We start from the raw sequence: 55,960 nt of genomic DNA, 5'->3' as shown, positions 1-55,960 counted from the left end.
GCGCCAGTCCCTCGGTAAAGGTCTTCACGCCGGCCTTGGAGACGTTGTAGGCAAGGTTTCCAGGCGGCGTGGTGATGCCTTGCTTGGAGCCGGTGTTGACGATCAGACCCGGCTGGCGGGCTCCCAGCATGCGGGGCACGAAGGCTTCGACGCCATGCACGACACCCCAGAAATTGATGTCCAGCAGCTGCTTCCAAGCGTCGCGGTTCTCCCACGGCTTGCCCGGGTTGTTGCCGACACCAGCATTGTTCATCAGCAGCGACACATTGCCGAAGGCGCCAAAGGCTCTTTCGGCGAGACGATCCACGTCTTGTGCCTTCGAAACGTCGGCGGCGACGGCCAGCACGGCATCGTCGCCGGCGATCGCGGAAACAACACGGGCCGCATCCTCAAGACGCGGGCCGGCGATATCGGCGAGCACGATCTTCATGCCCATGAGAGCCAGCCGCTTCGCGGCCGCAAGACCAATGCCGCTGGCAGCACCGGTAATGACGGCGGCATTGCCCGAACCAAGCGCGGGCAAAGCGGTCTGGAGTTCTGCGTCGGTCAGCATGGGCGGCGGATTCCTTCTTGCGATGGCGCCGAACTTAGCGCCGGAGCGGGCTGGCGCAAGCCTCCACGCGCCTGGCTGCGCTTCAGCAGCCTGCTGGGCCGGGTTGACCGGTCCAGCCGAGACTGCGCATGGTGCCTCGCAAAAAGGAGATTTCCCGATTGACGGACTGGATCGAAATCCTGAAGCAGCAGACCACCATTGGCGATCAGATGAGCCGCGAAGTGCCGCAGATGCTGGCAAACCCCGAGATCAACGAAGCACAGGTGAAGACGCTGTTTTCCGCCTTGGAAAAACAGGCGGATTTCGTCGAGAAGCTGCGCATGGCGCTGGAAAAGTTCGGCCATGACTTTGCGGTCATCAAGGCGGCGGAACGGCTGGAAGAGCGCTACGCCGATCTTGCCGCGTCGGTGGCCGAGAAGCTGAAAGCGATGCGCGAATAGATCCCTATTTTTCGATCACGCGTGCGAAACGCCGGTCCGGCACAAGCCAGACCAGGGCAACCAGTACATAGATCGCGACGCCGATCCACTGGCTGATGAAGGTCAGCGGGATGGCGCAGAGATAGGCGACAAGCGAGATCTTGCCCTTGCGGTCGTTGCCGATCGCCCTGGCAAAGGCCGTATCGTTGCCGTGCAATCGGTGAAGCGTCACGACGAGAATGAAGTAGGCGATGGCGCACAGCGCAAGATCGGCGCCGTAGACGGCGACCGGCACCGGCGCGAAATGGTTTTCGCCCATGAAGGCCGTCGTCACCGGCATCAGCGACAGCCAGAACAGGAGATTGAGGTTCGCCCACAACACGCGGCCGTCGACCCGCTGCACGGTGTGGAACATATTGTGCAAATTGTTCCAGTAAAGGCCGACGTTGATGAAGGACAGCACGTAGCTGAAAAAGATCGGCCATAGCGGCAGCAAGGCCGAGAGATCCTCGCCGTGCGGCACCTTCAGTTCAAGCACCATGATGGTGATGATGATGGCCACGACGCCGTCGGTGAATGCCTCGACCCTGCCTTTGCCCATGATTTGCGCCCTATGTCCGGTGTCGATCGTTGAAGATGCTAAATCGTTAGCTGATGTTGTCAGGCCGATAAACGCCATCCGGGAAATTTCTCAACTATATCAGGGGAAACTCTCCCGCCAGGCCGGCTCGCGGCAATGGTTTGCTGTGGCAAATTGTTGACTTTTCTTGCCACAATCCTCCATCGAAGACAGGCTCGGCTGAACCACATACGGCCGAGCGATCGAATGGAGTGACGGATGAGATTTCGATTTCTGCTCTGCCTCGCGACCATTCTGGCCGCCATCCTCGGCACGTCGGCCGCCGCGTTCGCCTACAGCGCCCACACCACCACCAACCTCAACGTGCGCTCCGGGCCCGGGTCGGGATATGCCAAGGTGGGGACGCTGCCAGCCGGCTACAGGGTGAACGTCACCGGCTGCCAACCGGGTTGGTGCAGAATCCATGGCGGCGGCTTCAGCGGCTGGGCCAGTTCCGGCTATCTCTCGCGGGCCCATGTCGTTCGCCCGCCGGTGATCATCGTGCGCCCGCCGCATGGTCCGCCGCACTGGCAGCATCGGCCGCACCGTCCTCCGCACCATCGCCCACCGCACAAACCGCGTCCCGGGAAGTGCAAGATCGCACCAGGTTTCTCCTGCAAATAACGGATTGCAGCGGGGTCACACGACAGGATGTCGTGACGGATCGGAACCATCGGCTCCGACACGAGCCTGTTCAGCCAACGGGTTTCCCGGTCCAGACAACGTCCGTCATGCTGTCAGGAGCCCGCCGGCCGGCCGGAACGTCGGGAGTAAGGGCGCGTTAAGGTCGCGATCCTGAACCGATGAAGAGGTTTGGCCATGGCCATTCGTGACTTGGCGCATACGCGCAACGAAGCAGGCGGCGAGGCTCTCGCAATTCCGGTGGTTGCCACAATGATCGCCGTTCTGTTTGCCGGCAGCACGGTGCTGACGCCGCTGTACATCATCTACAAGCAGCAATTCGGCTTTTCACAGATCACGCTGACGCTGGTCTACGCGGTCTATGTCGTCGGCAATCTCGGCGCCCTGCTGATGTTGGGCGGCGCGTCGGATGTCGTTGGGCGCCGGCCTGCCGCTCTCGCGGCCATGATCGTCGCCGTCGCCAGCGCGCTTGTCTTTCTGTTCGCCAACAATGTCGTTCTGCTCGATGTGGCGCGCGTCCTGAGCGGGCTTGGCATCGGTGTCGGCGCGGGGACCGGAACGGCATGGATCGCCGAGCTTCTCCCCGGCGCTGACAAGGCGCGCGCCAGCGTCATTGCCACCAGCACCAATTTCCTGGGCCTCGGTTTCGGCGCACTCGTTTCGGGACTGTTGGCGCAGTATGAACCGTGGCCCTTGCGCCTGGTCTTCATCGTTTATCTGGCGGCGCTTGTGATCGTCTCCATCCTGGTCTGGCGTACACGCGAAACGGTGGCGGAGCCTGGCGGCCTCGGGCAGATTTCCATGCGGCCGCACTTTGCCGTGCCGGATGAAATCCGCGCGCGCTTCGTCGCGCCGGCGGTGACCGGTTTCGGCGCCATGGCGCTGGTCGGCTTCTATGCCGCGGTGGCGCCAAGCATCCTGGCGCAGCAACTGCATGAGACGAACCATGCTGTCGCCGGTGCGCTGTTCTTCGAATTGGCGATCGTCACCGCGCTCAGCATCGTAGCGCTGAAGCAAATGCAGAGCGGCAAGGCCATGCTGACCGCGCTGGCGTTGATGATTCCCAGCATCCTCATGGTGGTGGCGGCGCAGATGCTGGCGTCGATGGCGCTGATGATCGTCGCCACCGCCTGCTGCGGCGTGACGGCCGCACTCGGCTATCGTGGTAGCCTGCAAGTGGTGAACGAGATCGCACCGGAGGATCGCCGCGCGGAAGTGGTATCCAGCTTCTTCATCTGCTGCTTTATCGGCAATGCCTTGCCCGTCATCGGTATTGGCATCATCTCGACCTATGCCAGCCCCATCGCGGCCAGCCTGGCGTTCGCCGGCATGATCATCGTGTTTGCGCTGGTCGCGCTGGGCTTTGGGTTGAAAAACAGGCCTTGAGAGCGGCCAGCTTCAGCCGTTCGGCGTCTCTGGGGAAAAATGCGCGCGCTGGCGCGGCACGCCGAGCCCGGTGTCGGGCGGCTCGCCGGCGGCCGGCCGATTCTCGATCATGTGCAGGGTGCGCCAGCCGCCAAGACGGTAGTAGGCCGCGGCCAGCAGCAGAGAGGTGATCGAGCCGGCCGGGAAACTCCACCACAGCGCTTCCTCGCCGATCACATCCCGCATGAAATAGGCAAAGCCGGTGCGCATGACCAGCACCGAGATCACCAGTATGACCAGCGGCGGCATCACGGCGCCCGTGGCGCGCACGGTGGCGAACAGCACGATGGTGACGCCGAACAGGATGAACGACCAGGACGCGACGTTGTTGATGTGAGCGGCGATGTCTATCGCCGCGCTGTCGCGGCTCAGGAATAGGCTGAGGATCGAGCGATCGAAGACCCATAGAAGTGCCACGAGAGTACCGGTCAGCACCAGGTTGAAGCCGACGCCTGACGCTGCGATGCGGCTGATGCGGTCCCAGCGGCCGGCGCCGACATTCTGCGCCGCCATCGAGGACACGGCCGCGCCGATGGCGAGCGCGGGCATCTGGATGTAGGTCCATAACTGCGCGGCGATGCCGTAGGCGGCGGCCACCTGCGAACCGTAGGAATTGACGATGCCCATCACCGTCAGGGCCGCGGCCGAAATCACGATCATCTGCAAACCCATCGGCACCCCCTTGAAAACGACGACGCGCAGCAAGGCGGGATCCGGCCGCAGCAGCGCCAGATTGGCGCCGGCCAGACGCAGCGGGTGCTTACGGACATAGAGCACGATCAGGATAGCGATAACGCTCACCGTCTGGCCCACAAGCGTCGAGGTTGCCGAGCCGGCGATGCCGAGCTCTGGAAACGGCCCGATGCCGCGGATGAGCAGTGGGTTCAAGATGACATCGAGCACGACGGCGAGCGCCATGAAAAAGAACGGCGTGCGCAAATCGCCGGCGCCGCGCAGCACCGTCATGACAAAGGACAGAAGGTTCATCATCGGCACGGCGACGAAGATGATGCGCAAATAGGAGCGCGCCAGCGGCAAGGCGTCGGGCGGTGTGCCGAGCGCGCCCAGAATGGCGTCGACCCAAATCCAGCCGCAGACGGCGAACAGCACCGAGACGAAGAAGAAGAAGGTGGCGCTGGTACCAACGATGCGGCGTGCCTCGGGGAGATCGCGGGCGCCGACCGATTGCGCCACCAGTATGGTGGCCGCCATGCCGATGCCGAATACCGTGCCGAGGATGAGGAACAGCACCAGATTGGCATTCGAGGTGGCGGTAAGCGCGGATTCGCCGAGGAAGCGGCCGACCCAGACAGCGTTGACCGAGCCGTTGAGCGATTGCAGCACGTTGGAGCCGAGCACCGGCAGGGCGAACAGCAGGAGCGTGCGCGGAATGGGGCCGCTGGTCAGGTCACCGGTGCGCCGGCGCGCGGGCATCTTTTCATCCATGGCGGGCAATCCGGCAAAGCTGGTTCTTTTGAGTCCGGCACGCAGGATACCGCAGGCCCGACCGGGATGCACCCTTGCGAAAGGAGCGACGGCGGGCAAGGCACGCCGTCGTGCATCCGATCAAGCTTGTCGGGCAGGAGGCGCCAGGCGGCGCCTCCTGCAAGATGCTTACTTCCTGGCGAGGCCGGGAAGCGTGACCTGAAAGACAAGGAACATGGTGTCGACATCGGCGCCGTCCTCGGCCTTGTAGGGCGCGCCGACCTGGAAACCGTCCTGGGCGAGGAAATCGTTGTCGTTGGCGACGAACAGGAAATAGTCGTCGGGCAGCTTCGGATCGAGCATGCTCGCCAGCGACATCGCTTCCCACTTTTCCGAGAGGTTGTCCTTGTCGTTGGGCGCGCCATTGTGCAGCCCGAAGCGGGCAAGCTCGGCCTTGTCGTTGATGTCGATGAACGGCATCAGCCTTGCCGGCGTGACCGACGGATCGAGCACGCCCTTGGGCGCCACCGGCTTGTCGGCGGCATCGAAGGGACCGCCGGCGATGTCGGTCGCGCCGGAAAGGTCGACAATGTCGATCTTGCGATACAGCGACTCTTCGCCCTTCAGGCCCTGGCCATTGCCGCTGTCGCGCGCCAGCATCAGGAAAGCCGTGTCCGACAGCGCCACGATCTCGCTTTGCGCAGCCACCTTGGTCTTGCCCTTGGCGTCCTTGAACACCGGCAGCGGCACGACATATTCATGTGCCAGCTTGAGATGGGCAAGATCGGAGGCGTCATAGACCAGCGCCCTGGTGTTCTGGCGCGTCGAGGCCGAATCGCCGCCGTCCTGCCGGGTCGCCGACTGCAAGACCGCGATCACGAACTTGCCGTCCGGCGTCATTGCCATGCCTTCGAGGCCCTGATTGTTCTGGCGGCCGGTTTCGGGATCCTTTGGGTCGGGTTCGGCAGCACCTGGGGCCGGATTGTCGGAAGCAAAATTGGCCGTGCCGTGGCGCATCGGCACGAGCGCGGCCGGAGGCTGGGTCGCCGACATCAGACGGCCGTCGGCGGAGAAGCGGTAGATGTCGGGACCGTATTCGTCGGAGACGAGCATGGTGCCGTCGGGCAGCCGCACGATCGCCTCGTTGTCGAGCGCGAGCTTGCCATTGTCGGCCTGCGGCAGGACAGGCATGTCGCCGGCGGCGGGACGCACGCCGTTCAGCGGGTCGAGACCGGTGGCGTCGGCACCCTTGTCGTCGGTCAGGAGCATGGTGTCGGCGAGCGTCGCCTTGACGCCGGTCTGCTCCTGGCCGGCCGCGGGCGCGGCACCTGGTGCCACCGGGGCGAACTCGATGTTGATCGTGTTGAGGCGCGGCCGGTAGTCGGTGGTACCGACGACGTTATAACCGCGGTCGGGCAGCAGCCACAGCGAGCCTCTGTAGGTGCCGGCATCATGCGTCCAGCCCGCGGTGTCGATCGACATGCCGGAGCCGGAGCCGAAGTTCTCGCCGAACCTGTCGCGCTGGCCGGCCGGGATGCGGCCAACCCCCACCAGCCCCTTGTTGACGAAACTGGCGCCGCCGACGCTGGCCGAGCTGTCGGCGAAGGCAGGCAGCGAAACGGCCGAGGCCGCCAGCGCGGCGGCCAGCAGCCGCAACGACAATGAGCGTAAATGCGTCATGGATATCCCCTTGATGACAAAGCGCCGGGACGGCGGAATTCTGAGGTTGCCTGGCGGCGGCGAGGCTGCCGCCCTGGAGGGCCGCTTGTGCCCTCGGCAAGCGGTCTAAGGCGCGAACATGATGCTTGCATGACAGTTGGTGACGCATTCGCGTCGGCCCGCCGCGACGCTGCTGGGGAAGTGCGGCCGCGCCGGAAAATCGATCGTTCCAACACAGGTTCGACAGCGTCCAGGAGCTGTTCGCAGTACTAGACACTTATGTACAGTACGTGTATGGTGCCGGTTTCGGAAAGTCCGGGGAGGGAAGCCTTGAAGTCTCACTACCGCGCAGTCGTCATCGGGGGAGGAGTGGTGGGCGCTTCGGTGCACTTTCACCTGGCGCGGTTCGGCTGGTCGGATGTGGCGCTGATCGAGCGCGCCGAATTGACGGCGGGCTCCACCTGGCATGCGGCGGCAGGGTTCCACGCGCTCAACGCCGATCCCAATGTCGCCGCGCTGCAGGATTACACCATCAACCTTTACCGCGAGATCGAGGCCGAATCCGGCCAGGACGTCGGCCTGCACATGACCGGCGGCGTCAACATCGCCAGCGATCCGGCGCGCTGGGAGTGGCTGAAATCGGCCTGGGCGGTATTCCAGTCGGTCGGCATCGAGACCGCCCGGCTGGTGACGCCTGACGAGATCAAGGCAATCTGCCCGATCGTCGACGTCACCGGCGTGCTTGGCGGCCTCTACGATTCCAACGAGGGCCATCTCGACCCTTACGGCACGACGCATGCGTATGTCGGTGCCGCCAAGAAGCGCGGCGCCGACGTGATCCTGCGCAACCGCGTGGTCGAGCTGAAGGCGCGCGCCGACGGCCATTGGGATGTCGTCACAGAGCAACGCACCATCACCGCCGAGCATGTCGTGAATGCCGGCGGGTTGTGGGCCAAGCAACTCGGCCGCATGGCCGGGGTTGAGCTGCCGGTGACGCCGATGGAGCACCATTATTTCGTCACCGATGACATTCCGGAAGTCGCTGCCCTCGACAAGGAGCTCGGCCTGGCCGTCGATCTCGACGGCTTTTCCTATCTGCGGCAGGAGCGCAAGGGCGTGCTGCTTGGCGTCTACGAGCAGAACCCGAAGCACTGGAACATGGACGGCGCGCCGTGGGATTACGGCATCGAGCTTATCCCCGAAGACATCGACCGCATCGGCCCGGAACTTGCCAAGGCGCATGAGCGCTTCCCTTGCCTGGCGACGGCAGGCATCCGCAAATGGGTCAACGGCGCCTTCACCTTCACCCCGGACGGCAATCCGATCGTCGGGCCGGTGCGCGGCCTGAAGAATTACTGGGTCGCCTGCGGCGTCATGGCCGGCTTCAGCCAGGGCGGCGGCGTCGGCAAGTCGCTGGCCGAGTGGATGATTTACGGCGAGCCGCAGGCCGACATTTTCGGCATGGACATCGCCCGCTACGGCGCCTTCGCCGCAAACCGGGAATATCTCAGGCAGACGACGCGACAGTTTTATTCTCGTCGTTTCGTCATGACCTTTCCCAACGAACGGCTGCCTGCGGGCCGGCCGCTGAAACGCCCCGGCGCCTTTGACGGCATGAGTGCGGCGGGCTGCGAATGGACGGCTTCCTGGGGGCTGGAAATCCCCGCCTATTTCGCGCCGATGGGATTCCGCGAGGAGACGACGCTCAGGCGCTCCAACGCCTTCGACATCGTCGGTGACGAGGCGCTGCAAGTCCGGCGCGCCGCCGGCCTCATCGATATCTCGGCCTATGCGCGCTACGCGATCACGGGACCGGGCGCGGAGGCCTGGCTCGACAGGCTGCTGGCCTGCAGGCTGCCGAAGGCGGGACAGGCGAGGCTGGCGCCGATGCTCGGGCCGGACGGGCGGCTGAAGGGCGATCTCACCGTCTTCAACTGGGGCAATGGCGACTACTGGCTGATGGGCTCTTACTATCTGCGCGAATTCCACATGCGCTGGTTCGAAGCGCATATGGCTGAAGGCGTTTGCGTCACCGATATTTCAGATGCGATGTCGGGCTTTCTGGTCACCGGCCCCAATGCCAGAAAGATCGTCGAGCGCACGACGCACCAGGACATCTCCGCCAAAGCATTGCCATTCATGGCATGCGGCGAATTCGACATCGGCATGGTGCGGGCAAGGGTGGCTCGCCTCTCCATCGCCGGCGAACTCGGCTTCGAGATCAACTGCCCGGCCACCATGCATGCCACATTGCGCGAAACGCTGCTTGCCGCCGGCGAGGATCTCGGCCTCGCCGAGATTGGCTATTACGCACTCAACGCGCTTCGGCTGGAAAAGAGCTTCGGCATCTGGTCGCGTGAATTCACGCAAGGCTACACGCCCGGCCAGACAGGGCTCGACCGCTTCATTGCTTTCGACAAGGGCGATTTCATTGGCCGCGAGGCGGCGCTGAAGGAACGCAAGGCCGGTGTTGCACGACGGATCGTGACGCTGGAAGTCGATGCCATCGACGCGGACGCCAGCGGCTTCGAGCCGGTCTGGCACGGCGCTCGGCGCGTCGGCTTCGTCACCTCCGGCGGCTTTGGCTACACGATCGGCAAGAGCGTCGCGCTAGCGTTGGTGGATGGCGATTTTGCCGAGGAAGGAACGGCGCTTTGCGTGCACATTGTCGGCACCGAGCGGCCGGCGCGTGTCATTCCGGCTTCGCCCTACGATCCCTTGGGCAAGGCGATGCGGCAATGAGGAGGTTTCGGGATGATCGATGACGCGGCACGCGAAGGCAGGCGCGAGCGCCGGCGAGGACGCATCGGCGAGGCCGGCAGCGAGAGCAGCCGCCGGCCCAATTACCGCTCTCTGAAGAACCCATTCCTGCCGCAGCCAATCTTTTCGGACGACCACGTCGCCTCGATCCACGACACGGCGCTGCGCGTGCTGGAAGAGCTGGGCATCAAGGTTCTGCTGCCGCAGGCGCGCGACCTGCTCGCTCGCGCCGGCGCCCTGATCGACCCCGAAACCGACATGGTGCGGATCGGCCGCGACATGGTGGCGGCCGCACTGGCCTCGGCGCCAAAATCGATCCAGACCCATGCCGGTGACCGCTCCCGCGATCTGACGCTGGAACTCGGGTCGATGACCTTCCTGGCCGGGTGCGGCGCGCCGAACGTCACTGACCTCGAACGCGGCCGCCGACCAGGCACACTGGCGGCCTTCGAGGAGTTCATCAAGCTGGTGCAGCATTTCGACGTGCTGCACATGCTGGGACCTTGCGTCGAGCCGCAGGACATCGACAACCGTTTTCGCCACTACGCCGTCAACCGGGCGCAACTGACCCTGTCGGACAAGCTTCCCTTCATCTTCGCGCGCGGCACCCCGCAGGTCGACGATAGTTTCGACATGATCAGGTTGGCGCGCGGGCTGTCCGAAGACGCGTTTCGCTCGGGCGCCCATTGCTACACCGTCATCAACACCAATTCGCCGCGCCAGCTCGACATCCCGATGGCGCAAGGCATCATCGACTTCGCCAGGGCGGGCCAGGTCCTGATCATCACGCCCTTCTGCCTGGCGGGTGCGATGGCCCCGATCACGGTGGCCGGCGCGCTGACGCTGCAGCATGCCGAGGCGCTGGCCGGGTTGACGCTGGCGCAGATCGTGCGGCCGGGCGCTCCTGTCGTCTACGGCTCCTTCTCCTCCAATGTCGACATGAAATCGGGCGCGCCGGCCTTCGGCACGCCGGAGCATATCAAGGCGACGCTCGGAGCCGGCCAACTGGCGCGCTTCACCGGCCTGCCGTGGCGTTCGGGCGGCGGCAGCGCGGCCAACATCTCCGATGCGCAGGCGGCGCATGAGACGCAGTTTGCGCTGTGGGGCTCGGTGCTGGCAGGCGCCACCGTGTGCATCCATGCCGCCGGCTGGCTGGAGGGGGGCTGAGCGTTTCCTTCGAAAAGCTGGTCACCGACATCGAGGCGTTGCAGACGGTGGCTGAACTGTGCGCCGCCACGCCCGGCGACGACGATGCCATCGGCTTCGAGGCGATCGCCGAAGTGCAGCCCGGCGGCCATTTCTTCTCGGCAGGTCACACCATGGCGCGCTACCGCACCGCTTTCTACGAGCCGCTGGTGGCCGACTGGTCGAATTTCGGCAACTGGACGCAGGCCGGTTCCAAGACCGCAACCGAACGCGCCACCGGTATCTGGAAGCGCATCCTCGCCGATTTCGAGCCGCCGGCGACGGCCATTGCCACGTCGGCTGTGCTCGATGAGTTCATCGCGCGCCGCACCGAACAGGGCGGGGCGGCGCCGGTCTCGTGAGATAGCTTATTCCTCTCATCGTCCTGAATTGTGGGTGCGATCCGGAACCTGCTGCACCTCTCATGCATTCATGGCACGGCCGGTGCCTGCTCGCATTGCGAGCCATTGAGGGAGGACGACCACATGGGTTTCGACCAGTACCACGAACCGCCCGAAGAATTGTCGCAGGAGGTGCGAACCTTCGCCCGCATGATCACCTCGCTGATCGAGGAAGCGGAAGCGATCTCCTGGTATGAACAGCGCATGTCGGTGGAGAAGGACCCGCAGGCCCGCGCCATCATGAAGAACGCGCAAGGCGAGGAGTTCAAGCATTTCGGCATGGACCTCGAATTCCTGCTGCGTCGGAAGCAGGACTGGCGCGCGGAACTGAAGGAAATCCTGTTCACCACCGGCGATATCGTCAAGGCCGGCGAGGCGGGCGAGAAGAAGGTGGATTGAGCGGTCCGGCCCGGGTGGTTACCGAAAGTTCCTTTCACTCCGGACGTCCACGCTATTGGAATTGATTCCAATCAATTTTAGCTGCGAAATCGCAAATATAATTAGCATCAAAATCTACTTCGATTTTCACAAGAAAACCTCAGGATTTTTCGGCCAGCTCCTTACCCGAGCCAGTGTCCATTTTTCTCACACCGCCGCGACAAATCCGTCCAGCACGCGTTTCTGGCCGGCTTTGTCGAAGTCGATGGTCAGCTTGTTGCCCTCGATGGCCGCGATGTTGCCGTTGCCGAATTTCTGGTGGAAGACGCGGTCGCCGACGTTGAACGGAGACGGTGTGTCGGCGACGGATTTGGCGACCAGCTCGCCATCGATGGTACGGCCCTTGATGCTCGTGCGGCCGGCGCCGTAGCCGCTGTCGGTCTCGCCATAGCCGATACGCTCGACCTGGTGGCCGGAGCGCGAGCCCCAGTTGCGATCGGTCGCTTCGGTGCGGTTCTGCTGCGCCCGCTGCCAGCCCGGCGTGGCGTAGCTGTTGGAGAAGGCGCCGGATTTTTCGGCGCCGACATTGTCGAACCGCGAGGCGCCATAGGGGTTCTGTCTTCCTGCCCCCTGGCCGCCCCGGCCGGAAGCGAACGAGCCGCCGCCATAGGAATTGCCGTAGCCGCCATACGAGTTGCCGCTTTCGGCGACTTCGACATGGGTTTCAGGCAGTTCGTCGAGGAAGCGGGAGGGAATCGTCGATTGCCACAGGCCGTGGATGCGGCGGTTGGAGACGAACCAGATGTGCAGGTTCTTCTTGGCGCGGGTGACGCCGACATAGGCCAGCCGGCGCTCTTCCTCCAGGCCGGAACGGCCGCCTTCGTCCAGCGCGCGCTGGTGCGGGAACAGGCCTTCCTCCCAGCCCGGGAGAAAAACGGTCTCGAATTCGAGGCCTTTGGCCGAATGCAGCGTCATGATGTTGACGGCGTCGAGTTCGGCGTTCTGCTCGGCATCCATGACCAGAGCGACATGTTCGAGGAAGGAGCGCAGCGATTCATACTCCTCCATGGAGCGGATCAGCTCCTTGAGGTTTTCCAGCCGGCCGGGCGCCTCGACCGAACGGTCGTTCTTCCACATGTCGGTGTAGCCGCTCTCTTCCAGGATGGTCTCGGCCAGTTCGGTATGCGGCGTGGTTTCCAGCGCCTTCTGCCAGCGTTCGAAATTGGCCGCGACCTCGCGCAATGCGGCGCGCGGCTTGGGCTTCAATTCATCGCTCTCGGCGAGCTTGGCGGCGGCTTCCAACATCGGCACGCGCAGCGCGCGAGCTGTGTCGTGGATCTGACGGATGGTGGTTTCGCCGAGGCCGCGCTTGGGTACATTGACGATGCGCTCGAAGGCGAGATCGTCGGCGCCTTGCGCGACGACGCGGAAGAAGGCAAGCGCGTCGCGGATCTCCATGCGCTCATAGAAGCGCGGGCCGCCGATGACGCGGTAATTGAGACCGAGCGTGACGAAGCGGTCCTCGAACTCGCGCATCTGGAAGGACGCCCGCACCAGGATCGCCATGTCGTTGAGATTGTGCTTCTGGCGCTGATAAGCCTCGATGGTCTCGCCGACAGCGCGTGCTTCCTCCTCGGAATCCCAGGCGGCGTGGACGTTAACCTTGCCGTCCTCGGGATCGTCGCGATCGGTGAACAGCGTCTTGCCGAAGCGGCCTTCATTGTGGGCGATGAGGTGCGAAGCGGCGCCGAGGATATGCGCGGTGGAACGATAATTGCGCTCCAGCCGGATGATGGTGGCGCCGGGAAAATCCTTGTCGAAGCGCAGGATGTTGTCGACCTCCGCGCCGCGCCAGCCATAGATCGACTGGTCGTCGTCGCCGACGCAGCAGATGTTTACTTTGTTTTCGCTCACGGGCTGTTCCGCGCCTGCCGGCGCGGGCCCGACCCTCTTTTTCTGCGCGCCTTCGGCGTCGCGGGAGGGGCCTCGCAAAGGCTCGGACGCCCGGTCGGGCTTGCGGCCTTCGGCCGAATGCAAATCCGTAGACGTCGCACTACGCCCGCTATTTGGCCGCTGCGCCAGGAGCCGCAGCCACATGTATTGCGCGGTGTTGGTGTCCTGGTACTCGTCGACGAGAATGTATCTGAACCGCTTGTGATACTCCTTCAGTACGTCCGGATTGGCGCGGAAGATGCGGATCGGGTGGCAAAGCAGATCGCCGAAATCGCAGGCGTTCAGCGTCTGCAGGCGCTCCTGGTAGGCCTTGTAGAGCTCGCGGCCCTTGCCGTTGGCGAAACTGCGCGCATCGCCCTCGGCGATATCGGCCGGGCCTTGCCCCTTGTTCTTCCAGCCGTCGATCATCTGCGCGAACTGCTTGGCCGGCCAGCGCTTGTCGTCGAGGCCCTCGGCCTGGATCAATTGCTTGATCAGCCGCACGACGTCGTCGGTGTCGAGGATGGTGAAGTCGGATTTCAGCCCGGCAAGCTCGGCGTGCCTGCGCAAGAGCTTGACGCCGATCGAGTGGAAGGTGCCGAGCCAGGGCATGCCCTCGACATTGCCTTCGCCGATCAGGATGCCTATGCGCTGCTTCATCTCGCGCGCGGCCTTGTTGGTGAAGGTCACGGCCAGGATCTGCGAGGGAAAGGCTTTTCCGGTCGCCAGGATGTGGGCGATGCGGGTGGTCAAGACGCGCGTCTTGCCGGTGCCGGCGCCGGCCAGCACCAGAACCGGGCCTTCGGTGGTTTCCACCGCCAGCCGCTGCTCGGGGTTCAACCCCTTGAGATAGTCGGGCGCGTTGTTGTGGCCGCCGCGGGCAGCCATGGCGCGCGCGGCGATGCCCGACGGGGCGGTGGGCCGCGCATCGGGTTCATCGAAAAAGGGCATGTCTTCGGAAAAGCCGGACATCGCCCCCGAATGTAGTGATTCGGTGGAGAAAGACCAGAACTGTCTACGTTTTGTTCCACTCCTGATTGTTTCCGGCCTGCTTGACAGGCAGGGCGGGTGAGGGAAAGCTGCGCAAAGGGCAGGGAGGAGATCCTGTTGCCCACCGCCGCCTCGAGGCGCGCAACAGTCGAAGGAGTATCATCTTGGCTGTCACCATCACCTCCCTCATTCTCCTCCTCATCGGCCTCGCGCTTGGCGCCGGCGGCATCTGGTTGGCTTCACTGGGAGGTAGCTGGTACTACATCATATCAGGCATCGCCTTCCTCATCACCGCATGGCTGCTCTACCGGCGCAGATCCACCGCGCTTTGGCTCTACGCCGCGATCGTGCTGGGCACGCTTGCTTGGGCGGTCTGGGAAATCGGCTTCGACTGGTGGGAACTCGGGCCGCGCGGCGGCATCATCGTGCTCGTCGCGTTGTGGCTGCTGACGCCGTGGGCGAGGCGGGGCCTTGTTGGTCCCGATGGCCGCGCCCCGCTCATTCTCGCCGTATTGGCGTCGCTGGCGGTCGCCGGCTATTCAATGACGACCGATCCCAAGGATATTGCCGGCAATTTCGACACCGACAAGGTTACCCCGGCGGCCGATCTCGGCGGCGACATACCTGCCGGCGAATGGCACTTCTACGGCCGCACGCCCTATGGCCAGCGCTATTCGCCGCTCGACCAGATCACGCCGGAGAACGTCGCCAACCTGCAGCCGGCCTGGACTTATCGCACCGGCGACGTGAAAGGTCCCGACGACGTCGGTGAGACCACCTATCAGGTGACGCCGCTGAAGATCGCCGATACGCTCTACATCTGCACGCCGCACAATTTCGCCATCGCCATCGACGCCGCCACGGGCAAGGAGAAGTGGCGCTACGATCCCCAGGTCAAGCTCGACAAGGACCGCCAGCACCAGACCTGCCGCGGCGTGTCGTACTACGCCGATGCCAAGATCGGTGCCGGGCAGCCTTGCGCCGCGCGTGTCTACCTGCCGACGTCGGATGCGCGGCTGATCGCGCTCGATGCCGCCAACGGCCAGGTCTGTCCGTCGTTTGCCGAAGGCGGCACGCTGAACCTTCTGACCGGCATGCCTTATCCCAAGTCCGGCTATTACTATTCGACATCGGCGCCGCTGATATCGGGCGACAAGATCATCGTCGGCGGCGCGGTCAACGACAATTATTCCACGCAGGAGCCCTCCGGCGTCATCCGCGCCTTCGATGCCTCTACGGGCGCGCTGATCTGGAACTGGGATTCCGGCAATCCCGACCAGACCACGCCGCTGGCGGCAGGCCAGACCTACACCGCCAATTCGCCCAACATGTGGTCGACGCCGAGTGCCGACGAAAAGCTCGACCTGCTCTACATACCCCTCGGCAACCAGACGCCGGACCAGCTCGGCGCCGGCCGCAGCGCCAACGTCGAGAAATTCTCCTCCTCGATCACCGCGCTCGACCTCAATACGGGGCAATTGAAATGGGTGCGCCAGACCGTGCACCATGACCTGTGGGACATGGACGTGCCGGCGCAGCCGAGCCTTGTCGACATCACCAAGGCCGACGGCACGGTCGTGCCGGCGCTGGTCGGGCCGACCAAGCAGGGCGATCTCTATGTGCTCGACCGGCGCACCGGCGAGCCGGTCATCCCGGTCAAGGAAGTGTCGGCGCCCGGCGGCGCCATCGAAGGCGACCACACATCGCCCACGCAGCCGGTGTCGGACCTTTCCTTCAATCCGCCGCCGCTGACCGATGCCGACATGTGGGGCATCACCATGTTCGACCAGCTGGCGTGCCGGATTGCGTTGCACAAGCTGCGCTATGAGGGCCGCTACACGCCGCCATCGCTGCAGGGCACGCTGGTCTATCCCGGCAATTTCGGCGTCTTCAACTGGGGCGGCGTGGCGGTCGATCCGGTCCGGCAGGTGCTGTTCGGCATGCCGACCTATCTCGCCTTCACCTCCAGGCTTGTGCCCCGTGCCGACGTGCCGCCGCCAGGCGACAGCAAGGGCAGCGAGCAGGGGCTGAACCGCAATGACGGCGCTCCTTATGCGGTGGTGATGGGACCGTTCCTGTCGCCGCTCGGCATTCCGTGCCAGGCGCCGCCATGGGGCTATGTCGCCGGAGCCGACCTCAGGACCGGACAGATCGTTTACAAGCACAGGAACGGCACGGTCTACGACATGACGCCGCTGCCTTTGCCGCTGAAGGTCGGCGTGCCCGGCATTGGCGGGCCGATGATCACCGCCGGCGGGGTGGCTTTCCTCGGCGCCGCGGTCGACGACTACCTGCGCGCCTACGACCTGACCTCAGGCAGGCAGCTCTGGCAGGCGCGCCTGCCAGCCGGCGGGCAATCGACGCCGATGACCTATACGGTGGCTGACGGGCGCCAGTTCGTGGTCATCGTCGCTGGCGGCCATGGCTCGGTCGGCACCAAGCCCGGCGATTATGTAATGGCATACGCACTGCCGAAGTAAGGAACGGGTTCGGTCCCGCAGGATCGCGCCCTAGCTGATTCCGAGATGGCTCTTCAGGCTTGGCACCGAGCCGAGCACTTCATTGGTGAGGTCCGGCCCGGCGGCGGCTTCGGCCTGTTGGATCAGCGTGGCGCCAGCCTGCCTGATCTGCGCCATGTCGAGGCCGGAGGCCTTGAGCGCGGCGACGCCGTTGATCAGTGCGCCGGCCTTTTCGCCGAGAACACCGCCCAGCGCGCCTTGCAGTGAGGACAGCAGGCCGCCACCGCCGGCCGCGCCGGCGGCCATGACGTCGTATTGGCGGGCGAGATCGTCGGCGCCGGGAATCTTGGCGAAGAAACCCGAGACGTTGGTGCCTTCCGCCTCGTGCTCCAGCACCGAGAAGATGGTGCCGACGACTTTCTCGGTCGTTGCCTGGTCGAGGCCCGCCTTTTGCGAGACGGTGTTGACGATATCCTGGACGTTCATGGTCTCACCTCAAATTTGGGAATTTCGGGTCCGTGCAGTGGTCCCGGCCGATGCGAAGCTCGATCATCGACCGCCTGCCTGCGTCCGCAAGCCTGAAGCGTAATGCCTGAGCGGCGGCCAGGGCAAGGACGAACGCGCTGGTGAGGATCGGTATGGTCATCGGCGGCGCTCCTTCTGGTCGGGACGGGATGGCACGGCGCATCGGTAGCACGCAGTTTCCCTTATTGTTGTGGCAGGTGCCTGCAGGATTCATGGCGATGACCAAAATGTGATGTGGGCGCCGACATTGCCGGCTGCGGGCAATGCTCGCCGCAGCGCCCATCCAGGCTGGACCGGGCCAGCCGCGCTCCTATGTAGCTCCGGTACTGAAGCTTGAAGCCGAGGAATGCGCCATGACCAAAGCAGCCGCCACTAGACCCGCAAAGCCTGGGATCACCCAGGCGATGATCGACGCCTATGACGAATACACGCATCTGACACTCGATCGCCGCCGCTTCATGGAGCAGCTGACCCGGCTTGCCGGGTCAGGGGCGGCGGCCGCGGCGATCGCACCGATGCTGGCGGCGAATTCCGCCCAGGCGGCCATCGTCGCCGAGAACGATCCCCGCGTGAAAGGCCAGGACATCACCTATCCCGGCGCCGGCGGCGAGATGAAGGGCTATCTGGTCAAGCCGGCGGATCAGACGGGCAAGCTCGGCACCGTCATCGTCATCCACGAGAACAGGGGGCTCAACCCGCATATACGCGACGTCGCCCGGCGCGTGGCGCTGGAGGGGTTCGTGACGCTCGCTCCGGATTTCCTGTCGCCGCTCGGCGGCACGCCCGCCGACGAGGACAAGGCGCGCGATATGTTTACCAAGCTGGATCCGGCGCAGACCGTCGCCAATGGCGTCGCGACGGTGGCTTTCCTCAAGGCCGACAAGGACGGCAACGGCAAGGTCGGTGTCGTCGGTTTCTGCTGGGGCGGCGGCACGGCCAACATGCTTGCCGTCAACGCGCCTGATCTGGCGGCAAGCGTCGCCTACTACGGCATGCAGCCGAAGGCCGCGGACGTTTCCAAGATAAAGGCGGCGCTGCTGCTGCACTATGCCGGATTGGACAAACGCACCAATGCCGGCATCGCCGCCTTCAAGAAGGAACTCGATGCCGCGCATGTCGAATACACGGTCTATGTCTATGAAGGCGCCAATCACGCCTTCAACAATGACACTTCGGCAGCGCGCTATGACAAGAAGGCGGCTGATCTCGCCTGGGGCCGGACCGTCGCCTTCCTGAAGGAGAAACTGGCTTAGCACAGGATCTACTGCGTGCTCGCCGGCCTGTGCAAGGCGACGCCGGCCACCACCAGCGCAATACCGATGCAGTCGCTGATGCCGGGGATCTGGCGCAGCACGAGGATGCCGATCAGCGTCGCGGTGACCGGCAGCAGCGACTGCATCAGTGCGAAGCTCGACCGCGGCAGCCGCGCCATGGCGAGCTGGTCGCAGATATAGGGGATGACCGAGGAGCAGATGCCGACGCCGACGGCCGCCATCAGCAGCGGCGCGGAGAAAAAGGCGGGCAACGCGTCGGTGAAGCCGATCGGCAGCACGACCAGGAAGGCCATGGCCATGGGGGCGCCGAGCCCGGCAATGCCGCCGCCGGCGCCTGAAGCGGCGACGCGGTGGCCGAGCACGATGTAGCCCACAAAGAGCGCGCCGTTGAGGAAGGCCCAGAACAGACCGATGGGATCGCTGGACCATTTGACGTCGATCAGCAGCAAGGTGCCGGCAACGGCGACGGCAAGGGCAGCGAGATTGCGCGCGCTTCGGAGACCGACCAGCGCGACGCCGATGGTGCCGACGAATTCGATCGCGGCCACCAGCGAAATCGGCAGGCGGTCGAGCGCCAGATAGAAGGAGCAGTTCATCACTGCCAGACAGGCGCCGAAGGCGAGCAGCAGCAGCCGTGTCGACCGATTGGCCTGGGCGAAGGTTCGCCACGGACGCGTCAGCGGCGCGAAGATCAACGCGGCGGTGGCGATGCGCAGCCAGGCCATGCCAAGCACGCTGATCTGCGCAAACAAAAGCACGGCGAAGGCAGGGCCGAGATAGTGGAACACGGCGCTGACGCAGAACCAGACATGCGGCGGCAGCGATGTCGGCAGGCTGGTAAAGGCCGCACCTGTGGGCGAGGTTTGGACTTGCGTCCGATCGTTCATCGGATCAGTATCGCAGGTATTTTTTCCGTCTGATATGGGTAGTGGTCGTTCAGGGACCTCGGTCGCTTTCCAGATGCAAGGAGTTTTTGATGAAGCGCCTTCGAAACGAAAATCTCGACCTCGACGCGGTCGATCTGAAGATACTGCGCCTGCTGGAAAAAGATGCGCGCGCCAGCACGGCCGAGCTGGCGCGCGCCGTCGGCCTGTCGGCGCCGAGCGTGTCCGAGCGCATCAAGCAGCTTCAGGAGAGCGGCGTCATCGAAGCCTATTGCGTGCGGATCAATCCGGCGGCGCTTGGCCTGAACCTGTCGGCATGGCTGCGCATCAGGCCGGTGCCGGGGCAGCTCGCCGTCGTGGCCGAGATCATCCGCGACCTGCCCGAGATCGCGCAATGCGACCGGGTAACCGGCGAGGACTGTTTCATCGCGCTGGCGCATGTCGGCTCAATGGCCGAACTCGAACGGGTGATCGACCGCATCATTCCCTACGCGATGACCAACACGGCGATCATCCAGTCATCGCCGGTGGTGGCGCGCTCGCCGCTGGCGGCGATCAGGCGACAGGGTTGAGGTCAAACCCCTGGAATGTCGTCAACGGAAGTGGCCGCTCTACCCGCAGCGTCAGGCGTGGCCGCGCTTCATGCGGGCCTGCTTAAGGATGACGCGCCAGCGGATCATGTCGAAGGGGATCGGCTCATTGTTGTTGGCGATGTGGAAGATCTCGTTGTTGACGTTCTTCAGCGAGCGCCAGAAATCATAGTCGGTAATGCGCGGATCGGCGGCGAGCCTGTCCACCTCGACTTTGATATCGGTTTTCATGCACGTCCCCCGAATCGGCTATGCCCCGCCGCCCGTGTCGCTACTTCGATGCGGATCGTTTTCGAACGGCCCGCTGAGTCGCGCAACGGTCCAATCGGCTTGTTCCCGTTAAAACCTCGGTAAGGTTAACGCGGGCCCCGGGCGGGTTCAAGCCGTCTTGCGTTTGATGCCGATCGAGCGGCCTGCGCGATCGGGCATCGGCAAGGCTGCGTGAGCGGCGCGCATCGCTTCGATCTTGGCCAGCACGTCGGCGGGGAAGGGGGCTACCTTGGGCCCGGACATGTCGACATGCAGTGCAAGCTGCTCGGACGTGGCGGCGAGCCAGCCGTCGGCATGGCGGATTTCCTGGTAGAACCGCAGCCGCTTCTCGTCATGGTCGATGAGTTGGAAGGAAACTGTGACCTTGTGGTCGAGATGCAGTTCCTGCACGTAGCAGACATGGACTTCGGCGGTGTAGATGGTGAGGCGGCGGTTCTTGACATAGTCCAGCCCCATGCCCATCGCCTCAAAGGCTTCATCCGAACAGCGGTCGAACAGGACGTTGTAGTAGGCCATGTTGAGATGGCCGTTATAATCGATCCAGTCCTTCTCGATAGCCATTGGCTGAGAAACAAAAGGGGCGGGGATCGGCATGGCAATTTCCTTGTTCTGGTGCTGGACAGAGCGTGGTTGTAAGAGCGGTTCATCGTTTCACGGAAACGTCGGACCGCCTCTTTGATACAATTCCCAGGGAAAGCGCTAGGCGCTTTTCCCGGGAAAACCGCTTCACACTTTTCCTGGAATTGCGTTAGGCATCATCCATAAATGCATGACAAGCATGGACACATTGGTCCATTCGCGGAGGAATTCATGGCCCTGAGCGACCTCAATCCGGTCGAGCGCAACGAAGAAGGCATCGCCGCCGTGCTCGGCATCCTCAAGCAGCGGTTTGGCGAGCGCTTTCAGACCGGCCAGGCAGTTCGCTCCCAGCATGCGCATACGACAACCTACATCCCGACGCAGGCGCCGGACGGTGTCGTCTTCCCGGAAACGACCGCCGAGGTACAGGAGATCGTGCGCGCCTGCGCCGCGCACCGCGTGCCGGTGATCGCCTTCGGCGTCGGCTCCTCGCTCGAAGGCCACACCAACGCGCCGGGCGGCGGCATCTCGGTCGACACTTCCCGGATGAACCGGATCCTATCGGTCAATCCGCAGGATCTCGACTGCACGGTCGAGCCCGGGGTGACTCGCGAGGATCTCAACCGGCATCTGCGCGACACCGGCCTGTTTTTTCCAATCGATCCCGGCGCCAATGCCTCGCTGGGCGGCATGGCGGCGACACGGGCCTCAGGCACTAACGCGGTGCGCTACGGCACGATGCGCGAGAACGTGCTGTCGCTGACGGCCGTCATGGCAGATGGCGAGGCGATGACCACCGGCAAGCGGGCAAAAAAGAGCTCGGCCGGCTACGACCTGACACGGCTGCTGGTCGGCTCGGAAGGCACGCTCGGCATCATCACCTCGCTGACCTTGAGGCTGCAAGGGATTCCGCAGGCGATTTCCGGTGGTGTCTGCCCGTTTCCGAGCGTCGAAGCGGCTTGCAACGCCGTCATCGCGACGATCCAGATGGGCATTCCGGTGGCGCGCATCGAACTGGTCAACGCGCTGCAGATGCGGGCGATGAAGACATATTCCAAGCTCGACTATCCCGAAAGCCCGTGCCTGTTCGTCGAATTCCATGGCAGTGATGCCGGCGTTGCCGAGCAGGCCGAGACCTTCGGCATGATCGCCGAGGAGAATGGCGGCGGACCGTTCCTGTGGACCAGTGTCGCCGAGGAGCGCACCAAACTTTGGAAGGCCAGACATGACGCCTATTGGTCGTCGCTGACGCTGCGGCCAGGCGCCAAGGGCCTGTCGACCGACGTCTGCGTTCCGATCTCGCGTTTTGCCGAATGCGTCACCGAAACCGAGGCCGATATCGCCGAAATGGGGCTTGTCGCGCCGATCGTCGGCCATGCCGGCGACGGCAATTTCCACGTCCTGGTGCTGATGGACGTGAACGACCCAAAGGAAATCGCGCTGTCGGAAAAGTTCGTGGCGCGGCTCAACATCCGGGCCATCGCCATGGAGGGCACCTGCACCGGCGAGCACGGCATCGGCCAAGGCAAGATCGGCTTCCTGCGCCATGAGCTCGGCCACGGCGTCGACATCATGCGCACGATCAAGCAGGCGCTCGATCCGCTCGATATCATGAACCCGGGCAAGATCCTGCCGGCTGCCAAGTAGGCGCCGTCATAGGCTCGTCTTGACCCCACCTCCAATCGGGCCGAGACTCCATGTGCTGAAGGCCCAGAAGAGACGGGCAACCCAAGCGGAGGAGTGGTGTCATGGCGATTTCACGCAAGGAAGAAGCGCGCGCGCTGAGTGCCGACGAACACGAGCTGGTGGAGAAATCGCACCATCCGGCGGTCCAGGACCTTTCCGACGCCGATCTGTCCGGCCTCGTCAAACGCCTGCGGGAGCGGCGCGACAAGGCGCAGACCGAGGCGCGTCGACGCCGGCGCGAAATCCGGGGCAAGGGCACACCGAAAGGGGCTGTCGCTTCAAAGGCCGATGGCGGCTCTCAGTTGAAGCTTGCGGTGCTGGCGATGGCCATGCGGCGGTTGAATGGCGAGGCCGAACGGCGCCGCCAGTTGACGGCGCGCGTCTCATTGGTCGACAGCGCGCGCAAGGCGCTGGCCCTGAAGCAGAAAGCGCCGACGGATGGTCCAGCGTTCAACGCGCGCACTGCGCAAAAGGACATGCGAGCGGTGGCAAACCAGAGGACGCCGAATCTGGTTCGGCCGGCTGCTCGGCCGACAACGCAAAGCGGCCAAGGTGGCGCAGGCAAAGCGCGACGCGCGTTGAATTCGCACTGATGACGCTGATGATCGCGTGCTGATCTCCGCAGCACGCCGAAGCACGACAAACGCTTCTCCGCCGGCACGTGGTCGACAGGCCGCTTTGCTGTGTGTCGTTTACCGAGTGGCCAACTTCCATGGCGCTGCTTCGGCAAGCACCTGCAGCATCGGCCGTGTAGGTGCGAAGAATGTCGTGCCGGTGTGAGGGGTGGAGAAATCAAGCAGCCGGTCGTAGGCGCCGGGCGGGTCGCCGACATACATGCGCTGCAGCATCTTCTCGATCACCCAGAGATACCTCGAATAGCCGATGAAGTAGGTGCCGAATTCCCGTTGCCCCGGCCGGCCGAACGGCATGTTGTCGCGCAATATGTCATGTTCGTTACCGTCGGCATCCTCGATGGTGGCGAGCGACTTGTGCGATTTGCGCGGCGCGCCGTCATCATCGATTTCGATGTTGTCGATCTTGGTTCGGCCGATGATCGCCTCCTGCACGGGCGTGGGGATTCGCGCCCACGCCTGGAGATCGTGCAGGTATTTTTGAACGACGACATAGCTGCCGCCGGCAAAATCGGGATCTTCGTCGCCAACGAGCGCCGAGGCGGGCAGATCGAGGCCGGTGGGGTTGGCTGTGCCGTCGACGAAACCGAGCAGGTCGCGGGCATCGAAATAACGGAAGCCCGAGACTTCGTCGACGACGGTCACGCCGGGACCAAGCCTGTCCAGCAGGATACGCTCGAACTCGAAGCACATGTCGGGCCGCTCGGAGCGGATATGGAAGAGAAGGTCGCCCGGCGTGGTGGGCGCGGCGTGAACCGCTCCCTTGATCGGCGCGAACCGCTTCAACTCCGCCGGCCGCCGGCGGGGGCTGAGCCGGTTCCATAGATCGTGGCCGATGCCGGCGATGCAGGACAGGCGGCCGCCGAGGTCGCGGAACCCGACAGTCTTGACCATGTCGTCAAGGTCGCCGAGCACGGAACAAACTCTTGCGAGAACCGGCTGTTCATCGGCTATGGTGACGACAAGGAAAATCGCTGATTGCGAAAGCGGCGCGTCGACGCTCTGCGCATCGATCGGCACACGGTCCCAGTTCTTCCCCGACATCCCCAATTCTCCGCTTTTCCAGGATTGTTTCAGACGATCCCGGATCGGAAAACGCCGCGACCGGAACAGGGCGAGGACGCCCAAAGCAAGGTATCGCGATCAAGAGCGACCGCGCAACATCGAACGCCGTCCATGGTTGTCGCCGACGACGATCGAATTGCCTCTTTATCGACACGCGGATGCAGGTAGAGTGCGGCTGATTTCAACCAAACCGTTCGGAACTGATGCTCGCACGCCTGTTCGTGATCTTTGGTGGCCTGTTCGTGCTGGTGCTGTGCGCGGCGCTGGTGGGGCCGTATTTTGTCGACTGGTCCGGCTATCGGGCGCAGTTCGAGCGCGAAGCGAGCGCCATTCTCGGCCGCAAGGTGACCGTGCAGGGCGACGCCACGGCGCGCTTGTTGCCGTTTCCGTCGGTAACCTTCTCCAATGTCGCCGTTGCCGGCGGCCCCGCCGGCCAGCCGGCGATGACCGTCGAGACGTTTTCGATGGATGCGGAACTGGCGCCGTTCCTGCGTGGCGAGGTGCTGATTTTCGACATGCGGCTGGTGCGGCCGAAAGCGACGATCGACATCGCCGCCAATGGCACCGTCGACTGGGCGATGCGGCCGTCCTCGCCCTTCAACCTCAACCAGATCTCGATCGAGAAGCTGACGGTGACGGAAGGGCAGATCGAGTTGCGTCATGCCGCCGGCGGACGCAGCCACATCATGTCCGAGATCAATTCGACCATTTCGGCCAAATCGCTGGCAGGCCCGTGGCGCATGGATAGCACGTTGAGGTTCGACGGCCTGCGCACGACGGTTGCCGCCACGACCGGCAAGGCCGAAGCCAACGGCCAGATGCGGTTTCGGCTCAAGGCCGATCCCGACGCGTATCCGCTGGTCATCGAAACCGACGGCAATGCCGGCATTGTCAACGGCGCCGCCGTCTACTCCGGACAGTTCAAAATTTCCGGCGCCGATAAAAACTCAGCCCAGTTGCGGGGCACCGATGGCGAGACGGTGAAGGTCGGCACCGGCAAGTCCGATCCCGGCTTTCGGGTTAACGGCAAATTCGCGCTCGATCACCAGAAGCTCGGCATCGATGAATTCCGCTTCGAGACCGGACCGCTCGACAATCCCTATACCGCCGACGGCAAGGCCTCGGTCGATCTCGGCCAGAAGCCGAGCTTCGCCATCGAGGCCAATGGCGCGCAGGTGCAGTTCGACGAGGCCGTGGGTGCGGCGGCAGGCGCCGGCCTGACACTGGATCAGCGCATTGCCGGACTGGAACAGGCCTTGCTCGACCTGCCTAAGCCGACCATTCCCGGAACGGTCGAGGTCAGGTTGCCGGCCGTGGTGGCCGGTGACACCACGGTTCGCGACGTTCATCTTTCCGCCGAGCCGGTCGATGGCGGCTGGTCGGTGAAATCGCTCGCCGCGACACTGCCCGGCCGCGCCACGCTGGAGGCCGACGGCCTGCTCAGCGTCGAGAACCATTTCGGCTTCACCGGTTCGCTGCTGCTGGCCGTGGCGCAGCCTTCCGGCTTCGCTGCCTGGTTGTCGAAGGACGTCGACGAGGCGATCCGGCGTCTGCCCGCCGCCGGCTTCCGGGCCAAGGTCGATCTCTCCGAAAAGCGCCAGGCCTTCAGCGATCTCGAACTGGTCCTGGGCAAGGCGACGTTTTCCGGCCGCATCGATTCCAGCCAGCCCGACGATGCCAGGCCCTCGGTGCTGATGCGGCTGGAAGGCGGCGATCTCGATGTCGACGGGCTGGCGGCCTTCGCCTCGATCTTCATCAGCGACAAGGGCGCCAACCGATTTGCCGACCGCGACCTCGATTTCCAGATCAAGGCGGGACCGGTCAGCGCCGGAGGCTTGACCGCCGATACGGTCGACACCGCGCTCAGGCTGCGCGACGGGCTGCTTGAGATCGACCGGCTGTCGGTGGGCGGGCTGGCTGGCGCGTCGATCAGCGCCACAGGCCGGATCAAGGATTTTCCGGCGAGCCCGACCGGCAAGCTTGACGCCTCCGTCGTCGCCGTCGACCTGAAGCCGCTGATCGACGTGGCGGCGCAGCACTATGCCGACAATGCCGTGCTCAAGGGACTGGCTAGCCGCGCCGCAGCCTATCCCGACCTGTTCCAGGATTCACGCGTCGATCTTGTGGTGAGTGCCGCCGACAATGGCGACGGCACAACCGGGCTTGCTGTGAGCGGGCAAGGCAAGGCCGGCGGATCGTCCTTTTCCGCCTCGCTGTCGGGGAAGGGAGCGGTCGACAAGCTTCTTGAAGCGCCTGTGGCGCTGACCTTCAATGCCAGGAACCCCGACGCCACAGCGCTGCTGGCACTTTACGGCTTGCCGGCGCTGCCGCTCGGCATGCTCGGCGAGGCAAGCACCGACATCCAGGCCAAGGGCACGCTGGGCGGCGGCCTTGCGACGAGCTTCAGCCTTGCCGGCAACGACTTCAACGCCGGTTTCGACGGCACCGTAGCCGACACGCCGCAAGGTCCGGTCGCGAAGGGCAAGGTCAGCCTCGATGCGGCCGACATCGAGCCCTGGCTGATGACATCGGGCATAGGCCTGCCGGGCATGGGGACAGGCACGTCGACGTCGCTCACCGCGCAGGCCGATTACGGCAACGGCCTACTGGTGCTCTCCGGCCTCAACGCCGCCATCAACGAAGCTGCGGTGTCGGGTGACGTGAACATCGACGTCAAGGAGGGGATTGACGGCAAGGATGGCGTGCCGCATCTGGCCGGCTCGCTGGCGCTCGACGAACTTGATCTCGACCCGATGGCGGTGGCGCTGTTCGGCGATTCCGCGTTCACGGACAAGAGCGGAGACAATAAAGGCGGTGTGTGGCCGTCGGCCCCGTTCAGCCAGAAATCCAGCCTTCCATTCACGGCCGATCTCGACTTGACCACGGCTTCCCTTGCCGCAGGGCCATTCGCGACCGCCTATGACGCGGCCTTGTCGCTGAAGCTCGACCAGGAAGGCATCCGCGTGTCCGATCTCAAGGCGAAATTCCTTGGCGGTGCGCTGACCGGCCTGTTCGAATTGAAAAACAATGACGGCACTGGGCTTTTCACCGGCCAGATGAAGCTCGCGGACGCCGATCTGCCAGCCTTGCTGCCGGATGCCGGCATCGGCGGCAAGGGGGATGTCTCCGCGGCGTTTTCGACAAGCGGCAAATCGGTCGACGCGATGGTTGCCGCTCTGTCGGGTTCGGGCACGGCGGCGCTGAAGGGCGTCACGGTCGCCGGCGTCAATCCCAATGCGTTCAGCACCTTCCTCGCCAAGGCGGACGCGATCGGCCGCGATATCGATGCAGCCAAGACCGCCGGCTTCGCGCCCGCTATCGCGGCAGATGGCAGTTTCGCGGCAAAGGATACCGACATCGCCTTCACCATTGCAGGTGGCACGCTGCGAGCGCCGCCGATCAGCCTCGAAAATCCTTCGGCTACCTTGTCCGCCGACATCACGGCGGACCTCAATGCCGATACGGTCTCCGCCAAGGGCGCGGTCACCTACCGGCCCGGCGACGAAGCGCTCGTCGGTTCCGAACCGGCGATGAATTTCAGCGTCGAGGGGCCGTTCGGCGCCGTCAAACGGCAGTTCGACAGCGAACCGCTGGCGCAGTTCCTGACCCAGCGCGCGCTCGAGAAGGAGCAGCAGCGGGTCGAGGCGATGCAGGCCGCGTTGCTGGAGAAGCAGCGGCTGCGGCGCGAGGTGCGCTATTACGCTGCGTTGCAGGACCAGCGCGACAAGGCGGCCGAGGAGCTGCGACGGCAGGAGGAGGCGGCGCGGCTGAAGGCCGAGGCCGACGCCAAGGCGAAAGCCGAGGCGGAAGCTCAGGCGCGGGCCGAAGCAGAGGCCAGGGCCAAAGCGGATGCCGAGGCAAAAGTCAAAGCCGAGGCGGATGCCAAGGCAAAGGCCGAGGAGGCGATGCGGACCGCCTCGCAGGAGAAGGCAAGGCTGGAAGCAGAGCGCAAGGGCGCCGAGCAGGCGCCGAACCCGGAACGGGCGCCGCCGCCGGTGGCCAACGACAATCCGCCTCCGGCCAAACCGCAGTTCAATCCATCTACGATCGACAATTTGCTGAAGTCTTTGCAGTAAGGCAGTAAGGCAGTAAGGCAGTAGGCAGGGGATTTCCCTCGATCGTTCAAAGAACGAGCAGTTCGGCGCTGTCGGCGACGTAGCGGGCGTGACGAAAATCGCGGATGGCGGCAAGCTTGCCCTCCTGCCAGACCAGCAGGATGAAATAGGCTGGTCGCGCAGCCGGATCGTTGCCGTCGTGAACGAGGACCACCGGCCTGTCCTCGACGAATCCCGGCACGAAACGCCAATCGGGGAGGTGGGAATAGTTGTGGAAATAGGTGGCCACTTCCTTGGGTCCGGTAAACCGCGTCCTGGCCACCAGCTCCAGGCGAACTTCATCGGCGAGCATGTCGCGCACGGCGTCGAAATCGCGGGCGTTGAAGCGATCGATATAGGCTTCGAGCAACAGGCGTTCGGAGACGCCCAGCCTGGGAACCGGCCGATTCTCGGGCTCGGCGGCGAGCTGGCGCAGGCGGCCGCGGCCACGATGCAGCGCCGCCTTGACGGCCGGGACGCTGGTGTCCAGCGCGGCGCTGATCTCTTGCAGCGAATAACCCAGAACGTCCATCATGATGACGCTGCTGCGCTGCGCGACGGGCAGGCGCATGAAGGTGTGCAGGCCGGCGGCAGCGGCCTGACGGTCGAAGGTGGCGTTGGCCGGGTCGACGATCATGTCCGGATCCTCATCGGAAAAGGCCTTTTCGCGGGCTCGCCGGCGCAGAAAATCGAGTGCCGTGTTGTGCGCGATGCGGAACAGCCAGCCCTCCGGATTTGCGATCTGGCCGGCGTTCGGCAAAGCCTCGAACGCCTTGGCCAGCGCTTCCTGCAACACGTCCTCGCCGTCAAAGACGGAACCCGCCATGCGCGCGCAATAGCGGTGCAGCTTTGGGCGCAACTCCCCAAACAGGCGTTCGATGAGCGCGCGGTGCTCGCCAGGAATGAGGATGTTCATACGCCCGTCGTTCTCTACATCGCTTGATCGCGCCTACTGGTCCAGCATCCGGTAACTGCCTACTACCGTCATCGCCTCGCGATGCGGAGGCTCGATGCAGCGATCCCTGATGCCGTTCTGAAAAGTCGCGAATGCCGCTAGCCCCGGAAGGGTGCCGGCCTGCTCCTCGGTTGCCGCCTCGACCAGATGGAAGAAGGTGCCGTCGCCGGACCGCCATGTCATGTAGCGAAACCCTTCGGGCGATTTATCCCGCAATTCCTGGAACACGGCCTTGACCAGCCGCTCGTTCTCGTCGACCAGCTCCGGTTTGGTCCTGTAACGTATCAAATGGTGTTTCATCTTGTCTGTTCCTTTGCCGGCCCTGCACCTTGCAGGTCGCTCATGTCCGAGACGAAGCGGCGGAGCCAAAGGATTCAGGGTTTCCGGAATTTTTTTATGCGGCCCCTTATGTCCCATCTTCCCGATGGTAGCCGGGCTTCGCAAAAGTTGAACGGACGACGGCGCGTTGCTGACGGCTGTCGCGATCTCATCGTGCGCTCACCGTCGATCGAGGACGGTATGTCGGGCCTGTGGTTGGGCCAACAACGCCCAGGCCATGCGCGGCAGTTATTCGACCAGAATGCGCGCTTCCCTCGCGGCTTCGACAAAAGCATCCCTGGCGGTATCGGCCGATACGCCGCCGTTCATGGCCTGCCGGCACGCCCGCAGCGCAGCCTTATGCTTGATGCTTCCCGCATCGCGCCAGTGATTGGTAAGAAGGTCGAGAGCTTGTTCGGCATTGGACAGATTTCGAACGTCGCCAGTAACGCCTGTGGAAACCGGGACTGCCTTGGAAAACCAGATGTTGTACATGGCATAGCCTCCATTCAGCTAGGTTGCGAAACTTGTCTCTGGAGCGTGTCGCGGTCCTTTCGGGCGAGCACGCTCCTCAGCATGGGTTCGATGCGCGAAAGCTCGTCGAGATGCACGGCCGACAAGTCGGCGAGGCAGGCATCGGCCCGCTCGGTCAGTTGCAGCAGCACCTTGCGCTGGTCGTCCTTGTCCTGATCCCTGACGATCAGCCCGGCCTCGCACAGGCGGTTGACCAGTTCGACGGCGCTATGATGACGGATGCGCAAGCGTTCGGCGAGGTCGCCGATGGCTACCGGGCCTCCGCCCGGAAAACCCTTTATGGCGAGCAGTGCCTGATGTTGGCGCGATGTCAGACCGGCGTCTTCAGCCTGTAGCTGGCTGAATTCCAGGAAGCGGCGGATCAGATAGCGGAACTCCGACAGCCGCTGGTAATCGGCCTGGCTGATGGCGGGGCGGGGTTTTTGCGGATGCGACATACCAGACATGTGTTGTCATTCCGGCCAAAGCTCAAACGATTTCGGGCCAAGCCCGCTTGAATATTTATATCGTATTACGATACATAGCCGCCGGCAAAGCCGTTTTGACGGTTTGCCGATCCTCCAACAGCGACACGCCACGGAAAGCAGGCAGGCAATGAAGACCGAACAGGGCAGTCCCGGACATCTGCGCGATTTCACCACCGACGCCAGGGTGTTGCTGATCGCTGGCATCGCGGTGGTGGTGGCGACGGCCGCGCTGTTTGCCGGCATCATCCTGCTGAAATTGATCCGGCTCGCCACCAACGTCGCCTATTTCGGTCAATTCACGCTCGCCGATCTGAAACTGGAGGACACGCCGCTTGGCTATGCCGCCGTCGCCGTGCCGGTGATCGGCGCACTCATCATCGGCCTGATGGCGCGCTACGGCAGCGAGAAGATCCGTGGCCACGGCATTCCAGAAGCGATCGAAGCGATCCTGCTCGGGCGCTCGCGGCTGGACGCCAAGGTCGCGGTGCTGAAGCCGCTGTCGTCGGCGATCTCGATCGGCTCCGGTGGCCCGTTCGGCGCCGAGGGCCCAATCATCATGACCGGCGGCGCCATCGGCTCGCTGATCGCGCAGATGCTGCCGGTCAGCGACAATGAGCGCAAGACGCTGCTGGTGGCGGGCGCTGCCGCGGGCATGACCACCGTGTTCGGAACGCCGATCGCCGCCATCATGCTGGCGGTGGAACTGCTTCTGTTCGAGTGGACGCCGCGCAGCTTCATTCCGGTGGCGGTGGCTGCCATCGTGGCGGAGGTCGAGCGCACCATGCTGCACATGCCAGGACCGATCTTTCCGTTTCAGGGCGGCATGGCGATTTCCTTTGCCGGTCTTGGCGGCTGGGTCCTGATCGGCGTTGCCGCCGGCCTCCTGTCTGCCTTGCTGACGCAGATGGTCTATGCCTGCGAGGACGGTTTCCAGAAGCTGCCGATCCACTGGATGTGGTGGCCGATGCTCGGCGGTCTCGTCGTCGGCATTGGCGGCTTGATCGAGCCGCAGGCGCTCGGCGTCGGCTACGACAACATATCCACCATGCTGGACGGCCGTACGATCGCGACGGCGGCACTCCTGTTGTTGGTGGTGAAAGCCGTCATCTGGTCGGTGGCGCTGGGCTCGGGAACGTCGGGCGGCGTGTTGGCGCCACTGCTGATCATGGGCGGCGCGATGGGCGCGGTGCTCGCCGGCTTCCTGCCGGCGGCCGATCCCGGCTTCTGGGCGCTGCTGGCGATGGCGGCGACCATGGGTGGCACGATGCGCGCGCCGCTGACGGCGACCTTCTTCGCGGTCGAATTGACCGGCAACACGCATGTGCTGGTGCCGCTGATCGCGGCCTGCGCCGCCGCCCATGCGGTGACGGTGCTTTTGATGAAACGTTCCATCCTGACCGAGAAGATCGCCAGGCGAGGGCATCATCTGGTGCGCGAATACCGGGTCGATCCGTTCGCGCTGACCAGGGTGCACGAAGTGATGACCACGCAGGTCCAGAGCGTGCCGGCGACGATGACGCTGCATGGCGCAGCGGCATTCCTGACTGCGCCGGAGACGCGTCATCCGAGCTTCCCGGTCATTGACGGCAACAGGCAGGTGCTCGGCCTCATCGATCCACCGGCGATCCTGCGCTGGCGGCGTGCCGGCAAGCACCGGACGACGACGCTCGGCGACTTGCTGGCCGGCAGCAAGGTGACGCTTGCCTATCCCGATGAATATCTGGAAGGCCTGTCGGACAAGCTCCTGACGGCCAACGTGTCGCATCTGCCGGTCGTGGCACGCGACGACGGAACGCTGGTCGGTTACGTCGGCTGGAAGGACCTGATGCGCGTCAGATCCAGGAAGCAGGCGGAAGAGCGCGATCGCACGGCCCTCCTGGGGTTCGGCACCCGCCGCGGGAAACAGGAAGGCACTGCCTGACGGAGCCAGGCGTCAGGCGCGGCCGCGCTTCGCCCAGGCCAGTACATGGATCCGGAGCGCTGAGGACAGATTGGTGTCACGCGGCCGGTTTTCGTCGACTTCCGCGACCAGCGCGGCAAGGGTCAGATTGCGCGCGGCGGCGATGGCGACAAGGTCGTCAAAAAACGGCTTTTCGAGCGAATAGCTGGTGCGGTGGCCACGGATCGTCACCGAGCGTTTTTCGACCGGGCTCACCTGGAGCTCATTTGGGGTCCGGATCGGGCGACGGTTGACGCCGATGGCCCGCGACGAAGAACTCGGCCTTTTCGGCAACCAGGCGGTCGCGTTCCTTCTCTGCCCCGGAGCGGCCGTACAGGGCGCGGTTCTGGCTGGCAGTGCGTTCCTTCTCCAGCCTTGCCTTCTGCTTGCGAGCCTGGCGCAGATTGACGATGTCGGCCATGACGCGCGACCCGAAGGCTTATTTCTTGCGGAAGGCGTCGAGCGAGACGACTTCGGCGCCCTTGGCGGCATCGGCATCGGCCGCCTTCTTCTCGGGTTCGGCGGCCTTCTTCTCCGCCTTCGGCTTTTTCTCGGAGACGATGGCGAGCGGTTCGGACGCCGGCTGGGAAGCTGGTTCGTCATCTGACTGGCCTTCGGTCTTGACGTCGAATTCGAGTTCGAAGTTAACCGACGGATCGTAGAAGCCGCGCACCGCCGAGAACGGGATTTCGAGTTTTTCCGGCACGTCCGAGAAGGAGAGCCCGACCTCGAAACCGGTCTCGGTGACCTTCAGGTCCCAATACTGGAACTGGATGACGATGGTCATCTGCTCCGGATAGCGCTCGCGCAGCCGCGAAGACACGCGCACGCCCGGCGCGCCGGTCAGGAAGGTGATGAAGAAATGATGGTTGCCGGGGAGGCCGGTGCGCGCGACCTCGGCCAGGACCTTGCGCATGACGCCGCGCAACGCCTCCTGGGCCAGAATGTCATAGCGGATGTGGTCGTCGGCCATGTGGCGGTCGGGTTCCGTTGAATCGTCCGCATAGCTGTAATCAAGCTTGAGCGCGGCGTAAACCGCATATAGACCGCCGCCGCGAGGAAGCGAGGACGATTGCCGAGATTTGATCGCGGAAGCCGGCTTGCGTCACCCGCAAATGTCACGCGTTGGCAAGCGCGGCGTGTTTCTTGACGCTGGTCGGGGAGGGGCGCTTGCCGAAAGCGCGCAGGAAGGTGCGCACGCCATTTGTCGCCGATTGCACGACCTCGTCCTCGGCCGGGGTGCCGCCGAGCATGAAGGTCGTCTGCAATTCAGCATTGACGAGGCCGAGGAACTGCCGCGCCGCGACGTCGGGGTCGTCGATCGCGAGGTAACCGCCATAGGCAAGGCGGGCGAAGCGGGCGGCGATTGCCGGCCATGTCCTGCCAGGACCCTGTTCGCGCCATTCGGCGAACAGTTCGGGGTAGCGCTCGCCTTCGGTCTGGATCAGCTTGCGCAGGAATTTTCCGTCGCGGTTGCAGATGCAGTTCTGGTTCAGGCGCACGGCAAAGCCGATCAGATCCGCTTCCAGATCCCTCGGCTGGTCCGGGAACGTGGCGATGGTGGCGAAGATGCCGGCATTGCAGCGCTCGGTGAGATCGCGGACTACGGAGATGAAGAGCTTTTCCTTGTCGCCATGGTGGTTGTAGACGGTCTGGCGCGAGACACCCGCCTCGGCGGCGATCAGGTCGATATTGGCGCCGGCAAAGCCCTCGCGGCAGAACACGGAAGCGGCTGCGTCGACCACCGAGATGCGCTTGGCCTCGTGGCTGCGTGGCGGGAAACTGTCAGGAGAAACGCCCGGTCTCATGAAAATCTATATAGAGGTGATTGACGATTTAGACAAGACTGTCTAAATTTGTGGACACGCTATAAGGGGTTCACCTCTGGACAGGCGAACAATTCGCTCTCGGAGAGTCGGAATCCCACGGGATCGAACGTCCTGGGGTCAGACGTCGCCTTGCGGCGGCAACCAGATCTGAAAGAAGCCAACATCATGAGTCCCAAATTCCTCCGCATCGCGGTCGTGCTCGGCCTGTTGTCCGCCATCGGGCCCTTCGCCATCGATATGTATCTGCCCGCATTGCCCTCGATCGGCGCGGATCTCAACGCCGGCACCGCAGCCGTGCAGATGAGCCTTTTGATCTTCTTCCTGTCGATGGGCTTCGGCCAGATCGTCGTCGGGCCGATCTCCGATATGGTCGGACGCAAGCTGCCGCTCTATGGCGGTCTTGCGCTGTTCATGGTCGGCGGCGTCGGTTCGGCATTGGCGCCGACCATCGAATGGCTGATCGCCTTCCGTTTCCTGCAGGGCCTTGGCGCCAGCGCCGGCATGGCCATTCCGCGCGCGATCGTGCGCGACCTGCACACTGGCAACGAAGCCGCCAAGCTGATGTCGTTGCTGATGTTGGTGTTCTCGGTGTCGCCGATCCTGGCGCCGCTGACCGGCAGCCAGATCATCGAGAGTTTCGGCTGGCGCGCCGTGTTCTGGACCGTCACGGCCGCAGCGGTGCTAGCAACCATCCTGCTCGCGACCTCGCTCAAGGAGACGCGGCCGGCTGAAGAACGCGCCGGTTCTTCCTTTGGCACCGCCCTTTCAGGCTACCGTTTCCTGATGGGGGATCGCAATTTCCTCGGCCTGGTGGCGATCGCGGGCTTCGGCATTGCGAGCTTCTTCGTCTATCTGTCGAGCTCGTCCTTCATCCTGATCGACCACTACGGCCTGTCGCCTTCGGTCTATAGCGTGTTCTTCTCGATCAATGCCGTCGCCTTCATCGGCATGTCGCAGCTCACCGGCCTGCTTTCCGAGCGTTTCGGGCTCAAGCGGGTGGTGTGGGTAGCGGTGACCGGCTACGCCACGACGATGGTGGCACTGTTCGCTATCATGGCTTCCGGCGTGGACCGGCTGGATGTGATGGCGGCGCTGCTGTTCGTCGGCTATGGCTTTCTCGGCCTGGTCATTCCGACCACCTCGGTATTGGCCATGGAGGAGCATGGCGAGATCGCCGGCACGGCTTCGGCGCTGATGGGCACGCTGCACTTCGCCATCGGTGCGCTCGCCATGGGTGTCGCGGGCATCTTCTTCGACGGCACGCCGCTGCCGATGGTCGCCGGCATCACGCTCTGCGCGGTGATCTCCTTCACCCTGGCCAAGATCACGCTCGGCCGTTCGCGCGAGGCCGTCGAAGCGCCGGCGGAGTAGGCAATCGCCAATAAATTGAAAAGAGGCCGGGAAATTGAAAGAGGCCGGGGCGATCCCGGCCTTTTTCATGCCAATCCCGTTTCGTCCAGCATGAAGCGCAGCCGTGTCTCGACAGGCGCCAGGGGCAGCCATACCAGTTCATAACCGAGTTCGGCATAGACGCCGACCAGCGCGTGACAGGTACGCTCGGCTTCGTCGAGCGTTTGCTTGCGCTCTTCATCCTGCGTGAAGATTTCGGGCCAGGGCGGGGCAACGAAGACACGAGGGTTGTAGCGGCAACGCTTCGCTGCGATGCCGACGTGATCGGGCACCGCCAGGCCGCAGAGGCGGAGATAGCCCAGCGTGTCGGGCACGCCACGATCGAAGAAGACCGGTCCTTCCTGTTCGATCGCAGCTTGGTAGGAGCGCATCTCCCAGGACAGCATCAATTCGGTGAACAACGCGCGATCGCTCCACGGCAAGGCGGGACCGCCAATGGCGGACTGGTCGCGAATGATGCCGCGTCCGGCCTCGACCGAGGTGGCGAACCCTGCACGGCGCAAGGCTTCGATCAGTGCGGTCTTGCCGGAGCCCGGACCGCCGGTCAGCACGAAGAATCGGTCGGAATTGTTTTGCATTTTTTACCCATGACGAAGGAGGCACGCGGCTCCACTGCGTCGCCTCCCATGGGCTGAACGAAGTCTGGCCGGCGCGAGCGTGCCGTTGCGCGTGATGCAGATGAAAAAGGGGGAGAAGTGGAGGTTTCTGTTGCCAGGTACCTCCGAACCCCGCCTAGAAGTGCGAACCCCTAGGGCTTGATTTGAAGCTATCGCACTGCATTAAGCAGCGAGACGTGCTTCCGCATAGTTGTCGTTGGCAACTATAAGTTTAGCCCGATGACGGTGGTACAATGCCGGGCAAAAGTACGATCTTTACACCTTCGTCGATCCTATTTCGCCCCCAGCAAAAGCCGCTCCGTCTTCCAGAGCGGTTTTTGGTGGAGGCGCCGGGTACCGCCCCCGGGTCCGAACGGCTTATTTCATCGCCAGTTTATCGCCATAGTCGGTCAAGCCGACGAAGCGAATATAAGGGTCCGTCGCCAGAAATGAAAGACCGCAATGGTGCTTTGTCCCTGTGTCAAAATGCGACGCGGCAGGGTTGACTTGGGAACGGTCTCAACCGAAGCTTTGCCGCGGTGAGGAGTTACCGACCGAGCGCACGAGTTGCGGAGCGCGCCACAGCCCTCATCGACCGGATCCGTGGCGCCGACGAGGGGAATTTTGATGGCCGACTATCTTGCAGACGTGAAGAAATACGACGCCGCGGCGAGTGCGGAAATTGTCGAGAAGATCGTCAAGCATCTGGGCATCGCGCTCAGGAACCGCGACTCCTCGCTGGTGTCCTGCACCGATCCCAAAGAACTCGAGCGCGTCCGGGAAAACTGGGTCGGCAAGAAGCTCGGCGTCGCCGATGCGGCGAAGGCAGATGCTGCGATCGAGAAGACCTGCAAGGCGATGGCCGCAGACAACACCAAGAATCGAGTGACTTTTTACTACCTCGTTGCCAAGGACCTGGGAAAGCTCGGTTCGCTCTGAGAATTCCGTGCTCGCGCGGCTGCTGAAGCGCGCCGCTGGTTTGTAACGGGCACGGCTTGTGCTGCCCCTCATCTGGCTGCCGCCATCTTCTCCCCGTATAGAGACGGGGAGAGGAATGCTGTCACCGATGGTTTCGGCAATTGCCGGCGTTGCAAGACGGACACCGAGGCTGCGGCCAGTTTGCTTGGATGTCGGCGCAGACGCCGAAACAGTGATGAGGCAAGCGTCGCCTGCGCCGTTTTGATGTGTTCGGCCGCCTGTCTAGCAGCTATAATGCTCGCACAATCGAATCGAGCCGAACCGATGCGCCAGTATCTCGACCTTCTGCAGCACGTGCTGGATCATGGCGCCGACCGCGGCGACCGCACGGGCACGGGCACGCGCTCCGTGTTCGGCTACCAGATGCGCTTCGATCTGGCGCGCGGCTTTCCCGTCACCACCACCAAGAAGCTGCACCTGAAATCGATCATTCATGAGCTTTTGTGGTTCCTGGCCGGCGAAACCAATATCAAATATCTGACCGACCATGGCGTTTCCATCTGGGACGAATGGGCTGACGAGAATGGCGACCTTGGCCCCGTCTATGGCAAGCAGTGGCGTTCCTGGCCGGACGGCCATGGCGGGTCGATCGATCAGATAAACAATCTTGTGAAAGAGATACGCCGCAATCCTCAATCGCGGCGGCTGATCGTTTCGGCCTGGAATCCGGCCGAGGTGGAGGCGATGGCGTTGCCGCCATGCCATTGCCTGTTCCAGTTCTACGTCTCGGAAGGCCGGCTTTCCTGCCAGCTTTACCAGCGTTCCGGCGACATCTTCCTCGGCGTGCCGTTCAACATCGCCTCCTACGCCCTGCTGACGCTGATGGTGGCGCAGGTGACCGGCCTGAAGCCCGGTGATTTCGTCCATACGCTCGGCGACGCGCATCTTTATTCGAACCATTTCGAGCAGGCGCGCGAGCAACTTCGGCGCACGCCAAGAACGCTGCCGACCATGTGGATCAACCCTGAAGTGAAGGATCTCTTCGCCTTCCGCTTCGAGGATTTCCGGCTGGAAAACTATGTCGCCGACGCGACGATCAAGGCGCCGATCGCGGTCTGAACCGCCGGCGCAACCTTGCCGACCTTGATGTCTCGAGGCCGTGGCGATGGTGGTGCCTCGCCGGTACGTCGTTTTGATATCTTTTCGACAAGATCGGTCGACCTTACCCTCAGGCCAGGAGATTTCCGGGGAGGCGTCCATGCGACTGTCAGCAGCGGTATTTGCGCTCGTCTTTGTCTTCGCTTTCAATGCCCACGCATTTGCCGAGTGCGGGTGTGAATGCATCAACAACAGCATGAAGCCGTTCTGCGACGATCCAGCTGCGAAGCTGCCAAACTGTCCCCGCGCGACTTGCAAGCCCGCTGACGCAGAGGGGAATGACCTTCCCGCAAGCGCCATATCAAGCGAGACGCGGTATGTCTGCAAAGTGCGGATGGTGAAGACGCCGGAAGGCTCGTTTCGACACACACTTATCTGCATTTAGACATTGTCTCGCCTCTCCCAATAGATCACGGCGGCGACAGCTATGTCGCCCAAAAGTGACCGCAGTTTTGGGGGAACGACGCGCTTTAGAAGATTTCAGCCTTGGTTCCGTCGAGGGCAACGGGCGCCGATTTTCTTGTGACGTCTTCGTCTGCCTTTCGCTGTATCCGTGCTGGTCTATCGCAGGTCGCGATGACGCCGCGCATTCAATGGCGACGCTGGGCGAAAAACCTTTCCTTGTTATATTCATCCGGATATATCGGATGGCAGGCTTCGAGCAGACCGGATGCCAACTCAGGGAGAGCTTCATGACGCGCAACGGTTTTGCAGTGGCGGCGGTCGCCATTGGTGGCTTCGCGGCGGCGTGGACGGCAGCAGTGCCGGCGGCGCGCGCGCAAGACGAGGTCGTGGTGTTTGCGGCCGCCAGCCTCAAGGACGCGCTCGACGCGGTCAACAAGGCCTGCGCGGCTGATGTCGGCGAAGCGGCGACCATCTCCTACGCGGCGAGTTCGGCGCTCGCCAAGCAGATCGAAAGCGGCGCGCCGGCGGACGTCTTCATCTCGGCCGATCTCGACTGGATGAAGTATCTTTCCGACAGGAAGCTGACCAAGCCCGATACCGAAGTGAAGCTGCTCGGCAACCAGATCGTGCTGGTGGCGCCGAAGGATTCGGGCGTTGAAGCCAAGATCGAAAAGGGTTTTGATCTGGCCAGACTGGTCGGCGACGGCAAGCTCGCCATGGGCGACCTCAAGGCTGTGCCGGCTGGCAAATACGGCAAGGCCGCGCTTGAATCGCTCGGCGTCTGGTCCTCGGTCGAGGGCAAGGTGGCGCAGGCCGAGAATGTGCGTGCGGCACTCAAGCTGGTCTCGATGGGCGAAGCGGCTCTCGGCATCGTCTATGCCACGGACGCGCATGCCGAAAAGGGCGTCAAGGTGGTTGGTGTTTTCCCCGAGGATTCACATCCGCCGATCATCTATCCGGTTGCCCAAACGGCTGATTCGAAGGACAAGGACACGCCTGCCTTCCTGAAGTGCCTGCGGACGGCAAAGGCATCGGATCTATTCAAGGAGCAGGGTTTCACGGTCCTTGCGCCCGTCAACTAGGATAGCCACCTGCGCATGAACTGGCTGCTGGACCTCACTCCCGACGAATGGAATGCGGTCCGGCTGTCCATCAAGGTGGCGACAGTGGCGATGATCGCCAGCCTGCCGCCGGGCATAGCGATAGCGCTGCTCCTGGCGCGCGGCCGATTCTGGGGCAAGACGCTGCTCAACGGGCTGGTGCATCTGCCGCTGATCCTGCCGCCCGTGGTGACCGGCTATCTCCTGCTTCTGACCTTCGGCAAGCGCGGGCCGGCCGGCGCATTCCTGGCCGAGCATTTCGGCATCGTCTTTTCCTTTCGCTGGACGGGTGCGGCTCTTGCCTGCGGCGTCATGGGTTTTCCGCTGATGGTGCGGGCGATCCGATTGTCGATCGAGGCCGTCGACCGCAAGATGGAGGCGGCGGCCGGAACGCTCGGCGCCAGCCCGCCATGGGTGTTCGGCACCATCACCTTGCCGCTGATCCTGCCTGGGCTGATCGCCGGCGCCATCCTCTCCTTCGCCAAGGCGATGGGCGAGTTCGGAGCGACGATCACCTTCGTCTCCAACATCCCCAACGAGACGCAGACGCTGCCGTCGGCGATCTACACGTTCACCCAGGTGCCGGGCGGCGATGCCGGAGCGCTTCGGCTGACGCTGATCTCGATCGTCATCTCGATGGCCGCCCTGGTGGCCTCGGAAGTGTTGGCGCGGCGCGTCGGCCGGCGGATGGACATCGAATGAGCGTCCTTGTCGACATCCGCCATCGGCTCGGCGATTTCCCCCTCGACATCCGCTTCGAGAGCGCCGGGCGGCTGACGGCGCTGTTCGGGCCCTCCGGCTCGGGCAAGACGACGCTGATCAATATGATTGCCGGGCTGATCCGGCCCGACCAGGGACGCATCGAGGTCGATGGCCGTGTGCTGGTCGACACGGCCAAGGGCATTTTCGTGCCGAAGCACAGGCGCCGGATCGGCATGGTGTTCCAGGACGCGCGTCTGTTTCCGCATATGAGCGTGGCGAGCAATTTGCGCTATGGCCGCTGGTTCACGCCGGCGGCGGAGCGTTATGCCGAGATCGACGCCGTCGTCGAATTGCTCGGCATCGAGCCGCTGCTGGCGCGGCGGCCGGCAAAGCTCTCGGGCGGCGAGAGGCAGCGCGTCGCGATCGGCCGGGCGCTGCTCGCCAGCCCCCGGCTGTTGCTGATGGACGAGCCGCTGGCCTCGCTCGACGAGGCGCGCAAGGCCGAAATCCTGCCCTATGTCGAGCGCCTGCGCGACGAGACCAAGATCCCGATCGTCTATGTCAGCCATTCGATCGCCGAGGTGGCGCGGCTGGCGAGCGACGTGGTGATGCTGGCGCGAGGCAAGCTTGCCGCCAGCGGCCCGACCACGGCTGTCATGCAAAGGCCGGACCTTCTGCCGGCGGAGGAGCGCGGCGAGGGCGGCGCGGTGCTGGACACCAGCGTACTGCAGCATGACGAGGTTTTCGGCATGACGGTGCTTGGCTCGAACGCCGGCGAGATACGCGTGCCCAAGCTGGTGGCGACGGTGGGCGCGCCGGTGCGCATACGCATCCGCGCGCGCGACGTCATGATCGCCACCGAACGGCCGTCTGGTCTCAGCGCGCTCAACATCCTGGCCGGCACGATCGTCGCGATCAGACCGGGCGAGGGGCCGACGGTCGAGATCGGTATCGACTGCAACGGCGCGACCGTGCTGGCACGGGTCACCGAACAGTCGCGGCAGGTTCTGAAGCTGCGGCTCGGCGGACAGGTCTTCGCCGTGATCAAGACGGTGAGTTTCGACCAGGCAAACACCGGGGGCGGGCTCCCCGCGGAGGCGGACGGCTGAGACGGCGAGCGGGTCTCTGCGCTATATCGATTTGGAATAGCGAGGCGGCCAGGGACGCTCTAACATGGCGGGCGTGATCGCGGAGGAAGACAATGCCGTCGCTGAGCTTGCGGATAAATCTCGACCCCGACGGGCGCATCGGGCCGGGCAAGATCGAATTGCTGGAGCAGATCGCCGCCTTCGGTTCGATCTCGGCCGCCGCGCGCGGCATGGAGATGTCCTACAAGCATGCGTGGGACTTGGTCGAGGACATGAACCGGGTGTTCGGCAAGCCGCTGGTGGCCGCGCAGACCGGCGGCCGCAAGGGCGGCGGCGCACAATTGACGGCGGTGGGCCTGGCCGTGGTCAGCCGTTTCCGCGCCATCGAACGCGCGGCGGCTTCGGCCGCCGCGACGCATATGGAGGCGTTGCAGGCGGAGATTGAGGAGGGGTAGGGCAGTAGGGCAGTAGGGCAGTAGGGCAGTAGGGCAGTAGGGCAGTAGGGCAGTAGGGCAGTAGGGCAGACCAACTCGGGCGCGTCGAATTTTTCGAGTGCTTTCTTGTGTTCCGGCTCCTGATGTCTCGTTCACTTACTGCCTTACTGCCTTACTCCCCTACCTTCCTCAGCATGTACGTATCCATGATCCAGCCTTTTTCCCTGCGAGCTTGCTCGCGGCGCTTTTCGATTTCGGCGCCGACGTCGCCTAGGCGGCCGGAGACGATGATTTCGTCCGGCGTGCCGAGATAAGCGCCCCATTGGATGAAAAGATCCTGGTCGGCGAGCGTGTTGAAGGCGCATTTGCCGTCAAGCATGACGACGGCGCTGCCGGCATTTTGCGGCATGCCTTCTTCCGTCAGCCGGCGGCCGGTGGTGATCAGGATGGAATCGCCGATGCGGTTCAGCGCTGTCGCGTGGCTGGCGGCGAGCGCCTGAATGGCGGTGATGCCGGGAATAACCTCCAGTTCGAAGGCGACGTTGCCCCTTAGGCGTACGCGCTCCAGGATGCGCAGCGCGCTGTCGTAGAGCGAGGGGTCGCCCCAGATCAGGAAGGCGCCGCAACTATCCTCGGCGATCTCTTCACGGATCAGGTCTTCATAGATGGCGGCGATTGCCTCGTGCCAGTCATCGACCGTCGAGCGATAGGAAGGCGCCGGTTCGGCCCGCACGGGCACGTCGAATTCCACGCGGCGTGAATTCGGGTTGGTGACGAAGCGGTCGCAGATGTGACGGCGCAGTTCGGCAAGATCGTTCTTCTTCGCACCCTTGTCGGGGATGAACAGCACGTCGGCCCGATTGAGGCCGTCTATGGCCTGCACGGTCATATGGTCGGGATTGCCGGCGCCGATGCCGATGACGAGAAGCTTGCGCATGAAGCGAACTCCTGCCCGATCGCAACCCTTTAGTCCAGACTGGCGTGGCGCGGATGCGGAAGGGCTTTGAAACGCCACGTTGAAACCGCTAGGGTCATCGCGACATTCTCGCCGAGGGGCTTTCATGTTGCGATATGTTCTGACGGCGGTGCTGGCCTTGTCGGCCGCACCCGCGTTCGCCAATGATTCCGTTGCCGAGCTCGGCACAGGCGGCCTGGTGCTGTCGCGCAGCGATGCCGTGGCGATGCAGAGCGAGGACCTCTTCATCTCGCCGGAAAAGGTGACCGTGGATTACGTCTTCCACAACAACACCGACAAGGACGTCGAGGCGATCGTCGCCTTCCCAATGCCCGACATATCCGGCGATCCCGAGGAGATGCCGGCGATCCCCGAAAACCAGAGCGACAATTTCCTCGGCTTCGAGGTGACGATCGACGGCGTGGCGGCAAAGCCTGAGCTCGAGCAGAAGGCGTTCGCGCTCGGCATCGACATCGGTGCCGACCTGAAGGCGCAGAACGTGCCTTTCAACCCATTCGGTGAAGCGGCAAAGGCGGCGCTCGCGAAGCTGCCGCAAACGGTGGCCGACGATTGGGTCACCCGCGGCATCATCATCGAGGACACTGTCGATGACAGCGCTGGCGCGAAACCCAACTATGCACCGTTCTGGCAATTGCGCTCGACCTATTGGTGGCGCTCGACCTTTCCGGCCAACAAGGACGTCCACGTTTCCCACCGCTACAAACCGAGCGTCGGCGGCACCTCGTCGGTCAGCTTCTTCTACGACGGCAAGTTCCAGGGACAGTACGCCGCCTACAAGTCCCGCTACTGCATGGACGACACGTTCGAGAACGCAGTGCGCAAGGCTGCCAAGAACGATCCCGACGGCTATCCAAAGTATTACGAGAGCCGCATCGCCTACATCCTGACCACCGGCGGCAACTGGGCGGCCGGCAGCATCGGCAAGTTCAAGCTGACCGTCGACAAGGGCAATCCCAAAGCCCTGGTCTCGTTCTGCGGCGACAATGTCAGGAAGGTCGGGCCGACGAGTTTCGAGATGACGGCTGAGGACTTCTATCCAGAGCGCGACATCGACATCCTTATCCTCGATCCATCCGACAATGGGAACGGCAACTGATGCACGTGGCAATCTATGTCGCCATCGCCGAGAACGGCGTCATCGGGCGGGACGGGGGGCTGCCCTGGCGGCTTTCCACCGATCTCAAGCGCTTCAAGGCAGACACGATGGGCAAGCCTATCATCATGGGCCGCAAAACCTATGAAGGCATCGGCCGGCCGCTGCCGGGCAGGCTGAACATCGTTGTCACACGTGACAAGGCTTGGCGCGCCGACGGCGTGGAGGTGGCGCATACGCTCGAGAACGCGATCCAGCTGGCTGATGTGCGTGGGCGCTGCATGAGCGGGGTGAACGAGGTCTGCGTCATCGGCGGCGGCGAAATCTATGCGCAGGCGCTGCCGCTGGCCGACCGGCTGCACGTCACCCATGTGCTGGCCGCTGTCGACGGCGACGCGCATTTCCCGCCGATCGATCCGAAACGCTGGCGCGAAGTCAGTTCGCAGGAGATCCCAGCCGGCGAAAAGGACAGCCACGCGACGCGCTATACGGTTTACGAGCGACGCGGCGAGAGCCATTGAAAGAAAAAAGGCGTTTAAAGACGACAAAGGGTCGCGACCGGCCCAAAACCGATGATGCCAGCAGAGCATCGCGTTGAAAGCATGCCGTGGCGTCCCTATAGAAGAACAAGACTGGATTTGCGCCGAAATTCCGGCGCTTGAGGGAATTCCAAGCGAAAGGACATTCATGCCCTGGAACGATAAAGGTGGCGGTGGCGGCGGCCCGTGGGGCGGCGGCGGCAATAATCAGGGACCCTGGGGGCAGGGACCGAAGGGGCCAAGCGGCCCGCAAGGCTCGCCTCCCGACCTCGAGGACATCATCCGCCGTGGCCAGGACAGGCTGCGGCGCGCGCTGCCCGGCGGTGGCGGCGCCAGTCCGGCCATATTTGGGCTGATCGGCGCGGCGCTGGTCGTGCTATGGGCGTTCCAGGCAGTCTACACCGTGCAGCCCGATGAGGTCGCGGTCGAGCTGCGCTTCGGCAAGCCGAAGGCCGAGCTGTCGCAGCCCGGCCTGCATTTCCACTGGTGGCCGCTCGAAACGGTCGAAACGGCCAAGATTTCCGAGCAGCTCGTCGACATTGGCGGTGGCGCGTCCAGCGGCAACACGTCGGGGCTGATGCTTTCGGGCGACCAGAACATCGTCAACGTGCAGTTCTCGGTCGCCTACCAGGTCTCCGATCCCCGCGCCTATCTGTTCGACGTCTCCGACCCGGATGGCATGCTGCGGCAGGTCGCCGAGAGCGCGATGCGCGAGGCCGTCGGCCGCAGGCCGGCGCAGGACATCTTCCGTGACGACCGCCAGGGCATAGCGGCTTCGGTGCGTGAGATCATCCAGACCACGCTCGACGGCTACAAGGCCGGGCTTCAGGTCAACGCCATCTCGATCGAGGACGCGGCGCCGCCGCGTGAGGTCGCCGACGCCTTCGACGAGGTGCAGCGCGCCGAGCAGGACGAGGATAAGTTCGTCGAGCAGGCCAACCAGTACTCCAACCAGAAGCTCGGCCAGGCACGCGGCGAGGCCGCACAGGTCCGCGAAGACGCGGCCGCCTACAAGAACCGGGTGGTGCAGGAGGCCGAAGGTGAGGCCCAGCGCTTCATCTCCGTCTATGACGAATATGCCAAGGCGCCCGACGTGACGCGCAAGCGGCTTTACCTGGAAACGATGGAGAAGGTGCTGAAGGACTCCGGCAAAGTGATCGTCGAGCAAGGCAACGGGCAGGGGGTCGTCCCCTATCTGCCGCTGCCGGCATTGCAGCAGAAAGCGCCGGCTCCGACCCCGCTTGGCGCGACGACGGGAGGTAACCAGTGATGGCCAACCGTCTCCCCGTCATCGTCGTCATCGCGGCGGTCATCCTGTTCCTGCTCTATTCGTCGGTCTTCGTGGTCAATGCGCGCCAGCAGGCGCTGGTGCTGAGGTTCGGCGAGATCGTCGACGTCAAGACCGAGCCCGGCATCTACTTCAAGGCGCCGTTCTCGTTCTTCGACGCCGACACGGTGCAGTTGATCGAGAATCGGGTGCTGCGCTTCGACCTCGACAACATCCGCGTCCAGGTCTCGGGCGGCAAGTTCTATGAGGTCGATGCCTTCATCGCCTACCGCATCTCGGATCCGCGTGTCTTCCGTGCCGCGGTATCCGGCCAGATCGAGCTCGCCGAAGCGCGGCTGAGGACGCGTCTCGACGCTGCCTTGCGCCGCGTCTACGGTCTGCGCGACTTCGAGGCCGCCCTTTCGGAGGAGCGCGCTGTGATGATGCGCGAAGTGCGCGATCAGCTACGGCCCGACGCCACCTCGCTCGGCCTGCAGATCGAGGATGTCCGCATCCGCCGCACCGACCTCACCGCCGAAGTCTCGCAGCAGACCTTCGATCGCATGAAGGCGGAACGTCTGGCTGAGGCCGAAAGGCTGAGGGCGCGCGGCAACGAGGCGGCGCAGCGCATCAAGGCCCGCGCCGACCGTGAGGTGGTCGAGATCATCGCGGAAGCGCAGAAGGAGTCCGAAATCCTGCGCGGCGAGGGCGAGGCGCAGCGCAGCGCCACCTTTGCCGAGGCTTATCAGCGCGATCCGGCGTTCTTCGATTTCTACCGGTCGATGAACGCCTATGGCACGGCGCTGGACAACACCGGCACGACAATGGTGCTGTCGCCGAATTCGGAGTTCTTCCGTTTCTTCCGCGACCCTGACGGAAAGGAGGCGCCGGCAAGGCCGGCGGCTCCGCAACCGGCACCTCCTGCCGCACCGGCGACCGCACCCGCAACTTCGCCCGGCACCGGCCAGTAGCGGCCGGTGCAGGATTTCTTCGCGGCAATAGGCCTGGTCCTCGTCATTGAGGGCTTGGTCTATGGCGGCTTTCCCGGTTTCGCCAGGAAACTGGCGGCTGAGGTGCTGTCGTTGCCGGAGAACGCATTGCGGATCGCCGGGCTGGTGGCGATTGCCGCCGGCGTCGGTATCGTCTGGCTGATCCGCGGCGGCTAGGGGTGTGCAAAAACGCGGGATTTACACTCTGCCAATAGCCATAGCCGCAAACGTGCCCTATTTCTTGCCATCATGGCGCGACACGGCGTTTCCGTCGAAGCGCTTTTCTCTTTCAGAAGTGCCGGGAGGCTTCTCGATGACATCCAACACCCTTTTGCGCGCGGCTCGACGCACGTTCGTCGCTGGCGCGGCAGCGCTTCTTCTGGGCACCGTGGCCGTTCCGGCCTTCGTGACGCCGACAATGGCCGCCGACGGGCCTGCTTCGGTGGCCGACCTGGCGCAAGGCCTGCTCGGCGCGGTGGTCAACATCTCGACGTCGCAGACGGTGAAGGGCACGGAAGGTCCGGGCGCGGCGCCGATGCCGCAGCTTCCCGAAGGCTCACCGTTCCAGGATTTCTTCGACGATTTCTTCAAGAACCGCGGCGGCGACAAGGACAATGGCTCGCAGAAAGTGCAGTCGCTCGGCTCCGGTTTCGTCATCGACGCCGAGCAGGGCATCGTCGTCACCAACAACCATGTCATCGCCGATGCCGACGATATCGAGGTCAATTTCTCCGATGGAGTCACGCTGAAGGCGACGCTGGTCGGCACCGACACCAAGACCGATGTCGCGGTGCTCAAGGTCGATCCGAAGGGCCACAAGCTGACGGCGGTGAAGTTCGGCGATTCCACCAAGATGCGCGTCGGCGACTGGGTGATGGCGATCGGCAATCCGTTCGGCCTCGGCGGCACGGTCACGGTCGGCATCGTCTCGGCGCGTAACCGCGACATCAATTCAGGCCCCTATGACGATTTCATCCAGACCGATGCCGCGATCAACCGCGGCAATTCGGGCGGGCCGCTGTTCAACAGCGCCGGCGAGGTCATCGGCATCAACACGGCGATCATTTCGCCGTCCGGCGGCTCGATCGGCATCGGCTTCTCCATCCCCTCGCAGCTCGCATCGGGCGTTGTCGAGCAACTGCGCCAATATGGCGAAACGCGGCGCGGCTGGCTTGGCGTGCGCATCCAGCCGGTGACCGACGACATTGCCGAGAGCCTCGGCATGGCGACCGCCAAGGGTGCGCTGGTCGCCGGCGTCATCAAGGGTGGACCGGTCGACAACGGCACCATCCAGGCCGGCGACGTGATCATCAAGTTCGACGGCAAGGACATCCACGAAATGCGCGACCTGCCGCGTGTGGTCGCGGAGAGCCCGGTCGGCAAGGCGGTCGACGTGCTGATCGTGCGCAAGGGTGTCGAGCAAACGGTGAAGGTAACACTTGGCCGGCTCGAGGACAGCGAGAAGCTCGCCAGCGGCGAAAACGGCAACACCGACCAGGACAAAGGCGACAAGGCGCCGGCGGTTTCGACGGCCTCGGTGCTCGGCATGACCGTCGGCGAATTGAACGACGATACGCGCAAGAAGTTCAGCATCGCCGCCGATGTTTCGGGCGTCGTCATCACCGATGTCGCCAAGGATTCGGCCGCGGCTGAACGCGGCATCCAGCCGGGCGAGGTGATCACCGAAATTGCACAGGAATCGGTTGCCACGCCCAAGGATGTGATGGACCGGATCGGCGCGCTGAAGGAGCAGGGACGCAAGAACGCACTGTTGATGCTGGCGTCCAAGACCGGTGAGCTGAGGTTTGTGACGATCCGGATGGACTGAGGATCGCTAACGATGGTCATATTGTAACATCCCATGGGATGTACTATTTTGACTTGTGAGGCGGATCGTACTGGACACAAACGTTTTGACGGCAGGCTTGCGAAGCAGGAATGGCGCGTCTTTCGCCATCCTGCAGCTGATTGCGGATCGGCAAATTCGCCCATTAGTGACGACAGCGCTGTTTCTTGAATATGAAACCGTGCTGGCCAGACCCGAGCAGGTGGCGGCTCACGGGTTGTCCGCGCCGGATCTGGGCCGTTTGCTGGCCGGCTTTGCATTGCTGGCTGAGCCGGTCGAGCTGCACTTTCTCTGGCGGCCGCAATTGAACGATCCGAAGGATGAGATGGTGCTTGAAGCAGCGATCAACGGCCGGGCCGATGCGTTGGTGACTCACAATCGCCGGGACTTCCTAGCTGCGGCAGGCCGTTTTGATGTACTGCTTGTGAGCCCGGCCGAGTTCCTGGAAGGACTTCGTACATGAGCAAAGCGACTTATCCGCTGAAACTGCCACAGTCGGTTAGGGAAGCAGCCGCGCGCCTCGCGAAGGCCGATGGCGTGTCGCTCAATCAATGGATTGCGTCGGCTGTGGCGCAAAAGGTCGGGGCAATGGAAGCGGCAGCTGACTTCCTGCGTCGTCGTGCCGGCGACGCGTCACCGGGCGATTTCGCGAAAATGCTGGGGCGGGTCGCAGACAGATCGCCACAGTCCGGCGACGAATTTCCACCTGACAGGCATTGATCAGCGACGATTCTTCCGCCAATCCGCGCTCGTCAGCCTGTAGAACACATGCCTCTTCAGCTCCGGGTGGCTGTCGGGAATGCCGGGGTGGTCGAAGTTGGCCGAGGGATCGGCGGTCATGCCGAGGCGCTTCATGACGGCAGTGGAGCGGCGGTTGTTCTCGACCGCGAAGGAGACGATCTCGCCAAGGCCGAGTTTTTCGAAGCCGTAGGCCAGCCATGCCTCGGCAGCTTCCGTGACATAACCCTTGCCCCAGAATTCGGGCGCCAGCCGCCAGCCGACCTCAACGGTGCCGGCGGGAAGGAACGGCAGATGGTCGGTCCCGGTGATACCGACAAAGCCGATGCATTGACCTGATGCGGCGACCTCGGCGGCGGCAAAGCCATAGCCGTCCCGATCGATGATGGCCCGCAGTTCGTCCATCTTGGCGTCTGCTGCGGCGCGGCCGCGACGGAAGGGGAAGAACTCCATCACGCGTTCATCGGAATTGATGCGATGGAACAGCTCCCGGTCGCGATCCTCCCAGTTGCGCAGGATCAGGCGCTCGGTGCGCATTGGTTTCATTGGACGAACTCTTCCTGCCCGTAGCCTTGCAGATAGAGCAATGCGGTCAGGTCGCCATGGTCGATGCGAACCTTTGCCTGCGCGGCCACCATCGGTTTGGCATGCAGCGCAACACCGGTGCCGGCAAGGCGGATCATGTCGAGATCGTTGGCCCCGTCGCCGACAGCAATGGCATCGGCCGGGGTGAGGCCGAGACGCGCAGTGATCTCGATCAGCGCCTCGGCCTTGGCGGCGCGGCCTAGGATCGGCTCGCCGACCAACCCGGCAAACAGGCCATCCTGTTCGAGCAGGCGGTTGGCGCGATTTTCATGGAAGCCGAGCATGGCGGCGATGCGTGAGGTGAAGACCTCGAAGCCGCCCGAGACTAGCGCGGTCCAGGCGCCGTTGGCCCGCATCGTCTGCACCAGTGCGCGACCGCCGGAGGCCAATGTCAACCGGTTGGCAACGATCAGATCGACCACGGCCGCATCGAGCCCCTTGAGCAACGCCACGCGCTCGCGCAGGGCGGGCTCGAAGGCGATCTCGCCATTCATCGATCGTGCGGTGATCGCCGCGACGTGCTCCTTGACGCCGATCTCGTCGGCCAGCTCGTCGATGCATTCCTGGTCGATCATGGTCGAATCCATGTCGGCGATGAGGATCTTCTTGCGGCGCGTTGCCGACTGCTGGACGATCACGTCGATCGGCTCGGCGGCCAGCGCCGCGCGCAGATTGGCGGCCGCCTCGTCGGCTTGTGCATTCGCTGGCAGTGCGAGATCGCAGGCAATGTCTTCGGCCATCCAGCGAACAGTGCTTGCGCCCACCGACCGTGAGGCCATATTCGCAAGCGATGGTGACAAGGCACGATCGGCGGGATGGGAAACAAGCGTGGCGATAAGCGGCATCGATAATTCCGGTGCGGATGCGGGCGAAGGCCGCGTGAAGAATGCGATCCTGATAGCCGGGCCGACCGCCAGCGGCAAGTCGGCGCTGGCGCTCGACCTGGCCGAACGTATAGGCGGCGTGATCATCAACACCGATTCCATGCAAGCCTATTCGGTTCTCGACGTGTTGACTGCCCGGCCGGAGGCGGCGGACCTCGCTCGGGCACCGCATTATCTCTATGGGCATGTCCATCCCGGCACCGCCTACTCGACCGGGGCGTGGCTGCGCGACGTGACGAGGCTGATCGAAGACGGCGCGCTCTCGCGGCGACCGATCTTCGTCGGCGGCACCGGCCTTTACTTTCGCGCCTTGGCCGAGGGCATTTCGGAAATGCCCGACATTCCGCGGCAGGTACGCGACCGTTGGCGCTACGAGTTGAAGGAGCAAGGCGCCGTCAAACTGCATGGCATCCTGCTGCGCGAGGATTCCAGGGCAGCCATGCAGTTGAAGCCCACGGACAGCCAGCGCATCGTGCGGGCGCTCGAAGTGCTCGACGCATCCGGCCGCTCGATCCTGGACTGGCAGGCCGCGCGGGGCCGGCCGCTCATCGACAGACAGACGGCCCGCTTCTTTGTCATCGAGCCGGACCGGGCCGCGCTGGTCGGACGCATCGAAAGGCGTTTCGACCAGATGCTGGTCAAGGGCGCACTGGACGAAGTCAGGCAACTCGCATCGCTTCGTCTCGATCTGCAATTGCCGGCGATGAAGGCGATCGGCGTCCGCGAACTGCAAGCGGCGATGGCCGGACAATCGGGTTTTCCCGAGGCGATCGAACGCGCCAAGATCGCAACCAGGCAATATGCCAAGCGGCAGACGACCTGGTTTCGGCACCAGCTAGGACCGGAATGGCAAAGATTGCATCCTGGTGACGATATCGAAACCACGATCCAAACGCTTGTTGCTAATGCAACCTAGAAAGCCTTTCCTTCACGGAAAGGTTCTCGTTGTGGTTGTCCAAATTAACCCTCCGTAAGGCCCGCCATGCCATAAGGTCGATGGGCATTTTTCCATCGGGGAGCAGATGCGTTTCCACAAGGCGGAATCGGCGTTTTTCGTCTTTATCTTCGTGATCCTGGCCGCCGGCCTGGTGACGCTGCATGCCTATGGACTGCTACAATCCTTTGCCACCGAACTGCACACGGCCTCCGGCCTGGACAAGGTCATCTACCTCAACAAGCTGCTTTTCGCGACGGGCGTGCTGCTCGCGACCGCGCTGTTCTTCGGCATCTTCTTCATCTACCCGTTGATCCGCAGGCAGGCGACGGAGGAAGGCAAGCTGCGGGCCATGACCGTGTCACTGAGCGCCCGCTCCGAGACGTTCGAACATGCGGCGCTGACAGATAGCCTGACCGGCATGCAGAACCGGCGCTATTTCGACGACGCGCTGAAGGAATATCTCGAGGAGTTCAAGCGCATCGAGAAACCCGTCGGGCTGATGATCCTCGACCTTGATCATTTCAAGCAGGTCAACGATACACATGGCCACGACGTCGGCGACGAGGTACTCAAGGCCGTCGCCAGCTGTCTCAAGGACATGACGCGCTACCATGACGTGGTGGCGCGATTGGGTGGCGAGGAATTCGCCGTGGTCACGCCCAACATGGAGGCGGAATTGTTGTCGAAATTCGCCGAGCGTATCCGCAAGGCGATCGCCAACATGTCGGTTCTTTCGGGCAATGTCCGGCTCAAGATCACCACCAGCGTCGGCCTTGCCGTATGGGACCGCAAGGAGACGGCGGAAGAATTCTATCGCCGCGCCGACCGCCAGCTCTACGAGGCCAAGAGGCAAGGCCGCAACCGCGTCTGCGCCTGAAATCTCGAAGAAGAATTCACGAGGCCGGTTGCCTGACGCGGCTTTTTCGACTTCCGGTGCTCACGGACTGAATGTCCGCTCCGCTCCGGCTTCTCGAAACCACGCCATTCAATCCGGCCTGATGAATTCCCTTTCGGGATTTGACCAAGCTGGTTCGATGATGTGAAGCCTTTGGAAGCTTGTGTGCGGCTTCCCGGCCGGTCGTCAGAGAGCTTGCAGGCTCAATCGTTCTGGGGGCGCATGCCGAAGGTGGCGGGCTTTAGGCCGTAGCGCATGTCGAAATCATCGTCCGATTGCACGCGTGCGGCCGGCGGCTTGCGGTAGTCGGGATCGCCAGCCTGGCGGCCAGAATCGACCACTTCGGCAAAGGCCATCGCCTGCTGTTGCGGCTTTGGAACGTTGCGAAGCCGTTCGACGATCGTCACCAAATCGACATCGTCTCCGGTTTTCGACGACATGGCTTGTTCGCGCTTTGCCGTGCCGGGGATCAGTTCAGCCGGCAGTCTCTCGAACTTCAGCCGCATCGTCGTCGCCACGCCTTCGCCGAAGGCGATCGCTTCGCGCTGGCCCATGGACGACAGGAAAGCAAGCGTGGAGGCGGACGAGTCGGCGATGGCCGAGCGGATGATCGCCTGGTCCTGCTCATTGGCGAGCCGCATGGCGAAAAAGGTCGAGCACTGCGACAGGATGGTCGGGTCGAGTTCGCCCGGGCGCTGGGTGACGACGCCGAGATAGCAGCCATACTTGCGGCCTTCCTTGGCAATGCGCGACAGCGCGTGCCTTGTCGGCGCGAAGCCGAGGCGCGCATCGGCCGGCATGTAGCGATGCGCTTCTTCGCACAGCAATAGGAGCTGCAGCTTGCCCTCGCTCCACAGCGCAAGGTCGAACGCCAGGCGCGCCAGCACCGAACAGACGGAATTGACCACTTCGGACGGCATGCCGGCCATTTCGAAACAGGTCACAGGGCGGCCGTTATGCGGCACGCGGAAGATGTTGCCGATCGTCTCGTGGATGGTGTCCTCGATCAGGCGCGAGTTGAACATGAAACGGTAGCGCGGATCGGCTGCCGCCGATCTCGATGCGCGTCTTCAGCGATTTGAGCGTCGGGCGCTCGTTCTTGCTTTCGAGCATGCCCATGCGCTCGTCAATCTGCTTGAGCAGATCGGCAATGCGGTAGGGCACTGGCGTATCGGCGGTCAGCGCATCGCTGCCGCGCCTGAGATAGGCACCGGAATTGGGGTTGCGATAGAGGTTTTTGGCGAGCGGAATGAGGTCGCGCAGCGCATCGATCTCGTCGGGCACGGTCTCGCGGCCGCGAAATAGAACCTCGGCGAATTCCTCGAGCCGGAACATCCAGAACGGAAGGTCGAGCGTCTTGGAATCGACCTTGACGCAATATTCGGGCAGCGACGCGGCGAATTCATTGTGCGGATCGAGGATCAGGATGCGCAGATCCGGCCGCGCCGCGATCGATTTGCGCAGCAGCAGCGAGACGGCGGTGGACTTGCCGACGCCGGTGGTGCCGACAATGGCAAAGTGGCGCGCCAGCGTGTCGTCGATGGCGATGTTGGCGGCGATCGCCTCGTCCTGCGACAGCGAGCCGATGGTGATCGAATGACGCCCGGCCAGATCGTAGACGGCCTGCAGGTCACGGCTGCGGATGCGGTGCGCGATGGCGCCTATATGGGGATAGGTGGTGATGCCGCGGTCGAAGATCGGCTTGGAGCCGGGTTCGGCGCCGTCGCGCACTTCGCCGATCAGCTCGATGCTGACCTCGATGGCGTTCTGGCCTTCGCTGTTCCAGGCGCGATCCGACTTGCCGATCGCATAGACCAGGCCGACGGTGCGTGTCGTGCCGAGATTGACCGAGATCATCTTGCCGACCGTCCACAGGCCGGTCACCGCGCCGTCGACGTCGTCCGCAAAGGCGCTGATGGTGGCGCGGGCGCCGTCGCATTGCACGACATTGCCCAGGATGCGCCTGTCGTTCTGTTCGGCGTTGCGGCGCTCCTGCGATGTCGGTTCTCCGACCGAGGCTTCGCGTTCGACATACATGGACAGGCCAATCCCCATTTTCCCTCACGTCGAAGCCTACAGGAACGGGGTTAAGGTCGAGTGTGGCCGGATGGTGTAGGGAGGATTAAGAAGCCGGCGAAAATTGTCGCGACAAGGCTCTTTTCCAGTTATCAGTTTTCGCTATAATAGACGAATGGATGATATAGCGAACGACATCTCCTCGACAATCGGCAGGCGGATACACGCCGAGAGGACGATACGGGACTGGTCCCTGGCCGAACTCGCCGAGCGCTCCGGCGTCTCCAAAGCCATGCTGAGCACGATCGAGCGTGGCATAACCAGCCCGACGGCAGCGCTCCTGGTGCGGATCGCCGCCGCCTTCGGCATGACGCTGTCGACCCTTATCGCACGCGCGGAATTGCAGGGTGGGGGCTTGCTGCGGGCGAGCGACCAGCCCGTTTGGCGGGATCCCGACACCGGCTATGTCAGGCGGCATCTTTCGCCGGCCGGCGACATGCCGCTCGAACTGATCAGGGTTCATCTGCCGGCGGGCGCCAAGGTCAGTTTGCCCGCGGCGTCCTACGCCTTCATCAAACAGCAGATATGGCTGATCTCCGGACGGCTGGAATTCATCGAGGGCGATCTGGTGCACAGGCTCGAGCCCGGCGACTGTCTGGCGCTCGGCGCGCCGTCGGACTGCACCTTCCATGCGCTCGAGGCGGGCGCCGACTATCTCGTCGCGCTGGTCAGGGCCTGACATCATGCCGAGACGTCCAAAGCGCTCCCACAATGGGGGACCGCCGCTCGACGACTACAAGGGGCCGCCATGGGGCAAGGGCGATCCTTATATTTTCCTGGCCTGGCAGGCCGCGCATGCCAAGGCGTGGAAAGCACCGAGCCGCGACGTCATGCTG

The 55,960-nt window shown here is 63.7% G+C and carries 52 protein-coding genes, 1 other RNA gene and 3 pseudogenes (2 of these 56 only partly in view); 32 read left to right on the top strand and 24 right to left on the bottom strand.

The genetic code is table 11. The annotated features are described in order from the left end of the window. Positions 1-553, bottom strand: the 5' portion of a protein-coding gene (locus tag ACIU1A_RS14430; protein ID WP_404927573.1) for an SDR family NAD(P)-dependent oxidoreductase. 314 nt of this gene lie to the left of the window's left edge; 553 of the gene's 867 nt are visible here — the first part of the coding sequence; the start codon lies at positions 551-553; the stop codon falls past the left edge of the window. Positions 554-711: 158 nt separating this feature from the next. Here ACIU1A_RS14430 and ACIU1A_RS14425 point away from each other — a divergent pair, with 158 nt between their 5' ends. Continuing rightward, positions 712-993 (top strand): hypothetical protein, encoded by a 282-nt coding sequence (locus tag ACIU1A_RS14425; protein WP_140495255.1) that lies wholly within the window; start codon positions 712-714, stop codon positions 991-993. 4 nt (positions 994-997) lie between these two features. On the opposite strand, the gene ACIU1A_RS14420 is transcribed toward ACIU1A_RS14425, so the two are convergent. Next, on the bottom strand, positions 998-1,573 hold the full coding sequence (locus ACIU1A_RS14420; RefSeq protein ID WP_140495258.1) for a TMEM175 family protein: 576 nt from the start codon (positions 1,571-1,573) through the stop codon (positions 998-1,000). Between the two features lie 237 nt (positions 1,574-1,810). On the opposite strand from ACIU1A_RS14420, the gene ACIU1A_RS14415 reads away from it, so the two are divergent. Together ACIU1A_RS14415 and ACIU1A_RS14410 are read left to right on the top strand one after the other, a co-directional pair. After that, positions 1,811-2,215 carry an SH3 domain-containing protein gene (locus tag ACIU1A_RS14415; protein ID WP_140495260.1) on the top strand — a complete coding sequence of 135 codons (405 nt, stop codon included), beginning with the start codon at positions 1,811-1,813 and terminating at the stop codon, positions 2,213-2,215. 195 nt (positions 2,216-2,410) lie between these two features. Next, positions 2,411-3,619 carry an MFS transporter gene (locus ACIU1A_RS14410; RefSeq protein ID WP_404927572.1) on the top strand — a complete coding sequence of 403 codons (1,209 nt, stop codon included), beginning with the start codon at positions 2,411-2,413 and terminating at the stop codon, positions 3,617-3,619. 12 nt (positions 3,620-3,631) lie between these two features. Here the strand turns inward: ACIU1A_RS14410 and ACIU1A_RS14405 are convergent, their stop codons facing one another. Then, complete coding sequence (locus ACIU1A_RS14405) at positions 3,632-5,104, bottom strand: MATE family efflux transporter (protein WP_404927571.1); 1,473 nt, start codon at positions 5,102-5,104, stop codon at positions 3,632-3,634. A gap of 168 nt (positions 5,105-5,272) precedes the next feature. Further along, positions 5,273-6,763, bottom strand: coding sequence for an esterase-like activity of phytase family protein (locus ACIU1A_RS14400; protein ID WP_404927570.1), 1,491 nt, complete (start codon positions 6,761-6,763; stop codon positions 5,273-5,275). A gap of 309 nt (positions 6,764-7,072) precedes the next feature. Between ACIU1A_RS14400 and ACIU1A_RS14395 the strand changes: the two genes are divergently transcribed. The 3 genes and pseudogenes from ACIU1A_RS14395 (at position 7,073) to ACIU1A_RS14385 (ending at position 11,487) form a co-directional block, all read left to right on the top strand. Next, positions 7,073-9,484: an FAD-dependent oxidoreductase gene (locus ACIU1A_RS14395; protein ID WP_404927569.1), complete on the top strand. Its 2,412-nt coding sequence runs from the start codon at positions 7,073-7,075 to the stop codon at positions 9,482-9,484. A 12-nt stretch (positions 9,485-9,496) separates the two neighbouring features. After that, a pseudogene (locus ACIU1A_RS14390) lies at positions 9,497-11,049 on the top strand (trimethylamine methyltransferase family protein). Positions 11,050-11,172: 123 nt separating this feature from the next. Beyond that, positions 11,173-11,487, top strand: coding sequence for a hypothetical protein (locus tag ACIU1A_RS14385; protein ID WP_140567336.1), 315 nt, complete (start codon positions 11,173-11,175; stop codon positions 11,485-11,487). A gap of 186 nt (positions 11,488-11,673) precedes the next feature. Here ACIU1A_RS14385 and ACIU1A_RS14380 read toward each other — a convergent pair whose 3' ends face one another. After that, the gene (locus ACIU1A_RS14380) at positions 11,674-14,370 is read right to left on the bottom strand and encodes an ATP-dependent helicase (protein ID WP_404927568.1); all 2,697 of its coding nucleotides are present in this window, start codon (positions 14,368-14,370) and stop codon (positions 11,674-11,676) included. Positions 14,371-14,552: 182 nt separating this feature from the next. On the opposite strand from ACIU1A_RS14380, the gene ACIU1A_RS14375 reads away from it, so the two are divergent. Further along, positions 14,553-16,868: a glucose/quinate/shikimate family membrane-bound PQQ-dependent dehydrogenase gene (locus tag ACIU1A_RS14375; RefSeq protein ID WP_404927567.1), complete on the top strand. Its 2,316-nt coding sequence runs from the start codon at positions 14,553-14,555 to the stop codon at positions 16,866-16,868. A 30-nt stretch (positions 16,869-16,898) separates the two neighbouring features. On the opposite strand, the gene ACIU1A_RS14370 is transcribed toward ACIU1A_RS14375, so the two are convergent. Next, the gene (locus ACIU1A_RS14370) at positions 16,899-17,333 is read right to left on the bottom strand and encodes a hypothetical protein (RefSeq protein WP_140495278.1); all 435 of its coding nucleotides are present in this window, start codon (positions 17,331-17,333) and stop codon (positions 16,899-16,901) included. 392 nt (positions 17,334-17,725) lie between these two features. On the opposite strand from ACIU1A_RS14370, the gene ACIU1A_RS14365 reads away from it, so the two are divergent. Further along, entirely contained in the window at positions 17,726-18,625 is a 900-nt protein-coding gene (locus ACIU1A_RS14365) for a dienelactone hydrolase family protein (RefSeq protein WP_404927566.1), read from the top strand. An 8-nt stretch (positions 18,626-18,633) separates the two neighbouring features. Here the strand turns inward: ACIU1A_RS14365 and ACIU1A_RS14360 are convergent, their stop codons facing one another. Next, the gene (locus ACIU1A_RS14360; protein WP_404927565.1) at positions 18,634-19,533 is read right to left on the bottom strand and encodes an EamA family transporter; all 900 of its coding nucleotides are present in this window, start codon (positions 19,531-19,533) and stop codon (positions 18,634-18,636) included. Positions 19,534-19,622: 89 nt separating this feature from the next. Here ACIU1A_RS14360 and ACIU1A_RS14355 point away from each other — a divergent pair, with 89 nt between their 5' ends. After that, positions 19,623-20,102: an Lrp/AsnC family transcriptional regulator gene (locus ACIU1A_RS14355; RefSeq protein WP_140495284.1), complete on the top strand. Its 480-nt coding sequence runs from the start codon at positions 19,623-19,625 to the stop codon at positions 20,100-20,102. Positions 20,103-20,153: 51 nt separating this feature from the next. On the opposite strand, the gene ACIU1A_RS14350 is transcribed toward ACIU1A_RS14355, so the two are convergent. Together ACIU1A_RS14350 and ACIU1A_RS14345 are read right to left on the bottom strand one after the other, a co-directional pair. Further along, entirely contained in the window at positions 20,154-20,351 is a 198-nt protein-coding gene (locus ACIU1A_RS14350; RefSeq protein ID WP_140495286.1) for a hypothetical protein, read from the bottom strand. A gap of 147 nt (positions 20,352-20,498) precedes the next feature. Further along, on the bottom strand, positions 20,499-20,984 hold the full coding sequence (locus ACIU1A_RS14345) for a thioesterase family protein (protein WP_404927564.1): 486 nt from the start codon (positions 20,982-20,984) through the stop codon (positions 20,499-20,501). Positions 20,985-21,200: 216 nt separating this feature from the next. Here ACIU1A_RS14345 and ACIU1A_RS14340 point away from each other — a divergent pair, with 216 nt between their 5' ends. Together ACIU1A_RS14340 and ACIU1A_RS14335 are read left to right on the top strand one after the other, a co-directional pair. After that, positions 21,201-22,616 carry an FAD-binding oxidoreductase gene (locus ACIU1A_RS14340; protein ID WP_404927563.1) on the top strand — a complete coding sequence of 472 codons (1,416 nt, stop codon included), beginning with the start codon at positions 21,201-21,203 and terminating at the stop codon, positions 22,614-22,616. 101 nt (positions 22,617-22,717) lie between these two features. Further along, positions 22,718-23,237: pseudogene (locus ACIU1A_RS14335) on the top strand (hypothetical protein). A gap of 110 nt (positions 23,238-23,347) precedes the next feature. Here the strand turns inward: ACIU1A_RS14335 and ACIU1A_RS14330 are convergent. Further along, positions 23,348-24,331, bottom strand: a complete 984-nt coding sequence (locus ACIU1A_RS14330; protein WP_404927562.1) for a Dyp-type peroxidase — start codon at positions 24,329-24,331, stop codon at positions 23,348-23,350. Between the two features lie 224 nt (positions 24,332-24,555). Here ACIU1A_RS14330 and ACIU1A_RS14325 point away from each other — a divergent pair, with 224 nt between their 5' ends. Next, complete coding sequence (locus ACIU1A_RS14325; RefSeq protein ID WP_404927561.1) at positions 24,556-28,428, top strand: AsmA family protein; 3,873 nt, start codon at positions 24,556-24,558, stop codon at positions 28,426-28,428. A 46-nt stretch (positions 28,429-28,474) separates the two neighbouring features. Here the strand turns inward: ACIU1A_RS14325 and ACIU1A_RS14320 are convergent, their stop codons facing one another. From ACIU1A_RS14320 to ACIU1A_RS14305, 4 genes are all read right to left on the bottom strand, one after another. Beyond that, entirely contained in the window at positions 28,475-29,362 is an 888-nt protein-coding gene (locus ACIU1A_RS14320) for a sigma-70 family RNA polymerase sigma factor (protein WP_404927560.1), read from the bottom strand. 33 nt (positions 29,363-29,395) lie between these two features. Next, a complete protein-coding gene (locus ACIU1A_RS14315; protein WP_140817372.1) occupies positions 29,396-29,701 on the bottom strand; it encodes a hypothetical protein in 306 nt (101 codons plus the stop codon). Between the two features lie 267 nt (positions 29,702-29,968). Then, a complete protein-coding gene (locus tag ACIU1A_RS14310) occupies positions 29,969-30,214 on the bottom strand; it encodes a DUF982 domain-containing protein (RefSeq protein WP_140495302.1) in 246 nt (81 codons plus the stop codon). A gap of 14 nt (positions 30,215-30,228) precedes the next feature. Continuing rightward, on the bottom strand, positions 30,229-30,699 hold the full coding sequence (locus tag ACIU1A_RS14305; RefSeq protein ID WP_404927559.1) for a MarR family winged helix-turn-helix transcriptional regulator: 471 nt from the start codon (positions 30,697-30,699) through the stop codon (positions 30,229-30,231). A 148-nt stretch (positions 30,700-30,847) separates the two neighbouring features. On the opposite strand from ACIU1A_RS14305, the gene ACIU1A_RS14300 reads away from it, so the two are divergent. Further along, positions 30,848-32,641: a chloride channel protein gene (locus ACIU1A_RS14300; RefSeq protein WP_140685498.1), complete on the top strand. Its 1,794-nt coding sequence runs from the start codon at positions 30,848-30,850 to the stop codon at positions 32,639-32,641. A gap of 12 nt (positions 32,642-32,653) precedes the next feature. On the opposite strand, the gene ACIU1A_RS14295 is transcribed toward ACIU1A_RS14300, so the two are convergent. The 4 genes from ACIU1A_RS14295 to ACIU1A_RS14280 all read right to left on the bottom strand — a co-directional run bounded on the left by ACIU1A_RS14295 (position 32,654) and on the right by ACIU1A_RS14280 (position 34,467). After that, a complete protein-coding gene (locus ACIU1A_RS14295) occupies positions 32,654-32,875 on the bottom strand; it encodes a ribbon-helix-helix domain-containing protein (protein WP_140495308.1) in 222 nt (73 codons plus the stop codon). A gap of 7 nt (positions 32,876-32,882) precedes the next feature. Continuing rightward, positions 32,883-33,080, bottom strand: a complete 198-nt coding sequence (locus ACIU1A_RS14290) for a DUF4169 family protein (RefSeq protein ID WP_140495310.1) — start codon at positions 33,078-33,080, stop codon at positions 32,883-32,885. Positions 33,081-33,098: 18 nt separating this feature from the next. Beyond that, positions 33,099-33,632, bottom strand: a complete 534-nt coding sequence (locus ACIU1A_RS14285) for an SspB family protein (RefSeq protein ID WP_140495312.1) — start codon at positions 33,630-33,632, stop codon at positions 33,099-33,101. Positions 33,633-33,777: 145 nt separating this feature from the next. Next, positions 33,778-34,467 carry a TetR/AcrR family transcriptional regulator gene (locus ACIU1A_RS14280; RefSeq protein ID WP_404927558.1) on the bottom strand — a complete coding sequence of 230 codons (690 nt, stop codon included), beginning with the start codon at positions 34,465-34,467 and terminating at the stop codon, positions 33,778-33,780. A 186-nt stretch (positions 34,468-34,653) separates the two neighbouring features. Here ACIU1A_RS14280 and ACIU1A_RS14275 point away from each other — a divergent pair, with 186 nt between their 5' ends. After that, a complete protein-coding gene (locus tag ACIU1A_RS14275; protein ID WP_140664691.1) occupies positions 34,654-35,859 on the top strand; it encodes a multidrug effflux MFS transporter in 1,206 nt (401 codons plus the stop codon). 65 nt (positions 35,860-35,924) lie between these two features. Here the strand turns inward: ACIU1A_RS14275 and ACIU1A_RS14270 are convergent, their stop codons facing one another. Further along, entirely contained in the window at positions 35,925-36,476 is a 552-nt protein-coding gene (locus ACIU1A_RS14270) for an AAA family ATPase (protein WP_404927557.1), read from the bottom strand. Between the two features lie 116 nt (positions 36,477-36,592). Next, positions 36,593-36,953: a transfer-messenger RNA gene (gene ssrA, locus ACIU1A_RS14265) on the bottom strand. 168 nt (positions 36,954-37,121) lie between these two features. Here ssrA and ACIU1A_RS14260 point away from each other — a divergent pair. From ACIU1A_RS14260 to ACIU1A_RS14235, 6 genes are all read left to right on the top strand, one after another. Beyond that, the gene (locus ACIU1A_RS14260) at positions 37,122-37,433 is read left to right on the top strand and encodes a DUF2853 family protein (RefSeq protein WP_140495320.1); all 312 of its coding nucleotides are present in this window, start codon (positions 37,122-37,124) and stop codon (positions 37,431-37,433) included. Between the two features lie 303 nt (positions 37,434-37,736). Beyond that, complete coding sequence (locus tag ACIU1A_RS14255) at positions 37,737-38,531, top strand: thymidylate synthase (protein WP_140521267.1); 795 nt, start codon at positions 37,737-37,739, stop codon at positions 38,529-38,531. 731 nt (positions 38,532-39,262) lie between these two features. Further along, on the top strand, positions 39,263-40,057 hold the full coding sequence (gene modA, locus ACIU1A_RS14250; RefSeq protein ID WP_140630957.1) for a molybdate ABC transporter substrate-binding protein: 795 nt from the start codon (positions 39,263-39,265) through the stop codon (positions 40,055-40,057). A 15-nt stretch (positions 40,058-40,072) separates the two neighbouring features. Then, positions 40,073-40,777, top strand: a complete 705-nt coding sequence (gene modB / locus ACIU1A_RS14245; RefSeq protein ID WP_140495324.1) for a molybdate ABC transporter permease subunit — start codon at positions 40,073-40,075, stop codon at positions 40,775-40,777. Next, a complete protein-coding gene (modC, locus tag ACIU1A_RS14240) occupies positions 40,774-41,886 on the top strand; it encodes a molybdenum ABC transporter ATP-binding protein (protein WP_140685499.1) in 1,113 nt (370 codons plus the stop codon). The genes modB and modC overlap by 4 nt, the downstream gene beginning before the upstream one ends. Positions 41,887-41,978: 92 nt before the next feature. Next, on the top strand, positions 41,979-42,320 hold the full coding sequence (locus ACIU1A_RS14235; protein ID WP_140495328.1) for a winged helix-turn-helix domain-containing protein: 342 nt from the start codon (positions 41,979-41,981) through the stop codon (positions 42,318-42,320). Between the two features lie 151 nt (positions 42,321-42,471). Here ACIU1A_RS14235 and cobF read toward each other — a convergent pair whose 3' ends face one another. Further along, the gene (gene cobF, locus ACIU1A_RS14230) at positions 42,472-43,236 is read right to left on the bottom strand and encodes a precorrin-6A synthase (deacetylating) (RefSeq protein ID WP_404927556.1); all 765 of its coding nucleotides are present in this window, start codon (positions 43,234-43,236) and stop codon (positions 42,472-42,474) included. 124 nt (positions 43,237-43,360) lie between these two features. On the opposite strand from cobF, the gene ACIU1A_RS14225 reads away from it, so the two are divergent. The 8 genes from ACIU1A_RS14225 to ACIU1A_RS14190 all read left to right on the top strand — a co-directional run bounded on the left by ACIU1A_RS14225 (position 43,361) and on the right by ACIU1A_RS14190 (position 49,729). Beyond that, positions 43,361-44,371, top strand: coding sequence for a DUF4424 domain-containing protein (locus tag ACIU1A_RS14225; RefSeq protein ID WP_404927555.1), 1,011 nt, complete (start codon positions 43,361-43,363; stop codon positions 44,369-44,371). After that, the gene (locus ACIU1A_RS14220; RefSeq protein WP_404927554.1) at positions 44,371-44,889 is read left to right on the top strand and encodes a dihydrofolate reductase; all 519 of its coding nucleotides are present in this window, start codon (positions 44,371-44,373) and stop codon (positions 44,887-44,889) included. Before ACIU1A_RS14225 ends, ACIU1A_RS14220 begins: the two co-directional genes overlap by 1 nt. A gap of 166 nt (positions 44,890-45,055) precedes the next feature. Continuing rightward, positions 45,056-46,177, top strand: coding sequence for an FtsH protease activity modulator HflK (gene hflK, locus ACIU1A_RS14215; protein ID WP_140516511.1), 1,122 nt, complete (start codon positions 45,056-45,058; stop codon positions 46,175-46,177). Next, positions 46,177-47,145, top strand: a complete 969-nt coding sequence (gene hflC / locus ACIU1A_RS14210) for a protease modulator HflC (RefSeq protein WP_140521174.1) — start codon at positions 46,177-46,179, stop codon at positions 47,143-47,145. The genes hflK and hflC overlap by 1 nt, the downstream gene beginning before the upstream one ends. Before the next feature lie 6 nt (positions 47,146-47,151). Further along, entirely contained in the window at positions 47,152-47,340 is a 189-nt protein-coding gene (locus tag ACIU1A_RS14205; RefSeq protein ID WP_140521173.1) for a DUF2065 domain-containing protein, read from the top strand. A 136-nt stretch (positions 47,341-47,476) separates the two neighbouring features. Continuing rightward, the gene (locus ACIU1A_RS14200; RefSeq protein WP_404927553.1) at positions 47,477-48,991 is read left to right on the top strand and encodes a DegQ family serine endoprotease; all 1,515 of its coding nucleotides are present in this window, start codon (positions 47,477-47,479) and stop codon (positions 48,989-48,991) included. Between the two features lie 55 nt (positions 48,992-49,046). Beyond that, positions 49,047-49,472 (top strand): putative toxin-antitoxin system toxin component, PIN family, encoded by a 426-nt coding sequence (locus ACIU1A_RS14195; RefSeq protein ID WP_140495343.1) that lies wholly within the window; start codon positions 49,047-49,049, stop codon positions 49,470-49,472. Further along, a complete protein-coding gene (locus ACIU1A_RS14190) occupies positions 49,469-49,729 on the top strand; it encodes a pilus assembly protein HicB (RefSeq protein ID WP_404927552.1) in 261 nt (86 codons plus the stop codon). Before ACIU1A_RS14195 ends, ACIU1A_RS14190 begins: the two co-directional genes overlap by 4 nt. Here the strand turns inward: ACIU1A_RS14190 and ACIU1A_RS14185 are convergent, their stop codons facing one another. Continuing rightward, the gene (locus ACIU1A_RS14185; protein WP_140559555.1) at positions 49,730-50,293 is read right to left on the bottom strand and encodes a GNAT family N-acetyltransferase; all 564 of its coding nucleotides are present in this window, start codon (positions 50,291-50,293) and stop codon (positions 49,730-49,732) included. Beyond that, positions 50,290-51,177, bottom strand: coding sequence for a phosphoserine phosphatase SerB (gene serB / locus ACIU1A_RS14180; RefSeq protein WP_140516503.1), 888 nt, complete (start codon positions 51,175-51,177; stop codon positions 50,290-50,292). The genes ACIU1A_RS14185 and serB overlap by 4 nt, the downstream gene beginning before the upstream one ends. Between serB and miaA the strand changes: the two genes are divergently transcribed. Together miaA and ACIU1A_RS14170 are read left to right on the top strand one after the other, a co-directional pair. Continuing rightward, entirely contained in the window at positions 51,167-52,132 is a 966-nt protein-coding gene (miaA, locus tag ACIU1A_RS14175) for a tRNA (adenosine(37)-N6)-dimethylallyltransferase MiaA (protein ID WP_404927918.1), read from the top strand. The two genes, serB and miaA, sit on opposite strands and share 11 nt — an antisense overlap. A gap of 106 nt (positions 52,133-52,238) precedes the next feature. After that, the gene (locus ACIU1A_RS14170) at positions 52,239-53,030 is read left to right on the top strand and encodes a GGDEF domain-containing protein (protein WP_140495351.1); all 792 of its coding nucleotides are present in this window, start codon (positions 52,239-52,241) and stop codon (positions 53,028-53,030) included. A 221-nt stretch (positions 53,031-53,251) separates the two neighbouring features. Here the strand turns inward: ACIU1A_RS14170 and ACIU1A_RS14165 are convergent. Beyond that, a pseudogene (locus tag ACIU1A_RS14165) lies at positions 53,252-55,085 on the bottom strand (ATP-binding protein). Positions 55,086-55,239: 154 nt separating this feature from the next. Here ACIU1A_RS14165 and ACIU1A_RS14160 point away from each other — a divergent pair. Together ACIU1A_RS14160 and ACIU1A_RS14155 are read left to right on the top strand one after the other, a co-directional pair. Beyond that, positions 55,240-55,803, top strand: a complete 564-nt coding sequence (locus ACIU1A_RS14160; RefSeq protein ID WP_404927551.1) for a helix-turn-helix domain-containing protein — start codon at positions 55,240-55,242, stop codon at positions 55,801-55,803. Between the two features lie 4 nt (positions 55,804-55,807). Continuing rightward, on the top strand, positions 55,808-55,960 hold the 5' end (the start) of the coding sequence (locus ACIU1A_RS14155) for a hypothetical protein (protein ID WP_404927550.1). It continues 156 nt past the right edge of the window; 153 of the gene's 309 nt are visible here — the first part of the coding sequence; its start codon is at positions 55,808-55,810; its stop codon lies off the right edge, out of view.

The sequence above is a fragment of the Mesorhizobium maamorense genome (genome assembly GCF_044998965.1).
In the GTDB taxonomy this organism is placed as follows: Bacteria; Pseudomonadota; Alphaproteobacteria; order Rhizobiales; family Rhizobiaceae; genus Mesorhizobium.
Note: the sequence above shows the minus strand (reverse complement) of the source record. Positions and strands in the feature narration are given on the sequence as shown.

Bases quoted from the DNA above. Each gene is read 5' to 3' on its own strand.
- ACIU1A_RS14190 (WP_404927552.1), top strand. From the start codon at position 49,469: ATGAGCAAAGCGACTTATCCGCTGAAACTGCCACAGTCGGTTAGGGAA.
- ACIU1A_RS14360 (WP_404927565.1), bottom strand. From the start codon at position 19,533: ATGAACGATCGGACGCAAGTCCAAACCTCGCCCACAGGTGCGGCCTTT.
- ACIU1A_RS14405 (WP_404927571.1), bottom strand. From the start codon at position 5,104: ATGGATGAAAAGATGCCCGCGCGCCGGCGCACCGGTGACCTGACCAGC.
- ACIU1A_RS14280 (WP_404927558.1), bottom strand. From the start codon at position 34,467: ATGAGACCGGGCGTTTCTCCTGACAGTTTCCCGCCACGCAGCCACGAG.
- ACIU1A_RS14225 (WP_404927555.1), top strand. From the start codon at position 43,361: ATGTTGCGATATGTTCTGACGGCGGTGCTGGCCTTGTCGGCCGCACCC.
- modA (WP_140630957.1), top strand. From the start codon at position 39,263: ATGACGCGCAACGGTTTTGCAGTGGCGGCGGTCGCCATTGGTGGCTTC.
- ACIU1A_RS14350 (WP_140495286.1), bottom strand. From the start codon at position 20,351: ATGAAAACCGATATCAAAGTCGAGGTGGACAGGCTCGCCGCCGATCCG.
- ACIU1A_RS14310 (WP_140495302.1), bottom strand. From the start codon at position 30,214: ATGTACAACATCTGGTTTTCCAAGGCAGTCCCGGTTTCCACAGGCGTT.
- ACIU1A_RS14255 (WP_140521267.1), top strand. From the start codon at position 37,737: ATGCGCCAGTATCTCGACCTTCTGCAGCACGTGCTGGATCATGGCGCC.
- ACIU1A_RS14345 (WP_404927564.1), bottom strand. From the start codon at position 20,984: ATGCCGATCCCCGCCCCTTTTGTTTCTCAGCCAATGGCTATCGAGAAG.
- ACIU1A_RS14380 (WP_404927568.1), bottom strand. From the start codon at position 14,370: ATGTCCGGCTTTTCCGAAGACATGCCCTTTTTCGATGAACCCGATGCG.
- ACIU1A_RS14365 (WP_404927566.1), top strand. From the start codon at position 17,726: ATGACCAAAGCAGCCGCCACTAGACCCGCAAAGCCTGGGATCACCCAG.
- ACIU1A_RS14410 (WP_404927572.1), top strand. From the start codon at position 2,411: ATGGCCATTCGTGACTTGGCGCATACGCGCAACGAAGCAGGCGGCGAG.
- cobF (WP_404927556.1), bottom strand. From the start codon at position 43,236: ATGCGCAAGCTTCTCGTCATCGGCATCGGCGCCGGCAATCCCGACCAT.
- hflK (WP_140516511.1), top strand. From the start codon at position 45,056: ATGCCCTGGAACGATAAAGGTGGCGGTGGCGGCGGCCCGTGGGGCGGC.
- ACIU1A_RS14330 (WP_404927562.1), bottom strand. From the start codon at position 24,331: ATGTCGGGGAAGAACTGGGACCGTGTGCCGATCGATGCGCAGAGCGTC.
- ACIU1A_RS14290 (WP_140495310.1), bottom strand. From the start codon at position 33,080: ATGGCCGACATCGTCAATCTGCGCCAGGCTCGCAAGCAGAAGGCAAGG.
- ACIU1A_RS14305 (WP_404927559.1), bottom strand. From the start codon at position 30,699: ATGTCTGGTATGTCGCATCCGCAAAAACCCCGCCCCGCCATCAGCCAG.
- ACIU1A_RS14355 (WP_140495284.1), top strand. From the start codon at position 19,623: ATGAAGCGCCTTCGAAACGAAAATCTCGACCTCGACGCGGTCGATCTG.
- ACIU1A_RS14315 (WP_140817372.1), bottom strand. From the start codon at position 29,701: ATGAAACACCATTTGATACGTTACAGGACCAAACCGGAGCTGGTCGAC.
- modC (WP_140685499.1), top strand. From the start codon at position 40,774: ATGAGCGTCCTTGTCGACATCCGCCATCGGCTCGGCGATTTCCCCCTC.
- ACIU1A_RS14370 (WP_140495278.1), bottom strand. From the start codon at position 17,333: ATGAACGTCCAGGATATCGTCAACACCGTCTCGCAAAAGGCGGGCCTC.
- ACIU1A_RS14220 (WP_404927554.1), top strand. From the start codon at position 44,371: ATGCACGTGGCAATCTATGTCGCCATCGCCGAGAACGGCGTCATCGGG.
- ACIU1A_RS14325 (WP_404927561.1), top strand. From the start codon at position 24,556: ATGCTCGCACGCCTGTTCGTGATCTTTGGTGGCCTGTTCGTGCTGGTG.
- ACIU1A_RS14320 (WP_404927560.1), bottom strand. From the start codon at position 29,362: ATGAACATCCTCATTCCTGGCGAGCACCGCGCGCTCATCGAACGCCTG.
- ACIU1A_RS14385 (WP_140567336.1), top strand. From the start codon at position 11,173: ATGGGTTTCGACCAGTACCACGAACCGCCCGAAGAATTGTCGCAGGAG.
- ACIU1A_RS14400 (WP_404927570.1), bottom strand. From the start codon at position 6,763: ATGACGCATTTACGCTCATTGTCGTTGCGGCTGCTGGCCGCCGCGCTG.
- ACIU1A_RS14285 (WP_140495312.1), bottom strand. From the start codon at position 33,632: ATGGCCGACGACCACATCCGCTATGACATTCTGGCCCAGGAGGCGTTG.
- ACIU1A_RS14275 (WP_140664691.1), top strand. From the start codon at position 34,654: ATGAGTCCCAAATTCCTCCGCATCGCGGTCGTGCTCGGCCTGTTGTCC.
- ACIU1A_RS14300 (WP_140685498.1), top strand. From the start codon at position 30,848: ATGAAGACCGAACAGGGCAGTCCCGGACATCTGCGCGATTTCACCACC.
- ACIU1A_RS14160 (WP_404927551.1), top strand. From the start codon at position 55,240: ATGGATGATATAGCGAACGACATCTCCTCGACAATCGGCAGGCGGATA.
- ACIU1A_RS14235 (WP_140495328.1), top strand. From the start codon at position 41,979: ATGCCGTCGCTGAGCTTGCGGATAAATCTCGACCCCGACGGGCGCATC.
- ACIU1A_RS14415 (WP_140495260.1), top strand. From the start codon at position 1,811: ATGAGATTTCGATTTCTGCTCTGCCTCGCGACCATTCTGGCCGCCATC.
- ACIU1A_RS14260 (WP_140495320.1), top strand. From the start codon at position 37,122: ATGGCCGACTATCTTGCAGACGTGAAGAAATACGACGCCGCGGCGAGT.
- ACIU1A_RS14340 (WP_404927563.1), top strand. From the start codon at position 21,201: ATGGCCCTGAGCGACCTCAATCCGGTCGAGCGCAACGAAGAAGGCATC.
- ACIU1A_RS14420 (WP_140495258.1), bottom strand. From the start codon at position 1,573: ATGGGCAAAGGCAGGGTCGAGGCATTCACCGACGGCGTCGTGGCCATC.
- modB (WP_140495324.1), top strand. From the start codon at position 40,073: ATGAACTGGCTGCTGGACCTCACTCCCGACGAATGGAATGCGGTCCGG.
- ACIU1A_RS14200 (WP_404927553.1), top strand. From the start codon at position 47,477: ATGACATCCAACACCCTTTTGCGCGCGGCTCGACGCACGTTCGTCGCT.
- serB (WP_140516503.1), bottom strand. From the start codon at position 51,177: ATGCCGCTTATCGCCACGCTTGTTTCCCATCCCGCCGATCGTGCCTTG.
- ACIU1A_RS14270 (WP_404927557.1), bottom strand. From the start codon at position 36,476: ATGCAAAACAATTCCGACCGATTCTTCGTGCTGACCGGCGGTCCGGGC.
- ACIU1A_RS14185 (WP_140559555.1), bottom strand. From the start codon at position 50,293: ATGAAACCAATGCGCACCGAGCGCCTGATCCTGCGCAACTGGGAGGAT.
- ACIU1A_RS14170 (WP_140495351.1), top strand. From the start codon at position 52,239: ATGCGTTTCCACAAGGCGGAATCGGCGTTTTTCGTCTTTATCTTCGTG.
- hflC (WP_140521174.1), top strand. From the start codon at position 46,177: ATGGCCAACCGTCTCCCCGTCATCGTCGTCATCGCGGCGGTCATCCTG.